Source organism: Quadrisphaera granulorum (genome assembly GCF_003149145.1).
Classification (GTDB): Bacteria; Actinomycetota; Actinomycetes; order Actinomycetales; family Quadrisphaeraceae; genus Quadrisphaera; species Quadrisphaera granulorum.
The window spans coordinates 1-55,020 of the sequence record NZ_QGDQ01000030.1; the positions used below are offsets into that span (position 1 = coordinate 1).

40 protein-coding genes and 1 pseudogene are annotated in these 55,020 nt (G+C 71.5%); 20 read left to right on the plus strand and 21 right to left on the minus strand.

The genetic code is table 11. The annotated features are described in order from the left end of the window. Positions 1-238 precede the first annotated feature (238 nt). Positions 239-493 (plus strand): hypothetical protein, encoded by a 255-nt coding sequence (locus tag BXY45_RS18585; protein ID WP_109776030.1) that lies wholly within the window; start codon positions 239-241, stop codon positions 491-493. 61 nt (positions 494-554) lie between these two features. On the opposite strand, the gene BXY45_RS18590 is transcribed toward BXY45_RS18585, so the two are convergent. The 6 genes from BXY45_RS18590 to pglW are packed head-to-tail and all read right to left on the minus strand — an operon-like array spanning position 555 to position 18,530. Next, positions 555-2,669, minus strand: a complete 2,115-nt coding sequence (locus tag BXY45_RS18590) for a DEAD/DEAH box helicase (RefSeq protein ID WP_109776031.1) — start codon at positions 2,667-2,669, stop codon at positions 555-557. Between the two features lies 1 nt (position 2,670). Then, on the minus strand, positions 2,671-3,990 hold the full coding sequence (brxD, locus tag BXY45_RS18595) for a BREX system ATP-binding protein BrxD (protein ID WP_211319736.1): 1,320 nt from the start codon (positions 3,988-3,990) through the stop codon (positions 2,671-2,673). Between the two features lie 23 nt (positions 3,991-4,013). Next, entirely contained in the window at positions 4,014-6,833 is a 2,820-nt protein-coding gene (gene pglZ, locus BXY45_RS18600; RefSeq protein WP_170131610.1) for a BREX-2 system phosphatase PglZ, read from the minus strand. Continuing rightward, on the minus strand, positions 6,830-10,636 hold the full coding sequence (locus tag BXY45_RS18605; RefSeq protein WP_109776034.1) for a DUF6079 family protein: 3,807 nt from the start codon (positions 10,634-10,636) through the stop codon (positions 6,830-6,832). Before BXY45_RS18605 ends, pglZ begins: the two co-directional genes overlap by 4 nt. An 8-nt stretch (positions 10,637-10,644) precedes the next feature. Next, positions 10,645-14,178 carry a BREX-2 system adenine-specific DNA-methyltransferase PglX gene (pglX, locus tag BXY45_RS18610; protein ID WP_109776066.1) on the minus strand — a complete coding sequence of 1,178 codons (3,534 nt, stop codon included), beginning with the start codon at positions 14,176-14,178 and terminating at the stop codon, positions 10,645-10,647. After that, positions 14,175-18,530 carry a BREX system serine/threonine kinase PglW gene (pglW, locus tag BXY45_RS18615; protein WP_109776035.1) on the minus strand — a complete coding sequence of 1,452 codons (4,356 nt, stop codon included), beginning with the start codon at positions 18,528-18,530 and terminating at the stop codon, positions 14,175-14,177. The genes pglX and pglW overlap by 4 nt, the downstream gene beginning before the upstream one ends. A gap of 199 nt (positions 18,531-18,729) precedes the next feature. Between pglW and BXY45_RS18620 the strand changes: the two genes are divergently transcribed. Next, positions 18,730-19,428: a hypothetical protein gene (locus tag BXY45_RS18620; RefSeq protein ID WP_109776036.1), complete on the plus strand. Its 699-nt coding sequence runs from the start codon at positions 18,730-18,732 to the stop codon at positions 19,426-19,428. 34 nt (positions 19,429-19,462) lie between these two features. On the opposite strand, the gene BXY45_RS18625 is transcribed toward BXY45_RS18620, so the two are convergent. From BXY45_RS18625 to BXY45_RS18640, 4 genes are all read right to left on the minus strand, one after another. Continuing rightward, positions 19,463-20,443, minus strand: a complete 981-nt coding sequence (locus tag BXY45_RS18625) for a ParA family protein (protein WP_109776037.1) — start codon at positions 20,441-20,443, stop codon at positions 19,463-19,465. After that, a complete protein-coding gene (locus tag BXY45_RS18630; protein WP_109776038.1) occupies positions 20,440-21,615 on the minus strand; it encodes an ATP-binding protein in 1,176 nt (391 codons plus the stop codon). Before BXY45_RS18630 ends, BXY45_RS18625 begins: the two co-directional genes overlap by 4 nt. Before the next feature lie 126 nt (positions 21,616-21,741). Beyond that, positions 21,742-22,083: a type II toxin-antitoxin system PemK/MazF family toxin gene (locus tag BXY45_RS18635; protein WP_109776039.1), complete on the minus strand. Its 342-nt coding sequence runs from the start codon at positions 22,081-22,083 to the stop codon at positions 21,742-21,744. Next, the gene (locus BXY45_RS18640) at positions 22,080-22,280 is read right to left on the minus strand and encodes a hypothetical protein (RefSeq protein ID WP_109776040.1); all 201 of its coding nucleotides are present in this window, start codon (positions 22,278-22,280) and stop codon (positions 22,080-22,082) included. Before BXY45_RS18640 ends, BXY45_RS18635 begins: the two co-directional genes overlap by 4 nt. A gap of 292 nt (positions 22,281-22,572) precedes the next feature. Here BXY45_RS18640 and BXY45_RS18645 point away from each other — a divergent pair, with 292 nt between their 5' ends. Both BXY45_RS18645 and BXY45_RS18650 read left to right on the plus strand, forming a co-directional pair. Further along, positions 22,573-23,805, plus strand: coding sequence for an IS1096 element passenger TnpR family protein (locus BXY45_RS18645; RefSeq protein WP_109776041.1), 1,233 nt, complete (start codon positions 22,573-22,575; stop codon positions 23,803-23,805). 91 nt (positions 23,806-23,896) lie between these two features. Beyond that, positions 23,897-24,595 (plus strand): DUF433 domain-containing protein, encoded by a 699-nt coding sequence (locus tag BXY45_RS18650; protein ID WP_109776042.1) that lies wholly within the window; start codon positions 23,897-23,899, stop codon positions 24,593-24,595. Between the two features lie 364 nt (positions 24,596-24,959). On the opposite strand, the gene BXY45_RS18655 is transcribed toward BXY45_RS18650, so the two are convergent. Next, the gene (locus tag BXY45_RS18655; protein WP_109776043.1) at positions 24,960-26,624 is read right to left on the minus strand and encodes a coiled-coil domain-containing protein; all 1,665 of its coding nucleotides are present in this window, start codon (positions 26,622-26,624) and stop codon (positions 24,960-24,962) included. A gap of 235 nt (positions 26,625-26,859) precedes the next feature. Here BXY45_RS18655 and BXY45_RS18660 point away from each other — a divergent pair, with 235 nt between their 5' ends. Genes BXY45_RS18660 through BXY45_RS18675 form a run of 4 tightly spaced genes read left to right on the plus strand, consistent with a single transcriptional unit; the run spans position 26,860 to position 29,506 of the window. Beyond that, complete coding sequence (locus tag BXY45_RS18660; RefSeq protein ID WP_109776044.1) at positions 26,860-27,933, plus strand: exonuclease domain-containing protein; 1,074 nt, start codon at positions 26,860-26,862, stop codon at positions 27,931-27,933. Between the two features lie 20 nt (positions 27,934-27,953). After that, positions 27,954-28,193, plus strand: coding sequence for a hypothetical protein (locus BXY45_RS18665; RefSeq protein WP_146211276.1), 240 nt, complete (start codon positions 27,954-27,956; stop codon positions 28,191-28,193). Next, positions 28,180-28,512: a type II toxin-antitoxin system PemK/MazF family toxin gene (locus BXY45_RS18670; RefSeq protein WP_109776046.1), complete on the plus strand. Its 333-nt coding sequence runs from the start codon at positions 28,180-28,182 to the stop codon at positions 28,510-28,512. Before BXY45_RS18665 ends, BXY45_RS18670 begins: the two co-directional genes overlap by 14 nt. A 13-nt stretch (positions 28,513-28,525) precedes the next feature. Further along, a complete protein-coding gene (locus BXY45_RS18675) occupies positions 28,526-29,506 on the plus strand; it encodes an ERCC4 domain-containing protein (protein ID WP_109776067.1) in 981 nt (326 codons plus the stop codon). A gap of 221 nt (positions 29,507-29,727) precedes the next feature. Here the strand turns inward: BXY45_RS18675 and BXY45_RS18680 are convergent, their stop codons facing one another. Beyond that, on the minus strand, positions 29,728-30,777 hold the full coding sequence (locus BXY45_RS18680; protein ID WP_211319738.1) for an ABC transporter substrate-binding protein: 1,050 nt from the start codon (positions 30,775-30,777) through the stop codon (positions 29,728-29,730). Between the two features lie 168 nt (positions 30,778-30,945). On the opposite strand from BXY45_RS18680, the gene BXY45_RS18685 reads away from it, so the two are divergent. Next, positions 30,946-31,980, plus strand: a complete 1,035-nt coding sequence (locus BXY45_RS18685; RefSeq protein WP_109776048.1) for a FecCD family ABC transporter permease — start codon at positions 30,946-30,948, stop codon at positions 31,978-31,980. 10 nt (positions 31,981-31,990) lie between these two features. Beyond that, the gene (locus tag BXY45_RS18690) at positions 31,991-33,004 is read left to right on the plus strand and encodes a FecCD family ABC transporter permease (protein WP_109776049.1); all 1,014 of its coding nucleotides are present in this window, start codon (positions 31,991-31,993) and stop codon (positions 33,002-33,004) included. Between the two features lie 85 nt (positions 33,005-33,089). On the opposite strand, the gene BXY45_RS18695 is transcribed toward BXY45_RS18690, so the two are convergent. Further along, positions 33,090-34,331, minus strand: a complete 1,242-nt coding sequence (locus BXY45_RS18695) for an alpha/beta fold hydrolase (RefSeq protein WP_170131611.1) — start codon at positions 34,329-34,331, stop codon at positions 33,090-33,092. Positions 34,332-34,372: 41 nt separating this feature from the next. Further along, positions 34,373-35,509 carry a cell wall-binding repeat-containing protein gene (locus BXY45_RS18700; RefSeq protein ID WP_109776051.1) on the minus strand — a complete coding sequence of 379 codons (1,137 nt, stop codon included), beginning with the start codon at positions 35,507-35,509 and terminating at the stop codon, positions 34,373-34,375. Between the two features lie 237 nt (positions 35,510-35,746). Here BXY45_RS18700 and BXY45_RS18705 point away from each other — a divergent pair, with 237 nt between their 5' ends. Next, positions 35,747-36,841, plus strand: a complete 1,095-nt coding sequence (locus BXY45_RS18705) for a GGDEF domain-containing protein (RefSeq protein WP_146211277.1) — start codon at positions 35,747-35,749, stop codon at positions 36,839-36,841. Positions 36,842-36,845: 4 nt separating this feature from the next. On the opposite strand, the gene BXY45_RS24620 is transcribed toward BXY45_RS18705, so the two are convergent. From BXY45_RS24620 to BXY45_RS18720, 3 genes are all read right to left on the minus strand, one after another. Further along, positions 36,846-37,253 carry a helix-turn-helix domain-containing protein gene (locus BXY45_RS24620; RefSeq protein ID WP_281270626.1) on the minus strand — a complete coding sequence of 136 codons (408 nt, stop codon included), beginning with the start codon at positions 37,251-37,253 and terminating at the stop codon, positions 36,846-36,848. Positions 37,254-37,396: 143 nt separating this feature from the next. Further along, entirely contained in the window at positions 37,397-39,304 is a 1,908-nt protein-coding gene (locus BXY45_RS18715) for an EAL domain-containing protein (protein WP_109776068.1), read from the minus strand. 172 nt (positions 39,305-39,476) lie between these two features. Beyond that, on the minus strand, positions 39,477-39,785 hold the full coding sequence (locus BXY45_RS18720; protein WP_109776054.1) for an antibiotic biosynthesis monooxygenase family protein: 309 nt from the start codon (positions 39,783-39,785) through the stop codon (positions 39,477-39,479). Between the two features lie 124 nt (positions 39,786-39,909). Here BXY45_RS18720 and BXY45_RS18725 point away from each other — a divergent pair, with 124 nt between their 5' ends. Together BXY45_RS18725 and BXY45_RS18730 are read left to right on the plus strand one after the other, a co-directional pair. Then, positions 39,910-40,986 carry a hypothetical protein gene (locus tag BXY45_RS18725; RefSeq protein WP_109776055.1) on the plus strand — a complete coding sequence of 359 codons (1,077 nt, stop codon included), beginning with the start codon at positions 39,910-39,912 and terminating at the stop codon, positions 40,984-40,986. Positions 40,987-40,996: 10 nt separating this feature from the next. Beyond that, positions 40,997-41,401, plus strand: coding sequence for a nucleotide pyrophosphohydrolase (locus tag BXY45_RS18730; RefSeq protein WP_109776056.1), 405 nt, complete (start codon positions 40,997-40,999; stop codon positions 41,399-41,401). On the opposite strand, the gene BXY45_RS18735 is transcribed toward BXY45_RS18730, so the two are convergent. Continuing rightward, a complete protein-coding gene (locus BXY45_RS18735) occupies positions 41,391-42,113 on the minus strand; it encodes a class I SAM-dependent methyltransferase (RefSeq protein ID WP_109776057.1) in 723 nt (240 codons plus the stop codon). The two genes, BXY45_RS18730 and BXY45_RS18735, sit on opposite strands and share 11 nt — an antisense overlap. 20 nt (positions 42,114-42,133) lie before the next feature. Beyond that, the gene (locus BXY45_RS18740) at positions 42,134-43,735 is read right to left on the minus strand and encodes a glycosyltransferase family 39 protein (protein WP_109776058.1); all 1,602 of its coding nucleotides are present in this window, start codon (positions 43,733-43,735) and stop codon (positions 42,134-42,136) included. 208 nt (positions 43,736-43,943) lie between these two features. Here BXY45_RS18740 and BXY45_RS18745 point away from each other — a divergent pair, with 208 nt between their 5' ends. Together BXY45_RS18745 and BXY45_RS18750 are read left to right on the plus strand one after the other, a co-directional pair. Beyond that, entirely contained in the window at positions 43,944-46,232 is a 2,289-nt protein-coding gene (locus tag BXY45_RS18745; protein WP_170131612.1) for a glycoside hydrolase domain-containing protein, read from the plus strand. Between the two features lie 147 nt (positions 46,233-46,379). Then, positions 46,380-47,714 carry a glycosyltransferase gene (locus BXY45_RS18750; protein WP_211319740.1) on the plus strand — a complete coding sequence of 445 codons (1,335 nt, stop codon included), beginning with the start codon at positions 46,380-46,382 and terminating at the stop codon, positions 47,712-47,714. Between the two features lie 98 nt (positions 47,715-47,812). On the opposite strand, the gene BXY45_RS18755 is transcribed toward BXY45_RS18750, so the two are convergent. Beyond that, positions 47,813-49,129: an alpha/beta fold hydrolase gene (locus tag BXY45_RS18755; RefSeq protein ID WP_109776060.1), complete on the minus strand. Its 1,317-nt coding sequence runs from the start codon at positions 49,127-49,129 to the stop codon at positions 47,813-47,815. Positions 49,130-49,158: 29 nt separating this feature from the next. After that, positions 49,159-49,992, minus strand: coding sequence for an FxLYD domain-containing protein (locus tag BXY45_RS18760; RefSeq protein ID WP_146211278.1), 834 nt, complete (start codon positions 49,990-49,992; stop codon positions 49,159-49,161). Between the two features lie 181 nt (positions 49,993-50,173). Here BXY45_RS18760 and BXY45_RS18765 point away from each other — a divergent pair, with 181 nt between their 5' ends. From BXY45_RS18765 to BXY45_RS18785, 5 genes and pseudogenes are all read left to right on the plus strand, one after another. Continuing rightward, positions 50,174-51,328 carry a GGDEF domain-containing protein gene (locus BXY45_RS18765; protein ID WP_109776062.1) on the plus strand — a complete coding sequence of 385 codons (1,155 nt, stop codon included), beginning with the start codon at positions 50,174-50,176 and terminating at the stop codon, positions 51,326-51,328. Positions 51,329-51,353: 25 nt separating this feature from the next. After that, positions 51,354-51,953, plus strand: a complete 600-nt coding sequence (locus tag BXY45_RS18770; RefSeq protein ID WP_109776063.1) for a hypothetical protein — start codon at positions 51,354-51,356, stop codon at positions 51,951-51,953. A 9-nt stretch (positions 51,954-51,962) separates the two neighbouring features. After that, complete coding sequence (locus BXY45_RS18775) at positions 51,963-52,271, plus strand: hypothetical protein (RefSeq protein ID WP_109776064.1); 309 nt, start codon at positions 51,963-51,965, stop codon at positions 52,269-52,271. Positions 52,272-52,360: 89 nt separating this feature from the next. Continuing rightward, positions 52,361-52,900 carry a dihydrofolate reductase family protein gene (locus tag BXY45_RS18780; RefSeq protein WP_109776065.1) on the plus strand — a complete coding sequence of 180 codons (540 nt, stop codon included), beginning with the start codon at positions 52,361-52,363 and terminating at the stop codon, positions 52,898-52,900. A gap of 117 nt (positions 52,901-53,017) precedes the next feature. Continuing rightward, a pseudogene (locus tag BXY45_RS18785) lies at positions 53,018-55,020 on the plus strand (hypothetical protein); the annotation flags it as partial.

The following is a 55,020-nucleotide window of genomic DNA, read 5'->3' on the forward strand; positions in this document are numbered from 1 at the left end:
GACGTTGACGTGGGCGAACGCTGCTCACACCAACGCTGTTGATCTCTTACGAGGGAGGGCGCCCGCGGTGCTCACCTGACTATGACCGCGCCCTGCTCCTCTACCTCGCTTTTCACGGACGCAGGAACGCCATCTCCTTCCTCGGCGACACCGAAGTGACGCTCGAAGACTTGGAGGCCCACCTCGCCAACCGACTCAAGGCCGAATCGTCTACTTCGGAGCCTGCAGCGTCGTCGACGTGCCCGACGAGCAACTCAAGGCGTTCTGCGCGAAGACGAAGGCAAGAGCAGTGGTCGGGTATACGAGCGACGTCGACTGGCTGGAGTCCGCCGCCTTCGACCTCTTCCTTGTCTCGCGCCTCGTCTGGTCGACCAGGATGGACCGGGCCTACAAACACCTCACCCAGCAGCACTCGCAGTTCACCAACCAGTTTGGGCTGAAGATCGTCACGCGGACATGGTCGTCTGCGATGCTGTCGAAGCCATCTACCTGAGCGTTGTCGCGACGTCCCCGTCGTCGCTGGGGAACCCGTCTTGGAGTGCCAGCGCTTTGATTCAGCGGCTCGCGCGGACGTCAAACACGCCTCGGTCCAGCACCAGCCGCGCTCCTGCTGCGTCCGCCTGCCGCTCGCTGAGGGTTCGGCGCGACAGCCGCTCCGGCAGCAGATCGGCAAACTTCAGCTGCTTCAGTGCCTCGTCGGAGACCTCGGTCGTCACCCCGAGTGCCTCGATCCGCTGCCGAACGCCAGCCATCGCGGCCGTGAGCGCCCCGGCTGTCGTTTCGGGAGCCAGCCGTAGGTAGCGGTCATCCACCTGCGACACCTCCTCGACGACGCCTGAGACCGCCAACGCGCTCAACAGCGTTAGGTTCGCCCGAGCGCCCGCCCAGGTCCACCACCGCAGCTGCTCGCCGTGCCACTCTCCTACCGCGCTGGCCCTCGGGTCGACGGCGACAGCGAGCTGTTCGCGCACCACGGCGAGTCGCTCCGTGGCCCTGCGGCTCAGGACGACGCCCCGCGGCTGGGCCCCGAGCAGCACGCGGCGCATCGCGTCGGTGAGGGCGAACGACAGTGCTCGTGCTCCGCCGGACCATCGAGAGGAGCCGACGCGGTCGGTCGGCTCCACGTAGGCGCGCCGCCGGCCCCAGTCGAGGTGCGTCAACAGCCACGAACGCCCGCCGAGGGACAGCACCCGGGGGCCTTCGACGGAGCGCGTGAACGCCAGCTGATCGAGGGTTCCGATCTCCAGCCGGCCGTGCAGCACGGTGAACTGGGGATCGGCGGTGAAGGCCGACAGCAGCTCGAGAAAGTGCCGGTGCCCATAGCGCCGCTCGGCCTCCCTGCCGACGAACAGCATCCCGCTGTCGCTGTCCAGGTAGCCGCGTTCCAGTAGGCCGTCGGTGATCTCCGCTAGTTCGTCGGCGCCTGCCAGGGGAAGACCGCCGAGCGCCGCCGGCCATGTCGTGCGCCCGACTCTTCCGTCCTGCAAGCACAGCGCGAGCAGCTGCTGTGCCGCCAAGTGCCGAGGCGACGGCGGTGGGGTGACGGGCTCGACGTAACCCTCGCTCCAGAGCAGCAGCAGGGCCACCGCTCGCAACAGCTCCTCGTCGGTGGTGGCCAGGAAGAGCATGGAGCGCGAGCTGCCCGCGCGGCGCCCGGCGCGTCCCAGCCGCTGCAAGAACGACGCGACCGTCGTCGGCGCTCCCAGCTGCAGCACCCGGTCAAGGTCGCCGACGTCAATGCCCAGCTCTAGCGTGGACGTCGACGTGATGACGCAGTCACGCGCTTCGGCGAAGGCGGTCTCGGCGCGCCGCCGCTCATCGACCGACAGCGACGAGTGCGACACGAAAGTCTCGGTGCCTCGCTCGCGCAGCGCTACCGCGAGCTGCTCCACGGTGCGGCGAGAGTCCGCGAAAACCAGTCGCTTCTCGCCGTGGTGTAGGGCCGCGACCACCGTGGCCGCGTTGGGCACCGACCCGACGAAATCCACCTGGAGGTCTGGAGCAGCCGGAGCGGTGGCGGCAGGCGGTGCCACGACGGTCGCAGGACGGGTGCCTCGGCCGCTTCCCTGCAGCCACGCGAGGAGCTCATCGGGGTTGCCCACCGTCGCGGACATTCCGACGCGCTGCACCGACCGCCCCGCGACCCTAGACAACCGCTCGAGGACGGCAAGCAGGTGCCACCCGCGGTCGTCGCCTGCGAAGGCGTGGACCTCGTCGACGACGACGACGCGAAGGTCGCCGAACACACGGCGGTGGTCGACCCGCGTGGAGACGAGCATGGCCTCCAGCGACTCCGGCGTCGTCAGCAAGAGGTCCGGAAGGTCCTCCAGGAGGCGACGTCGAGTGCCCGCCGTCGTGTCTCCGTGCCACAGGCCTACACGCCGCCCGGTCCACGACGCGTACCCGGCCAGGCGTGGCTCGAGGTTGTTGAGCAGCGCCCGGAGCGGGCAGACGTAGAGCACCGACAGGCCAGTCCACGCCTCGCCGGCCATCCGGGACAGCAACGGCAGCACCGTGGCTTCGGTCTTGCCACCGGCAGTCGGCGCGAGCAGCAGCGCGTCGTGGCCCGCCACCAGCGGCGTGATCGCCGCTTGCTGGAGCGGGCGTAGCGCCTGCCACCCCAGGGTGTTGACTAGGTGGTGCTGGACGACGGGGTGGAGCTCCTCCACCTCAGAGGTCCAGGTGGACGTCGTCGACCGATCCGGCCGCGGATCCCGCGGCTTCCCGCTCGACGTCCGAGAGCTCCGCTACGCCGACGGTGAGGGCGTAGTCACGCCGCGGGTCGAAGTCCTCAAACTGGTCGACTCTGTCGAGCACCTCACCCACGAGCTTCTTGAGGAAGACGCGGGGCGCCACGCCGACCCGGCCTCCGAGCTGCCCGGTCACGGCACGAGCCAACGTGGCCACGTAGGCGTCGTCCACCACAGCGCGCACCCGGTCGCCCGCAGCGGCGCCGTCGGCGAAGAGATCGCGCACCCTCGCGCCCAGCGCCACGAGCCGCTCCTGGGTGAAACCCGGCAGCCGGAGCTGAACCGCGCGCGGGTTGTCGAAGCGCGCGTCGGTGGTGAAGTCGGTGGCCAGCCGCTGGGCCAGTGGAGCGAGCCGCGCGACACCGCTGGGCCCGTCGAAGAACGCCGGAGTGCCGGTGACCACGAGGTAAAGACCGGGGTAGCGACCGGCGTCGACCTCGTCGAGCAGCTGCCGCAGCGCGTTGAGCGCCTTGTCTCGGACGTCACCGCGGACGCGCTGCAGGGTCTCGACCTCGTCGAGCACGAGGAGGAGGCCGGGGTGACCGGCGTCGCGGAGGACGGTCAGCAGCCCCTGCAGGAACCCCATGGCTCCGAAGTGGTCGAGCTCCCCGCGGATTCCTGCGGCGCGCTTGGCCGCGGCCGCCACGTGAGGCTGCCCGCCGAGCCAGGCGGCAAGTGCGTCGGCGCTCGGTGAGTCGCCTTCGGTCACCGCCCGGTGGTAGCCGCGCAAGGCCTGCGCGAAGGCTGGGGTGCGCGCGGAGACGGCAGCGAGACGGGCCTCCAGCAGCCTGTCGACAGCCTCAGCAAGCGCCGGTGAGTCCGTCGGCAGATGCGGGGACGCCGCGAGCGCGTCGGCCTGCAGCGTGTAGAGCCAGGAGTCGAGCACAGCTCGCAGGGCACTGGGCGGGAACGATGACGTCCGCAACGCCTCACCGATGCGCCGGTACACCGTCTCCAAGCGGTGGAGCGGGGTCTCGGTCTCGGAGATCTGCACTTCGGCGACGGCGAGGCCGCGACGCATCGCCCGCTCCGCGAGCCACCTGGTCATGAAGGTCTTGCCTGCGCCGTACTCACCGCGGACGGCCTTGAACGCAGCGCCCCCACCCTCGACGGCATCGAGTTCGGCGTCCAGCGCCGGCGCGAAGCGCTCGAGGCCGGTGGCGAGCAGGTCGAGACCCGCGGCCGGGACGGTCCCGCGTCGAAGGGCGTCGAGCACCTCCCGACGCCGTCGGGGCGACACCGACGGTGAGGATGGCGAAGCCGTCACGAGCCCAGCTCGAACTGCTCGCGCAGCAGTGCCTCGTCGAGCACGAGCGTCGTCCCGTCGACGTCGAGGCGGAGCGCCTCGTACCCCTCGAGGTTCAGCAGCTGCTGCACCTGCCGCACGGGTCCCAGCACGACCGCCTCCGGCACCGCGAGGAGTCTCGCGACGTCGACCAGCAGCAGCCGCTGCCCAGGTGTGTCTACGAGCGCCGCGACGAGGGCCGCCACCAGCTCCGGCGTCACAGCGCTGCGCCGCGCCGAGTCCACCTGAGCAGCGAATGCCGCACTGTTCAGCAGCCTTCGCGCCACGTCAGCACCCCTGGCGGACGCCTGGGGAGTTGCCGCCGGAGTTGCAGGCGCCGGCTGCGTGCTCCAGCTGAACAGGTGTCCCTCGTCGGTGGGCTCCAACGCAGCGACCGGCTCCCCGACGGCCGCACCGGTAGGCACCGGGGCAGGCGTGACCGCCAGGGTCACCGGACCCGTCCACCACGCGGGCGCCTGCGGCCCCGCCAGCCGTAGCGCCACCTCGGCGGGCAGTCCCGTCGGCACCACACCGGGGACGAGGACGACGACGGGGATCACCGCTTCCGCGGGCGACCCACCGCCGTGGTAGCCGGCTTTGAGGGGACCGAACCGCACGCGCTCGTCGACGGCGAGCACCGCCCGACCGCCGTGGAGCAGCACACGCCGGCCACTGACCAGCACCTCCCCCTTGCCGGCCGGCTCGGCGTCGCTCCGGGAGCGGCCGCTGGAGATCGAGGCGTATCGGCGCTGCTCCCCAAGGCGTCGCTCGATGACGTGTCCGTGGTCGCTGGTCAGCACCACGACGCGGCCGCGCTGCTGCGCGAGCTGCAGCAGCGGAGCGAGGTGTTTGACCGCGTCGGCGTCCCAGGTGGTGCCGCCGGGGTCGGAGCGGTCGAGGGCGTCGTCGACGGCGTTCAGCACGCACGCCACGAGCCTCGTGCCGGCGGTGTCCTCAACGGCCGCCCGCACGTCGTCGGCGACAGCGTGACCCTCGCGTGAGCTGTCGAGCCCCTTCTTGTGGATCAGCCGGGAGGAGACACCGGCGGCGCGCGTGAGGGCCTGGAACGCCTGGCGCTCCGTCTCCTGGGTCCCTTCGCGCAGCTCTCCACTGAAGAGCGAGGTCCGGCTCACCTTGGTGAGGGTCGGCAGCACGGCCAGGGTCGACGCGCGTCGCGCCTGGCCCGGCAGCACAGCCTCGGCCCACCCGCTGGTGCGGCTGGTGGTCAGGTGCTCGACCAGTTGATTGGCGATCGCGGCGCTCATGCCGTCGAGGACGAGCAACAGCACCCCGGACTCCACCTGCGGCGCCGCTGCCAGCGGCAGCACCACGTCGTGCAGCAGGTCCTCGACGTGCCAGACGCCGCCGTGCGAGCGACGGGTCCCAGGGCCAGTATCCGGGGGGTCGTCGAGAGTGTGAACCGCCAAGGCCTGCGCGAAGGTCTCGTCAGCGGCGGCGCGCCGGCTGCGGACACGGTGCAGGAGCGCCTCGAATGCGGTGTCGAGCTCGGGGTGGCCGGTGCCGCCGGCGAGCACGGCGACAGCGGTGTCCACCCACGCGTGCTCCGTCGTGTGCCGCGAAATGTGCTCAGCGAGCGGCGAGCCGGAGCCTGACGGCTCCGGGGTGGCGAGCCAGCGCCACAGCCTCACGGCTGCTTCCATGGCGCGCAGGCGCACGTCATCGGTGGCGTCCGCCAGCTGATGGCTGCGGACCGTCACCCAGGCGGTCTCGACGTCACCGCTCGTGCCGTCGCCGGCCCGGCGCAGTGTCTCCGCGAGCACGACGAGGCGTGCGTCGAGGCCAGCACGCAGGACCGGGGAGCGCCCAGCCAGACCCTCGGCCTGCACCCTGCGCAGCAGCTCGTCGGCGCGGGCGAGCACACGACCGGCGGCAGCAGACCGGGCGGTCACAGAGGCGGCGACGACCTCCGACCACGCCGTGAGCTGCGGTGGCGCTGGTACGGGCGTTCCGAGCCATGCCTCAGCGCGGATGCGCGCCGCGGCCGCGACTTCTCGCTCGGCGGTCGAGGCCGAGCCATCGGCGAGCGCGGCCGCCACGGTCCCCATGACGAGTCCCCAGGGCGCGAGGTCGCTGACCTGGCCCGTCCGCAGCAGGTGCTCGACGGGGCCGCGGACGCCAAGTGCGGCAGCTGCGAGCCACTGCAGCACGGCGTCGGTGAGGACGTCGCCCGCCAGCTCTCGCAGGTCGGCGATGCGGGGGACCGCATCCGGCCGTGTCGACCACTCCAGCACCGCGGCGAGGTCCGGTGATCCGCCGGACCAGCCGAGGTGCTGGACGGCGACTGCTGCGAGGGCATGGTCGCGAGTGAGCACGCCGCCTCGTGCAGCGGGCCACCCGTCCACGGAGGTCGCGGTGAGCAGGCCGAGCGCGAGGTCGCGGGCGCCGGCACCCCCCGTGAGCGTGGGGTCAATGCCCGTGGCGGAGAAACTGTGGCGCACGGCGTCCCAGGGGTCTGGCGTGCGCAGTCGGTGCCCCACGAGGTGGGTGAGCACCCCGGCGCCGAGGTCCAGTTCGTCGCGGTCCGTGAGCAGCACCAACCAGCGTCCACGGCTCCGGCCCAGGAGCGCCTCGCGGACGGCGAGCGTCGAGCGGCACGCGACCACCCGCACCGGGACGCCCTCGTGGTTGAACGTCTCCGGCCCTGCCCACGACGGCGACGCGCGCACACCGAGCACGCCGTCGACGTACTTATGGCGGCGAGCGTCGTCGAGGAGCGCCCGGATGACCGGCAGGCGGACGGTCGACCGCCCAGGCGCCGCATCCGTGATGGTGGTCACGGCTCCAACCGCCAGTCGATCACCAGGTCGCCGTCGGCGCTGCCGGCGAGCACCTCAGCGAGTGCGTTGCTGATTTCCCGAGGCGTCGATCCGCGCGGCACGCGCACCGACCCACTGGTCTGGCCGGGCCGAGGGCGGGGTGTCGGTCCGGTCGGTCCCACGGGGACAGGAGGACGGAGGTCGCGAGGCTCCTGGCCCCGCTCCAGCCAGGCGAAGATCTGGTCCGAGGCCTGGCCGAGCTGCGGGGCGACGGGCAACGAGAACTCATCGCTGGCCATGGCCTTGCGCAGATCGTCGAGGATGCGCTGCGCCTCGCGCGCCCGCGAGCCGTCGCCTGCCGCGCCCTCGCGGAGCGGACGCAGACGAGACCACGTCCAGCTGCTGAGCGCTGCGGTGACGGAGGAGGCCGTCGACATCGAGCGGGCCGCCGCCGTGTCGTCAGCGGCGGAGTCCACCTGGGCCAGCACCTCCACCAGTCTTACCGGGGTCGCTGCCCTGGTCAGTCGCTCGACGAGCGCCAGGGACCTGCGGGCGGTCGCCAGACGCTTGGGCGCTGGGCCAGCATCGCCCTGCGCCTCGTCAGAGGTGTCGAGTCCCAATGCCGTGTACGCGTGCTCCACCGCCGGAATCAGGCCGAAGATGCGCGGCATCTCGCTGAGTGCGAGGTGCACCTGCTCAGCCCAGGCATTGAGCCTGCTGGCGGTCAGCCGCGGTGGTGCCACCACCCCGAAGAGAACAGCGGCCCGGTGGGTCGCCACAGCCCAGTCGGCGTCGCTCGGCATCGCTTGGGTCCGGAGCTCGTACGTCGGCTGCAGCGCGCCGGGGCGCGGGACCACCGGACCGCCGTGGTTGCTCCACGCCCGTTGGCGCAGCGCCGCCCACGCCATGATCACCAGGTCGGCGACCTCCGGGCGCAGGCCCCATGCCGGCTCGACATCCGCGATCCAGTTACGCAGCTGCGCGACTGTCACGGGGTCGGTGTCGGAGACGCCGGCGCGCGTCGCCGCCCGGGTGATCTCGGCGGCCCAGGGGCGGAGGTACTCGTCCCCGAAGAGGAAGTGCGTCTCCGCTGCCCTGCCGACGCCCAACGCGTCAGCCACCCGCCGCGTCTCAGCGATCTTCCCTGTCAGAGGGACTCGCCCGTCGGGGTCTGCCACCGCCCGCTCGACGTGCTCGTACACCGCCACCAGCTCAGCCACGGTGACGGGCCGGTCTGCCGGCTGGAACAGGGGGTGCTTGGGGTAGGTGTGCGACCACGCCTGGTCCAGGAGCGCGGTGAAGGCGGCGCGCAGGTCGGCGCCCACGGGCGGCTGCGGCCTGAACGAAGCCGAGAGGCTGACGAAGACCTGCGTGTGCCCAGCGTCGTCGATGACGGCGGTGGCGTTCGGCGCTGCGGCGCCGTACGCCACCTGCACCACGCCCTGCAGGTCCGCGCGGCGCGCGGCGCGCTCGGTCTCGAGGTGCGTCTTGGCGGTGAGCCGGTCGGCCTCGGAGAGGTGGTCGGCGTGGGCTGTGAAGCGCTCCCCGTTGCCGCTGAGCAGCCACTCGAGGATAACGAGGCGGCGGAGCTCACGCATGCGGTCGTCGGTGAGGAAGCGCGGCAGCCACACCAGGGTGTTCGTGTCGAGGCCCTCGTCACGGAGGCGCTCGACGCGGCTGAGGTCCTCGGCGGCGGAGTGGCCGGCGTCGTCGAAGGGGTGGTCGATGACCAGCCGCCAGGTGCCTTCGCGCGCCGTGAAGTGGTCGCGGGTAAGCCAGTCGGTGTCGCGGACGTTGCCGAAGACGACGTCGACCTCGCGCTGCGAGCCGCGCCACACGTGGGTCTGGCGGATGGCTCCGTACATGTCGGGCACGCTTTCCGCCAGCCCCAGGGCCTCGCGAACCAGCTCGCGAAGCAGCTCGCGGCGGCGGCCCTCGTTGTCCTCCCCTGCGGCGCGCTGGACGATCGACTCGGAGTCGACATCAGAGAGCCGGACGGCGATGACGGGGTTGCGGCCGTCTCCAGTCACGGTGATCTGCGGGACGTCTCTGGCCCACTCACGCACCTTGGTGAGCACCACGCCCACCTCGCCACCAGGGAGCATCGTGGTGATGGATCCGTGGTTCAGCGAGGCGAGGCGCGAGGCGGTGAGTTCCTTGAGCGCCGGGACGTTGGGGGCAACAGCCGCCAGCAGCAGTGTCTTCACCAGACGGTCGTCAGTGAGGTAGCCGCCGGGCAGCGCTGCGGGCTCGGCAAGGTCGTGAGGTGTCAGACCGTAGCGACGCAGCAAAAGTGGCTGCAGCTTGTCCGCGTACAGCGCACCGGCCGCGGCGAACTTGGCGGCCACGCTGCTGTCGAGAGCCTCGCTGCCGGTCACGACGTCGTCGAAGATGTCGCCCACAGGGATGACCTCGTCGACAGTGAGAATCTCGCGGCGGTCGACGAGCATCTTCTGCATGACCTTCAGCGCGGTGCGCTCGCGCTGCATGACGCTGGCGAGGGAGCGCAGCGTGGAGACCAGCGCCGGTGAGAACGGATAGGTGAGGCGGAACGCTGCCTCGTCGGCGCCGCGGTGGCGGTCGTCAGTGTTGACGCCGTCGAGCAGCACGCTCCACACCGCGGGCCGGCGCTCCAGCGCGGCGAAGGCATCGTCGAGCACCCGCTCCCCCTCGGGGCCGCGGCGGCGCAGCACCCGCTGACGGGCGACGTACGGGAGGTTGTCGTCACCGAGCTCGATGGTGGCGAAGCGCCCCTCCTGGTGGCGGAAGGCGCGGTCCAGCGCCTCCTGCTCCGCGCCGGTGACGCCGGAGTCGGTGAACCACTTGCGCAGGTCCACCTGCCGGGCCACGAAGGAGACGAGCGGCACGGCGCGGGTACCAGTGGAGCTCTCCACCAGCTTGGTGATCTTCTGCACCTCGCGGCGGAAGAAGACCGGGTCGCGCACGGCGTTGGTGAGCCACAGCACCAGCTCGTCGAGGAAGAGGACGACGCCGTCGTAACCGAGGCTCTTGGCGTGCCGGGCGATGGCGTCCAGACCCGACTCGAGGTCGACCCACTCTGCCTGACGCGTGTAGGAGCTGAAGAACACCTTCACGAGGTCGGTCACCAGCTGCTGTCGCTCGGGCGCCTGCGGGGAGGCAGATCGTGCCGCCTGATAAGAGCCAGCTGTCCAGGCCTGGGTCTGGAGCAGTGCACCCCACACGCCACCGGCTGCCCCCGCGGAAGCGCCCGCCGGGCCGAATGACCCAGCGCCGGAACCGTTGAGCGCGGCGAAGAATCGCTCGTCACCGAGCAGCTGCCGCTGGCGCTCGGCGTCCACGAGGATCTGCTGGCTCTCGTGCAGCGGCGCGAGCGGCGCCTCCGGGTGCAGCTGCGACATCTGCCGCTCGTAGCCGGCGAAGATCGCGTGCTCCACAGACGGCGCGGCCAGAAAATGGAAGGCCAGTGGCAGCAGCTTCGCCTCACGCAGCGCGGCGTCGTGCTTGGCGACCACCGGCTGCAGCTCGCGCTTGTCCCGCGCCGTCGCGTCGTGGCGCAGCAGCGCGTGGAGCACGGCCATGAAGTGGCTCTTGCCTGACCCGAAGGAGCCAGTGAGGAAGGCAGCGCGGCTGGTGCCGGTGGTCAGGGCATCGGCGACGATGCCCAGCGCACGGTCGAAGGACGCGACCAGCGGCTCGGTGACCACGTACTCCTCGATGGCCCGCCTGCTCGCGGCGCTGGCTGCGGCGTCTGCGCTGCCCCCACCGACGTTGTCGGTGAGGCGCAGCACATAGTCCTCGGCGAGCGAGCGCTCGGGGATCTCCAGGACGTCCTTGAGGAGCATGGGAAGGGTCAGGCCTTTCGGGGTGCCCGCCCGCGGCGGGGCGGTTCGGGTCGCCAGGCGGCGAGGTCGTCGAGAGTGGCGCCGACCTGGGCCATGCGTTCGGTGAGCTGGTTGGCGACGAACTCGGCGGGGCTGACGCCGTAGGTCGGGTCGAGGTCGGAGTGCCACTGGCGCACCCACGGCAGCAGCTCGGCGAGCCCCGCGACGAGGGGCGTGAACCGTGACTCAGCCCAGCCCTCCTCCTCACGAGCCTGCAGGACGACGGCGATGGCGAGCGCCTGCTGGGCGTGGTCCCACCCGGCCCAGCCGAGCAGAGGCGTCGGGTCGGTCTCGCGACCCGCTCCGGGATAGGAGATGAACCGCTCCTTGGGCACGTCGAGCTTGCCGCGCGCCTGCCAGTACGAGCCGCGGACGAAGTCAGCGGAGGTGTACTTCGGCGGCACGGGGATCACGCCGACGTCCTCGCCCGCGTCCTCGCGGCGCTGCAGCGCCCAAGTTTGCTCCCACGCCTCCCGCTTGCGCAGGCCGGAGTCCTTGTAGCGCATGGCCGCGAGGTAGGGCACCGCCTCGCCGGCGAGCAGTTCTGCAAGAGCGCGGACGACGTCGACGTCGCGCTGCCCGCTCCACAGCTCCAGCACGCTGACCAGGTCGCTGTCACGGCTCACGCGGTCAGCGAGCTGCGCGACGGACTGCGGCTGCGGCCGGCCCTGACGATCGAACCACAGCGCGCGGTCCTCCAGCCGGTCGAGGAGCCAGTCGCGCAGCGCGGCGGTCTGCTGCTTCTCCCACGGCTCGGACGCCCACCGGCGCTTGTACTCAGGCTTCTCCAGCAGGCGGATGTGCGGGTTGCTCTCGATGGCGTCGAGCCGCCGCTGCACCACCCGCCGGTAGGCGGCCGGCCAGTGCTCGGGGATCTCGGTCATGGGCTTGGACCCGTGCCTGGCGAACCACGCGGTGGTCTCTTCGCCTGCAGCCACGCGGCGAGCGAGCGCGATCTCAAAGGCTCGCTCCCCTAGCGACACCTCGGGTACCTCTTCGGCATAGGTGAGGTCGTCGTCGAGAATCCCGTAGAGCCGGTAAACCTCGAAGTCGAGCTCTTCCTGCTCGGCCACCATGAGCCGGCGCGTAGCTTCGTACTCCTCGCGCGCGAGTTTGAGCGGCAGCGCTTCAGGCACCTCCCCCTTAGCAACGGCGGACGGCGTCAGCGACGTCAGCCGCCGCGCAAGGCCATCAATAAGATGGCCTTGACGGAGCGGGAAGTCTACCGGCAGGGGATACTCTTGGAGAGTAGTTCCGGTAAATTCATACCGCTCTTCCCATGCCTCGTCTTGCATACCCCTACCGTTGCCACCCCCCGCCTTGTTCTGACTATTCTGTTTGAGCCAGAAGCACGCCGCCGAAGAGTTAAGTACAGCTAGCAATGCTAGATGGTGCCCTTCGGTCGAACGTGCAGGCAACTTGATAACTGGCGCCGACTGCTTAAATACCCTCCCTCCGCGATCTAGAACGAAATGGTTGTGCGTGGCCACGAATGCGAAGGTTATTGACAACGGGGTGGAATACCTTGCCGCCACCCAGCGGTACCACAGCCACCACGGTGCACCCGATTCTGCTCGCGTCTCGCCACCAAACCCCGTGATGTTGTTCAGGACGGCCTTGAGCGGCCACTGCCGGCGAAGCCAGCTCTTGTGGCCATTGGCAGTTGTGAGACATCGGTCGGGGAGGATTGGCGTGAACGAGGAGAAGCCAGGGCTATTGTCCCAGTCGCGAACGAACTCCCCAATGACGACCTCGCGGACATACTTGGCGGGGATTCCCGCCCGCACCAATGAGCGACCTGACGCAAAGAAGGCGTCATCGGCCCCAGGGAAGCTGGCGAAGCCAATCTTCCCAAGGATTACATCGCCCAGTGTCGACGCGGAATTGGCCATCAGGTGCCGGCCAAGGAGATTGGCGCCGCCTCCAGTGAGGCTCCACGGATGCCGCAAGAATGTGCGTCGCGGAGCTTCGACCACCGACACCCATTCGTCGGTCCAGCCCGGGGTGCCCATATGCTCAACGATCGAGCTCCAGACGAACCCCTCCTCCGGCGCCGACGGGCGGCCGGGCTCACCGCGGATACCGAGAACTGCGCGGACCGTGTCGCCCACCGGGCGCTGCGGACGACCGACGAGGATGACCGTCGGAGTTCCGTGCCCTGGGATGTAGGCGCCGGAGGTGTCGATCACCAGTCGGAGGTCCTGCTTCGCCAGGAACTCCTCGATGAGCGGAGCACCAAACTCGCGCTTCATAAAAGAATTTGACGTGATCTGACCAACCCACCCGGCAAGCTGCGTATCGGTGGCACGCCTCGCAAGCCCAAAGAAGCACTCCATGAAGGGAACCGTCAGAGCGTACTTCCCCTTGCACATCGGATAGAGCTTTCGATATGCCTCGTTGAGCGCCTTATCCTTCACTGTGATGTATGGCGGGTTGCCCACGACAGCGTCGTACGAGCCGGGGGTAAGGATCCTGTCAAGCGCAGCAGTGTCCTCGTGCGCATAAACGTGCAGACCCTCGTAGTGCACTTGAGTCTGCGGCGCGGCGTAGATGAGGGTGTCGCCAACCGCAAGGTTCGTCGTCAGTGCGGGAGCCGTCTCCAGCGATGTTAGCCCACACTCCTTCAGCGCGGCGAGAAGTAGCCGGAACCGGGCAATCGCCACCGCGAACGGGTTGATGTCCACACCGAAGACGCCGTCCAGCGCCTGCTGCACGCGGGCCTGCAGCTCCAGACCTGGCGCTTTGCGGTGCCAGCGGTCGAGAAGCCTGCGGAAACCGCCGAGCAGGAAGTGTCCCGACCCGCAGGTCGGGTCGATCATCTTGAAGCCGTCGAGCGGCCGCTCGGCCAGTGCAGGCTCCAGCGTCCGGTCAAGGATGAATTCCTCCACAAACTCCGGTGTCTGCAGGAGCGCGTACGTGCTCTTAGCGTGCTCGGACAGGTCCTGGTAGAGATCTCCGAGGAAGCGCGTGTCCGGGTCGGCGTCGGCCAGGTCATGCACGAGGGCGCCGTCGTCGTCGCGCGACCGCCAGAAGTCCAGCATGCGGCCCGCTGCTCCACCGGAGATGGGCAGCAGCCGGAACGGCGCTCGGGCGTCGACCAGCGCCGCCGTCGGCGGCAGTGACCCGAGGTGGGCGAACGCCTGCTCCAGCCATTCCCGGTCGGTGTGCTCGGGGTGGGTGCGGAAGTAGGCGAGCTGGTCGTCGAGGGCGTCCTGCCGGCGCGGGCCGGGGCCTGTGATCCATGTAGGAGTCACCAGCGCGTTGTCCTCGCAGAAGCGGACGAACACCGTGGTGAGCACCCAGGACACGGCAACCTGCGTGATGCGGTCGTCGCGCCACGCGCCCCAGGCGCCCGCGGTGCGCTGACGCCGAACAGCGTCGTGGTGCTCGGCCTGCCAGGCCGCACGTCGTTCGTCGTCGCGGTCCAGTTGCTCGCGCAGGTCGTCCTCGAGCTGCAGCACCAGCCGCTTGAGGTCTTTGGTCAGCGTCGGGGTGGCCGTCATGCCGTCACTCCTGTCGTGCCGGCGGCGCGCTGCCGCAGCCACTCGTCGTCCACGGTGAGGTACTGACCCGGCGCTGCCAGCGGCAGCGGGGTCCTGTCGATGACCGGTCCTCGCTGGATCGACAGCTGCGGCACGAGCACCCAGACGGCCTGGCGGCGGCGCGCCGACAGGTCGCTCCAGCGACCGAGCGAGGCCAGGTGCCCGTAGCGGGCCAGCGGGGAGACGTCGGTGAGCAGCACTGCGCGGGAGCCCTCCGCGCCGACGTCCATCGCCCGCTGGACGGCCGCCTCGACTCCGGGGAGCGCCTGCGTCACCAGTGCGGCGAGACCCTGCTGGTCGATGCTCCCCGGGGTCGCGGCATCGGCTGCCTCGACGGTGTCCCACGGCACGCCGAAGCGCTGGGCTGCCTCACGCATGCAGGTCAGCAGCACCTCGGTGACGTCCACGACGTCGACGGCGCCTCCGTCTGCCGGTGTCCGCGCCTTCATCGCAGCCAGGACCTCGCTCACGCGCTGCCCAGCGACTCCAAGCGCCAAGAACGAGCGAGCCGCGATGCTCTCGGCCAACCGGCGGTCGACCTGCCCGTAGCCAACCGCGGAGACGACAGGAACGCCCGTGACGGTGGCCGCCCGCGAAGCGAGTCCTGTCGTGTCACCGACCTGGGTGCGAGCGCGGAAGCCGTGCTCGGCCTCGTCCCACACCAGGTCGAGCCCCGCCTCGCGCAGCAGCGCCTCCAGGTGGGCGCGGGACGTCGGCAGAGGAGGAAGGGCCGGGAAGCGTGCACGGAACCGTGCGACCACCTCCGTCGGGGGGAGCCGTTCGCTGCCCTGTGCTCCTGCCAGGGCGAGAGCGAGCGCCGTGGTCGTCGGCAGGTCGAGGCTGTGTAGGTCGCCGCTACCGCTACGGCCAACACCGCTGCCGACCAGGCTCGCCACCGCGACGCCGAGCGTCACCAGTCGTCCGGCATCGCCGAGCAGCGGAGCCTCGGGCTCGAGCGCGGTGGCGGCGACCTCACGAAGCTCGCGCGCAGCGCGAACCTCGGGCACGAGCACCTCACCGGCGGCCACCGAGCGCGCAACGATCTGCGCCGTCGCCTGCCCTAAAGCGTCAGCAGCGTCGAGGAAAGCGGCGTCGGTGCCCAGCAGGGCGATCCGCCCGCCATGGCGGCGGCTGACCACGGTGGCGACCGCCGCGTCGTCAGCCTGCGCCTTGCTGAACGCCGCGAGCCTGTCGACGGCGAGGCGCAGCAGCCCGCTCGCCACGCGCCGGTCCGCCACCGACGGCGGCCCATGGCTCGCCGTCGGCACGAAGCGGGCCAGCACTGCGTCGGTCAGCTCCGAGACGGTGGCGACGCCGCCCGCAGCCGCCAGGGCGTCGCGCACGGCGCCAGCGACCCCGTCGAGGAGCGCGCGGCTCGGGGCGTGGCCCGCCCAGTCGTTCTGGAAGTCGGCGAGGTGCTGACCGGCACGGGCACGGGTCACGTCCAGCGCGTCCGCCAGCTCCTGCTGGCTCGCGAAGGCGTCGAGCTCGCCCTCCGCTCCGAGCACGAGGGCCGCTGCCTGCCGTCGGCTACCACCGCGGCCACCGAGTGCCTCCAGCAACAGCTGGCAGGCAGCCTGCAGCGTGACGCCGGCGCTCGGTCCTGCAGCCCCGGCGGGCGGAGCCGGCCGCCCCCCAGCGGTGACATCGGCGAGCAGCCGCTTGCGCCACGCGCTCGCCCGGCTCTTGACCTCCTTGCGGGTGGCCTCGGAGACGCCCCTGAGCCGGTTGAGGCCCACCGGGTCGACAGCCACCAGGTCACCCACGGTGAGCACGTCCAGCTGCTCCACAGCGGAGAGCGCTCGTGCCGACAGTCCCGCCTCAGCCAGGGGCGTTGACGGTTGGGCGGCCTCGGCGCGTGCATCGGCGTCGTCGGGGACGGTCTTGGGCACCGGAGCGAACAGCGCGCGCCATGCGGCGAGCATGTCGGCGGCGGTGTCGTGCCGCTGAGCGGTGTTGCGGGAGAGTGCGCCGCGGAAGAACTCGACCATGCCCGCAGCGACGGCAGGGTCGAAGGCCTCCGCGGTGAATGTAGGGATGTCGACCCCGGGCGTCGAGCCGGCGTCGGAGCGCCCGTCGCCGTACACCGGCGTCGACCCCGTGGCCATCTCGAAGAGGACGACGGCAGCGGCGTAGCGCTCAGCTGCGGAGTCGAATCGGTCGCGCCCTCCAGTGCCGAGGAACGGATCGAGGTAGGGCGGCGTACCAGCCTGCAGCGACGTGGCCGCGGCTCGCGAGAGCGAGAAGTCGAACAGCACCAGATGCGGGCCGCGGTTCCTGGGCTCCCGGATGCCGAGGTTGGCCGGCTTGAGGTCTCGATGGTCCACGCCCTTGCGGTCGAGGGCGACGAGCACTTCCAGCAGCTCCGACCCCCAGCCCTCGAGCCGGTCGAGCGAGAGCCGGCCCCGGCGGCTCAGTTCATCGGCCAGGGTGCGTTCGCCGGCGCTCTCCAGCAGGAGCGCCCGGCGCCCCCCAACCTGCAGCGGCCCCTCCAGGAGGGTGACCACGCGCGGGTGGTCAAGGCTGCGCAGCACCTCGGCCTCGTCGGCGAGTCGTGCGGCCGCGGCATCGTGAAGCGCCACCTTGAGCACGCGCCGCACCGGCGGCGCCGCGGCGTCAGGGCCCTCGTGATGCTCGACCAGCAGCCCGGCTGCTGTCGAGCCCGTGCCCAGGCGGCGGACCACGGTGAAGCGCCCGTCGAGGACAGCTCCCGGGGCAGCGTCGAGCGGGTCGACCTCGTCGGCTCCGCTGTCCGTCTCGGTGACCGAGCGCTCGGCGTGAGCGAGCTCCTCGAGGAAACTCGCGACGTCAGGGGTCCGTTCCCCCACGACGGGATGTGTGGCGTGCAGGACCACGTGGCGCAGCGCTCGCGAGACCTGCGGAAGGTCAGCAGCAAGGTCGAGGCCGCCGTCGCGGCTGAGCCGCTCCCGCAGCGCCGTGACGTCACGCGCGGGCTCGCGTCCGCTGACCAGGTAGTACGCCAAGGCGCCGAGGGCGAAGACGTCCAGCCGCACTCTGTCGACAGCGCCGCGCGAGCGGCCCTCGGGCGCCTGGAAGACCTCCGGCCGCAGACCCTCGACGTCTCGGCGGCCAACCTCCTGCAGGGAGGTGGCGGCGAGCCTGCGGGTAGCGGCGACTCGGACAGTCGTCTCGTCGAGCCAGCGGGTGACGCCGTCACTGCTCCGGGCGCCAGCCTCGACGTCGCCGGCGCTCTGCCAGTCACCGACCAGCACCCGCTCACCGCTGGAGTGCACTGAGACCACCAGCGGTGACAGCCCGCGGTGTACCACGCGGTTGCCGTGGGCGTACGCCACCGCTTCGGCGACCCTGCGGAGCAGTCGCAGCTGTGCCGGCAGCGCCACGCCCGTGGGCTGGTCGCTGAGCCACAGGTCAAGACGCTGGAACTCGTCGTCGACGGGGTAGACCAGCCCGACGCCCAGCTCGGCATCCACCAGGTCGGCGGGACGCAACACCCCCTCGTGCTGCAGGCGCGAGGTGATGGAGAACTCATGGCGAGCAGTGCGGCTCACCCGCTGCTGCTCCGAAGCGGGCGCGCCTGGGAGCGGGACGAAGAAGCGCACCCGCCCGCGTCGGGTCTGCTCGACCCGGTGGAACGCGGGCCAGTCCTGCCACCCCTCACCGTCGCCGAGCGGCTCCTCGTCGATCACCCAGGAGCCGGCTTCCCTCTGGCGCCGAGGAACGGCACCGATGCGCTCCATGAGGACCGCGATGGTGTTCGACCGCTCGGCGGTGATCACGTTGTCACCAGGACGGGGTGCCTCGAGGAGCCGGCTGGAGAGGTCCGGCAGGTTGGACGACCGGCCGTGCCGCTCCAGACCGAACAGGTCGATGGCGGAATCGTCCGGGAGCGCGCTGCGGAAACCGGGGTGGTGCAGGAACACCGCCTCCTGGACAAAGGGCACCATGCTGCGCACGTCGGGCGCCTGCCAGCGCTGCCCTTCCGCCAGCCGGCGGAACTCATCCTGCAGCTTGGACGCGAGCCGCTGTGCCTTGCGGCGGGCGAGCTTGAGAGGCGAGTCCTCGGCACGGTGGCCGTCACGGAGCCAGCGGTGGTCATCACCACGAAGCGTGCCGCTGTAGTACTTCAGCTCGACGAGGTGCAGGCGGCGGCGTCCCAGCACCAGCAGGTCGACCTCGTGCCACTTGCCATGCGAGTCACGGAACTCGAAGTTGCTCCAGGCCCGGTAGGGGGCGGCGTCGGGGAGCAGCGCGCGGACTCGGCGGAGTCCCTCGGACTCGTGGGTGAACTGCGACGGCGAGACCTCGACCCACCGCGGCAGCTGCTCCAACAAGTCCTTACCCCCTCTTCCACCTCATCGACGAGGATCGCGAAGGAGTATTTCAGTCGGACGGAAACCCCGTACTGGAACCCCATGATCGGGCGTCTCGGCGAGGGCACGGCAACCGCGCGAGGAGTGCCCGCGCTCGGCGTGCCGAAGACCGCCCGAAGGGGCGAAGCGGTGGGACGGCCTGCGCGGTGACGATTGCCGGATGACGTCTCTGGCACGCAACCTCCATGCGGCGGCGCAAGGCCACGGCCTCGCGGACCTGCGCATCGACGTGCATCGAGAGCTGACGCCGGGGCACTCTCACCCCTTGCAGGAGTGGACGGCCACCTTCCGAGCTGTTCAGCTCGCCGAAGGTCAGACGGTCACCCTGGGCACTGCGGACCTCTGGATCGGCGACATCTACGACGCTGACCTGGTCAACGCTGCCGACGAGATGCACGGGGACCTGGTCACCGTTGTCGAAGCAGTCGTCACGGAGCTGGACGCGCTTGACGACCGGCCGGACAGCCCGGTGGAGGACGTCATCGGCGGCACCATCCTCGTGGTCAACGAGATGCGCCTGGAGCCGAAGTGGCGGGGCTTCGGGCTCGGGCCGCTCCTGCTCGCCGAGGTGATCGAGTCGCTGCGGGCGGGCGTCGACGTCGTGGCCTGCTACCCCATGCCACTCCCCGACCGCGGTGACGCGATCAACGCACTCCCGCACGGCGGCGAGGGCCTACGCCGGAAGGGGCAGGCCTCGCTCCAGTGGACGTGGCGGCAGGTGGGTTTCGAGCCGCTGTGCAGCAACCCCGAGGTGTTCGCCCTGTCCCTCAGCACGACCTCGTTCGACGAGCACCTCCAGACGCTGCGGGAGGAGCACCAGCCGTTCCTCGACAGCTGGTGGGAGCCGCTCGCGCCGTGAGCAGCTGCCTGTCCCCATCTGGGCTGGGCTGAAGCTACTCCGTGCTCGGCAGGTCGAGCCGTTCCAGCACCTCTTCCGCCAGCGCTCGGAACTCGGCGAAGCACAGCTGGACGTAGCGCTGGGTGCTGCCGATGGCGCCGTCGGCGGTGCGCAGATCGAACATCGGCTTGCGCGCGTCGTGCGACAGCGGCATCAGGCTCCGGAAGTTCCGCACCGTCCCGATCGCCGGATCGACGAGAGACTGGTCCGTAGTGCCGAGCGTGCTGCGGTAGACGTCGGGGATGCGGTCGAGCCACGTCTGGTAGGCCTTGACCGGTCGGTCCAGGCGCATGCTCGGCTGCATCACCACGTAGCCCAGCGGACGCATCTCACCGCTGGGGAGGCTGACGTCCAGCGTGATGCGGGGGCGGGCGGTGCCCTGCCAGTCCTGCCTCCACCGGTGGAGCGCGGGCCCGAGGTTGCGAAGACCCTGCACGCTGAACAGGTCAGCGCCGAGCGGCACGACGACGTGGTCGGCCGACAGCAGAGCGGCGCGGTTGAGGGCACCGAGGTTCGGCCCCACGTCGATGAGGGTCACGTCAGCCGCCACCTCCGAGGCGGCAGCCGCGGTCAGCCGGTGGAACGCCGTCGTCGCGCGGACGTCAGCGTTGCTGCTCCCCGTCAACGTCGACGGCCACGCGGCAGCGAGCTTCTCCTCGAAGCGGCTGAGGTCGAGATCGCCTGCGAGCAGCCAGAGGTCCTCCGCGACGAGTCTGGGAGCGGTGACTCGGACATCGCCGGTGCCCTCGACGATGGGGTGGACGGCTCCTGCGATGGTGGTCCGCTCCTCCAGCGGCGCTGTCCAGAGCGACTCGAGGTCGTCGTCGCCGAGAAAGTGCGCGGTGAGGTTGGCCTGCGGGTCGAGGTCGACCGCCAGGACGCGCCGACCGAGGCGCGAGATCATCGAGGCGAGGTGGTAGACCAGCGTGGTCTTCCCGACGCCGCCCTTGTTGTTGAAGAAGGCGACGGTGGTCATGCGCGTCCTCTCAGGGTGACCGTCCACGAGGACTGGTCGATGACGAACTCCGGCGGAGGGTTGCCGTTCTCCGCCATCAGTACGCGGGTTCTGCCGATCCCTCGCCCGAAGCGGTTCACGAAGCCCAGCGTCTTGAGAGCTGCTGCAAGGGAGGGGTTGCGGTAGTCGTTGGTCGACGAGAAGTTGTCCGCCGTCACCACTCCGTACGGGCCGCCGGGGTTGGAGATCTCGATCCGGTCGTCGAACCACTGGACGCGCACAGGCGCGTGAGTGGAGTCATAGGCGCGGTGCATGAGGGCGTTGAGCAGCACCTCCCTCACCGCAGCCATGGGGTACGCAGCCAAGGTGCGCTCCGTGAGGAGTCCGTCCGCCTTCGGGCGCTGGGTGACGTTGGCTTGGATCAGGGCGGTGAGCGTCCGGGTGCCGGTGATGAGGTTGTCGCGCACCTCCTCCTCGTCGACGACGTCAGCGGCGACGTCCGTCCCCGCGTACCTGACGAACTGGACGTAGGCGCCGGGGAGCCAGGCCGTCGGGTCGAACGCCCCCAGGACGATCCCCGTCGGCGTCACCCGTTCCTGCGCGTCGAGGATCCCGAGCGAACGCAGCTGCTGCGCGAGGGGGCGGTCGTTCTCCTCAAGCACGTCAGGGTCCACTGCTGCGGTCACGTAGGTGGAGCTCAGCAGCTCCTTGTCCAGCGCGTCGATCGACGTTCCCGGCAGGCCCCTGGAGTCGAAGGCGCTGACAGCGGCGGTGCGTCGCTCGAGGAGAACCCGCTCGTCGTTGGCGTTCGCTGACTTCACCTGCGGCCCCGGGCGGACGTAGACGACTCCCTTGAAACGCACCGGAGGAAGCTCTGCAGCCTCGACGCGGATCCGCACCACCGGCAGGCCGTCGTACACAGCCGCGCTGACGTTCAACGAAGGTCGCGGAAGGATCTCGCCGTCGTTGCGCAGACCGAGGAAGCGCTGGAGCTCCTTGTCGCTGGTGTCAGCTCCCCACGCCGCGCCGTTGTCGTCCACCCCGATGATGATGTCGCCGCCACCGGCTCCCGCCAGGTCGTTCGCCATCGCGCAGACGTTCTTGCGGACGTCGTCGAAGTGGTCGATCTGTCGCTTGAACTCGAGGGACGCCGCCTCGCGTCGGCCCAGTACCTCAGCCAGATCCACCTGCACCCGACAAGTCTGCCGCGTCCGCCGCGGAGCACGGTGCGGGCCTCGTCGGTGCGAAGGAAGACGAGCCGCTCACACGGTGTCCAGGTAGCCCTAGGCAGACAAGCGCCCCGTGGTGCAGGCCGTGAACTACGACGCTCCCCACGAAGCGATGGATGCGATGCCGAGGTAGTGGGCCAGGGCCAGCTCCACGTGGGCCATCTGGTCGCGGGCGAAGTAGTCCACCGGATCGCCGACCAGGTAGTCGGTGTCGATGGAGCGGACCTGATCGACCAGCATCCGAGTCGGCCGCCCAGCGACCTCCAGCTCGGGCCGGTGGACCGATGGCTGGGCTGATGTAGAGGTCGGGACGATGGTTACGACGGACAGCGGCGGCTCCGAGGGAGAGACCACCAGGCCAAGACGCCTGCCCCGCTGCTCGTGACCCCGTGTCTGGCCGAGGTCGACGCGGTAGACGGCTCCGCGAATCACCAGGCGTCCGGTTCGGCGCCCAGATCCTCGTTCTTGATCTTCTCGGCGTCGGCGTGGAACTGGCCGAGCCACCGTTCGTGGTCCAGCAGTCGCAGGGCACGGCGCAGCGTGTCCGAGGTGCTTTCCCCTGGGCGGGCAGCCTCGCGCAGGATGCGCTCATCCTCGGCGCTGGGACGGAAATCGATCGATCTGGACACGGCGCCAGGATGCCGCCGCGTTCGACAACTGTTCAAGACAGCGCGGGAAGGCGCGCGGCTTTGACAAGACCGCTGGGGCAACGCAGGGACTCCCCTGCGCCCCAGCCCGGTAGATACGCGCGGACGCCACCGACTTCCCCGTCAGCGCCCAGGAGTACCTCATAGGCCACCGGCCGTGCTGTCAGACGGAGTGACCGCTCCCCAGTCTCCGGGGGTCACGTCTCGCAGCCGCGGCACACGAGGCCCGCAGGCTCGGGTCGCCGTCGTCCTGATCACTGGGGAGACTTGACCAGTGACTTCACCGACCCACCTCCACGACCGTCGAGCCGAACCCGTCACCTACCGCCTCCGGGTGGACCTCGACCGCATGAAGCCCCCGGTGTGGCGCCGGCTGGACGTTCGCTCCGACCTCAACCTGGAGGCGCTGCACCTGGTGCTGCAGGCCGCGTTCGGCTGGGAGAACAGCCACCTTCACCACTTCCACCGCTACGGGGAGCGCGGCACCGGCCAGCGTGACCTGTACATCAGCGACGTCGAGTTCGAGCTCCCTGACGCCCTCCCCGAGCACGAAGTGACCCTCGACCAGGTGCTCACCCACCCCGGGGAGACGCTCGGCTACACCTACGACCTCGGCGACGACTGGTCGCACACCCTCAAGCTCGAGAAAATCCTTCCGTTCAACGAGGACGCACCGCCCGCCGTCCTGGTCACCGGCCGCCAGCCCGCTCCCTTCGAAGACGGCATGGGCCCCTACGACGAAGACGGCGAGCTGCTGGACGAGCCCCTGCAACGCGACTTCGACCTGGACGAGCTGCGCGACGCCGTCGTCGCCGTCTTCGAGGACGACGACGCCGCCGCCCTGGCGCTCTTCGACATCGACGACGAGCTGATCGACGAGATCGGCGCGATCCCTCCGGACGCCGTCGCCGCTGCAGCCCGGTCCAACCCACTCGTGGTGCGGCTGCGCGAACGTCTCGGTGTCCCGGTGACGGACAGTGACGCAGCGCCGGGTGCCGACCTCGGGAGCCCGGAGTCGTGGCCGGCTCGGCTGCGGGAAACGCTGCAGAAGCGCGACGACAAGGCGCTCGCCACACTCGCCTCCATCCACGGCGCCACGCTCGAAGCGCGGGAGCTGCGGGAGGAGCTGGTCGGTGACGACACCGGCACGGCCACCGTGGTGCTGATCGCCTACCTGTCGGCGATCCTGGACGAGTCGGTGCCGCTGCAGGAGTTCCTCCGCGACCCGCAAGCCGTCGCCGACACCCCCGGCGGCCCGCGCGTCACGGCCTTCATGCAGCTGCTCGCCGTGCTGGGAGCTCACGGAGTCGCTGACCTCCTGGAGATCGCTCAGACGTGCGTCGACCCGTCAGTCCTCCTGACGGAGTCCGCCCTACTGGACGCCGCGGGCCTGGCCACTCTCAAGGAGGGCAACCAGCTGCGCCTCGACCCGAACCTGCGAGCCGTGCTGCTGATGGCGCTGAGCGGGCTCGTCGGGGCGAACGACGAGCAGGTGCCCGTCAGCTGAGCCTTCTGCTGATCCGGCGGTCGGAAGCGTCTGCCATCCTGTCAACATCTCGACACTGCGGAGGTCGAGCCAAGCATCAGAGGGGGCAGCGGTGGCCGTGTCGATCCTCGACGTGCCGGTCATGCCGGCACGGGAGGCGGCGCGACAGCTGCGCATTCCCGCCACGACCCTCCAGCACTGGTTGGAGGGCGGCGACAGGCGCGGCACCTTCTACGAGCCGGTTCTCCGGACTGAGCCTCGGGGCACCCTGGACATGACGTGGGGCGAGGTCGTCGAGGCTCGCTACCTGCGGGCTTATCGCAGTTCGGTGTCTATGCAACGCCTGCGCCCCTTCATCTCGGAGATGCGCCAGCAGTTCCAGGTCCGCTACCCCCTGGCGCACTTCAAGCCCTTCGTGGGCAAGGGACGCGAGCTGGTCTTCCAGCTGCAGGAGAGCACCGACGTCCCCGAAGACCTGTGGCTCGTCTTCCGTGGTCGCAGTGGTCAGTACCGGCTGAATCCCCTGGTCGTCGGTGACTACGTCGAGAGGATCGACTTCGCCGACACGCCCCTGGCCGAGGCAGAACGCATCAGACCGCTCGGCAAGGACCGTGCCGTGGTCATCGACCCCCGCCGAAGCTCCGGCGCCGCGACCGTCCGCGGCGTCCGCACCGATGTGCTTGCAGAGCGAGTCAGAGCGGGCGGCTCCATCGAGGAGTTGGCCAACGAGTTCGACCTCGCAGAAGGCGATGTCCACGACGGCCTGACGTACGCGTGGTCGCGCTCGTGGCCCACCGTGAGTGCTGCCTGAACGAGCAGCCGGCGTTACGGCTGGGTCACCAGCTCGTGTCTCTCGGCACGCCTCCGTCCGCGACGCCGCCACCGGCCTCACCATCGCGGCATGCCGTCGCCGGTCGCAGCCAGCGACACGTCGTCGGCAGGACCCCCGATCACTGCGATCCAGGAGGAGCCACCATGCCGTCACCCGAGGAGTTCGCGCTGGCCTGGTCCAGGTCGTGCTACGCCGAGTCACGCCACGACGGCCGGAAAACCTTGGACGCGCTGCTCGACCAGCGCCTGGACGACGACGCCTGACGGCCCCCGCCGTCGTCGTCCCCTAGCCCTTCAACCCAGCCGGCCACCCTCAACCGATCAACGTGGTCGACCACGTGGCGTCAGCGGTGCTGACCCACGTGGTCGACCACGAACCGCGGCGGCTGCGCCGACCACGCGAAGTACACGCGGCCGCACGCGTCGGGGTGGGTGTGGTCACCGAGTTTGATGTGGGGCACCGCGTCGAGCTCCTCCCCCTCGTAGACGAAGCGCGCGCGGCGCGTGAGCTCGGGGGTGTCGGTGAGGGCCACGTCCAGCCCGTACCCGGCAAGGAACCAGTCCGTCATCCGCCCCTCGACGAGCCCTTCGCGCTCGGAGTAGTCGCGCGCGGCCTGCGCCAGTGACACCAGTGCCTCGCGCATCTTGGCGGGGTGCACGTAGGAGCACTTCGCCCACGCCCGGGCGGCCTTCGCGGTGAAGCGGAGGGTGCCGCCGCTGGCGTCCTCGAGGAAGGCGAACAGCGGCTTGGCGTCCCGCGGGTCGAGCGCGGGTGCGTCCGACCAGCGGACCTGGTCGGGCCCGACCTCCGCCTCCAGGGCGGTCGCCCGGGCACGCCAGCGGTCCAGCTCGAAGCGCAGCGCCTCCAGGGCCTCCACCTGCTCGCGCAGGCGCTCGTTCTCCTCGCCGAGCAGCGCGACCTCACCGGCCCACTCGTCGAGCTCGGCCCGCAGCGACGCGACCTCCTCGCCCTGGTCGCCCTCGGAGGACGACGCCCCGCGCTCCCCTCCCCCGCGCCCACTGCTGCGCCGGCGCGCCTGGAACCACGCGCCGTCGCGCCCACCGGCCAGCGCCGACGCCGCGGCCAGCTGCCGGAACAGCACCTCCACGAACGGCGGCTCCGCCGCGACGGCCTCGCCCTCGTCCCACGTCGGATGCTCGACCGCTAGGTCCGGCCACACGAGCCGCAGACCGCCAGGCGGTGGCGCGAACTCGGGCGCCGCCTCCGCGAGCCGCTCCTTCGCGGCCTTTCTCACGACGACGACGCGCGCCAGGCCCTGCAGCTCCGTCGCCGCGCGGCGCGCCAACCCCCACCCGGGCTGGGTGGCCGGGTCAGCGAGGAGCACGGGCAGCCGCTGGGGCTGCCGCAGGGCGGTGAGCACGTCGTCGCCGTCGTCGGTGCTGGTCAGCGAGGGCATGCGCCCGTCGAGGTCCTGCCCGCGACACGTCACCCGCAGGCGCGGGTCGGCGGTGAGCGACGCGAGCAGCGGCGGGCGGCCTGCGGCGGGCTCGTCGAGCGGGACGAGGCGGTGGCCGAGCAGCTCCCGTCCCGTGCTCATCCGCACGTGGACGCCGCCGGCTGCACCGAGGTGGCTGTCGCCGTGACGCGCACCGTCTCGGTGGTGAGAGGTCACCGTGGTGCGGGCGCGCATGCGGCCCTCCGGGCCGAGCGGCGTGTAGAGGTCGGCTCTCAGCGCGACGAGGGCGCCGCGCGGGGCAGAGCTATGTCGGACGCCGCGGCCGCCGTCGTCGTCCTGCTCGTCACGGTGGCCGACCGCTGACCAGCGCAGGTCGTGCAGGACGGTGGGGTCGTCGAGCGTGGGGAGCACCGTGAAGCCGTCGGCGGAGAGCTCGTCCGTGCCGGGGACCACCGCGTAGTGCCGCTCCCACTCGCCGCGCAGGTGCTCGAGCACGATGTCGATGGCGGCAGCGGTCGTGCGGATGCCCGACCGCTCGAGGGCACCGGGGCGCACCTCGACGTCGACGTCGATGACGCAGAGCAGGTGCATCCCCCAATGATCCTGGCCGGGTCAGGTGGAGCGGACAGCCGGGTCGCAGGTTGGCGGTGAGCGGCTTCGGCGTGCCAGGGAGCGGGAGGTTGGTGCGGCCGGGGTGGGTGTCGCGGGGAGCTGTGAAGGACTGGCCCCTTGGGAGTAAGCGCCTGGTCACAGTGAAGGGGCCAACGCTTCATAGCTCCCCGGTCCCGACGGCCACCCGTTCTGCCTCTTCACGTAGCGTGACGGAGTGCACTTCCCCGGCACAGCTGGCTTCGCCGTGCTCGACCTCGAGACCACGGGCCTGTCGCCGCGCACGGAGCGGATCGTCGAGGTCGCCGTCGTCCACGTCTCCCCCGAGGGCGTGGCGGGCACGGAGTGGTCGACCCTCGTGTATCCCGGGCGTCCGACCGTCGGTGCCACGCACGTGCACGGCATCCGGCCGGCGGACGTGCGGAACGCCCCGCGCTTCGCCCAGATCGCCTCTGCGCTGGTGGACGTGCTGGCCGGGCGGGTGCTCGTGGCGCACAACGCGAACTTCGACGTGCCCTTCCTGCGGGCCGAGTTCGAGCGCGCGGGCGTGACGATGCCCGACGTCCCCCGGCTGTGCACGCTCACCGAGAGCCGGCGGCACCTGCCGCAGCTGCTGCGCCGCAAGCTCGCGGACTGCTGTGCCGCCGCCGGGGTGCGCCTCACCGGCGCCCACTCCGCCCTCGGCGACGCCCGCGCCACCGCCGGACTGCTCGCCTGCTACCTGCACGCTGCCGGGCCGGGCGCCCACGCCGAGCTGCTGGACAGGGCGACGACGACGGCGACGGCCTGGCCCGTCATCGCTGCTTCGGCGCACGCGCCCGTACTGCGGCGGCGGGCGGCGACGGCATCAGCTAGCCCGGTCCCGTTATCAGGTAGCTCGTTGCCAGGTGGTGCGGCGTGGAGGGCGCGGGCTGCTCAACCGGCGCGCTCGGCCCGGCCAGCGGCGCCGGTGCGCCCAACGGCGGAGCTGCCTCGACTGCGCCCCGGCGACGCCGTCGTCTTCACCGGCGGTGACCCGGACGTGCGCGCCCTCCTGGAGGCCCGCTGCCGCGAGCGCGGGGTGCGGGTGACGAGCGCGGTCTCGGGGCGCACGCGACTGCTCGTCACCGACGACGTCCACTCCGGCACCCGCAAGGCGACCCGCGCCCTGGAGCTCGGCACACCAGTGGCGGATACCGCGACAGCCAGATTGTTGATCGACGGCCTCATCGAGACGTCGGAGCTTCCGGTCATCGACCTGCGCGACGACGTGCCCCTCACGTTGACTCCTTCAGTCATCGCGAGCTTGTAGACGACTTGTAGACTCGCCAGATGGCGACTGGGCCGACCACAACGACCGTCCGCGTGAAGGTCGCCACGCGCGACGACGTCGCGGCGTACGGAGCTGAGCACGACATGAGCGCCGACGAGGTCATCGTGGCTGGCTTGCGAGCCCTGCGATGGGAGCAGAAGCGCAAGCGCGCCGAACACGAGGCCGCCGCACTCAGCCACAATCCGGAGTACCTCGCGGAGATGCGCGCCGTGCAGGAAGACCTGCATGCAGCGGGGTGAGGTCTACGAACTCGCCACCTCTCCGCTCAGCCGTGGCGATCACCTGCAAGGACGTGATCAGCGTGAACGCCGGCTCGCCGTCGTCGTCCAGTCCACTGCACTGCCGCTGCTGTCCACCGTGGTGGTCGTACCCACGAGCACCACGGTCTTCGAGGCGCAGTGGCATGTGGCGATCGCCATGCCCGACACGACGACGTACGCACTCTGCGAGCAGGTGAGTGCTGTCGACCCCTCGCGCCTCGGGAGTTTCCGGGGCATGACCAGCTACGAGGAGTTGCGAGACATCGACGACGCCCTCCGACTGGTCCAGGACTTGTGAGGACCAGGTGACGCTGGAGCTGACGGTCGCCAGGAACCCCGACCAGGGCAGCAGCCTGCCCTTCCTCGTACGCCTGCCGGTCAACGGCACCGGCGAGGCGGGCCTCGTCTTCGCGACCAAAGGCACGTGGCCGCGCACATCGGCGCTGTACTGCCACCCGCTGCCCGCCGACGCCTGGCCGGACGAGGCGCACCTCGACATCGTCGAGAGGGTGGAGCTGGTCAGCTGCACCCGGCGCGGAGCGGCGATCGACGTGGTGGCGGCGCGCTCGCGCGAGAACCGCTCCCAGGTGGTGACCACGCGGGCGCGCGGACGGCAGATGGTGTTCTGGCAGTCGCCGCGCACCCGCAAGCAGTCCCGGCCCCAGGTGAGCACGCCGACGGCGCGCGCCGCGGGAATCACCGAACTGGAGGTGGTCATCGACGGCCGCGAGCGCTACCCGTGGACGTTCGCCGATCAGCAGGTGCGCACCGTGCGGCGGGCCCTGGCCTGCGGTGACTACGCCGTGCTGCTCGGCGGGCGCGTGGTCGCCGCGGTGGAGCGCAAGACCATCGCCGACTTCACTGCCAGCCTCACCAGCGGGCGGCTGCGGTACGCCCTCGGTGAGCTGGCCGCGCTGCCGCGCGCTGCCGTCGTCGTGGAGGAGCCGTACTCGAGGGTCTTCGCGCAGGAGCACGTGCGGCCCGCCGTCGTCGCCGACGGCCTGGCCGAGTTGCAGGTCGCCTACCCGAACGTGCCGGTCGTCTTCTGCGACACCCGCAAGCTCGCACAGGAGTGGACCTACCGCTGGCTGGCGGCAGCGCTCACCTGGGCGGGCACCGAGCTGACCGTCGTCGACGACGTCGAGGGACGCGACAGCGCCGCCGCCGCTACGCCCGAGCCGTCCACGCGGGAGGTGCGGGCGTGGGCGCTGGGACAGGGGCTACCCGTCTCCGACCGCGGGCGTCTGCGCCCGGAGGTGGTGGCTGCCTGGCACGCCGCACATTCCGCCTGAGCGGGGTCGGACTGAGCGCCTGCTCGATGCTCCCGAGCCGCGAACCGCCTCGGTTGGCACGAGCTGGAGCGGCAGCGGGAACCACAGCGCGCGAGGCGCCCGCCGCCGCTGATGCCCCCGACGTCCCACGCCCCCATCCCTTCCGCACTTTCCGCGGCAAGTGCGCTTCCGGGGGCTCCGGTGGCGCACTTGCCGCGGAAAGTGCGGGAAGGGGGACGGGGTCAGGGGGTGACGGACTTCGTCACGGTGTCCTGCACGAGGCGCGCGGCCGTCGGCCCGGCGTTGAGGTAGAAGGGCTCCAGCGGCACCTCGACGGCGTGCCCCGCCTTCACGGCGTTCAGCCCCGGCCACAGCGTCGACCCGGTGATGAGCTGCACGCCGTCGCCGGCGGCGGCGTAGAAGATCCAGTCCGCGTCGGCGAGGTCGAGCTGCTCGGCGCTGATGTCCTTCGACGTCTCGTCGAACCGCTGCGACTCCGGCCGCCCCAGGCCGAGGTCTTCCGCGACACCACCCGTGAACGACGGCAGACCCATGATGCGCGTGCGGTCACCGGTGGACTGCAGGAACGACACCGTCGGCGCGGGCGTCCCTGCAGGGAGCTTCGCGGCGTACGCGGCGGCGTCGGTGTGAAGCCCGTCGAGGATCTTCTGCGCATCACCCTTCTGCCCGAGCGCATCGGCGAGCAGCAGGAAGTCGCTCTTCCAGTTGACGCCGTTGCCGAGCGTCACCACGGTCGGCGCGATCGCCGACAGCGCGGCGTAGTAGTCCTTGCCGCGCGTGGAGTTGATGAGGATGAGGTCGGGCTTGGCCTGGGCGATGGCCTCGACGTCGGGCTCGGTCCGGGTGCCGATGCTCGTCATGGCGCCGAGCGCGGTGGCGTCCTGCGGGAAGGCCTGCGCCAGGTACTCCGGCACGAGCGCGTTCGACTCGGCGACCGTCGCGGCCACCGGCACGTGACCGAGGGTGAGCAGCGCGTCGAGCTGCCCCGTGGAGACCACGGCGATCCGCTGCGGGGCCGCAGGCACCTCGGTGGAGCCGAGGTAGTGCGCGACCGTGCGGGGGAAGACGCCATCGGCCTGGGTCGACCCCATGCCCTCCGCCATCGTGCGCGAGACCACGTGCGGTCCCGCCGCACCGGCCTCCGCATTGGGCAGTGCCGACGACGACGCCGACGCCCCGCCGGACGCCGCGGCAGCAGACGCACCGGCCTGTGAGCCGCTGAGCGCCCCGCCCCCACAGGCCGCGAGCAGACCGACCAGCAGGACGCTCACCCCCGTGAGCAGCAGGGGGCGCGCAGGGTCGGCGGAGGGAAGCCTCGGGGGCTGAGGACGCATAAGTTAGCCTTGCCTTTCGCCAGTGGAGATCCCTGAGTACAGGTTCGATCACGCCCGGTGCAAACGCCCTGTTCAGGAGGACGCCGCTTTGCCCTCCACACTGCAATGCCCGCCCGGCTGAGCCCCGCGCCCGCGGCGGATGTCGCTCCCCGCCGCGTCACCGTGGCCGCGCTCGGCGTCGCGCTCGCCCTCCTCGTGGTGCTCCTCGCCGTCGCGAGCCTGGCCGTGGGTTCCCGCCCCGTTCCGCCGGAGGCGGCGCTGCGCGCCCTCTGGGCACCAGATTCCTCCCCCGACGCACTCGTCGTGCACCAGCTGCGCGTGCCCCGCACGGTGCTCGGCGTGCTGGTGGGAGCCGCGCTCGGCTGCGCCGGCGCCGTCATCCAGGCCCTCACGCGCAACCCCCTCGCGGAACCCGGTCTGCTGGGCGTCAACGCGGGCGCGGCGAGCGCCGTCGTCGTCGTGATCTCGGTGCTCGGGGTGAGCAATCCCGCGGGGCTCGCGGCGGCAGCCCTGGCCGGTGCGGCCCTCGCGACCGGCGCGGTGCTGCTCATCGGCGCGAGCCGCGGCGTCGCTGCCGACCCGGTGCGCCTCGTGCTGGCGGGGGTCGCGCTGGCCGCGTGCCTGCACTCGGTGACGGGCGCGATCACGCTGATCGACGCGCGCACGTTCGACTCCTACAGGTTCTGGGTGGTCGGCTCCCTCGAAGACCGACAGCTGACAACCGCGCTGGTCGTCGCGCCGCTCGTCGTGGCCGGCGGCGCGCTGGCGTGGACGCTCGGGCGCGGGCTCGACGCCCTCGCCCTCGGGCAGGACGTCGGCCGCTCGCTCGGGCTCCGCACCACACGGCTGCGCCTGCTGGCGCTGCTCGCCGTGACGCTGCTGTGCGGCGGCGCGACCGCGGCCGCAGGTCCGGTGTCCTTCGTCGGGCTCGTGGTCCCGCACGCGATCCGGCTGGTGGTCGGCCCCGGGTTGCGCCGCACACTGCCGCTGTGCGCGCTCGGCGGGGCGGCGCTCGTGCTCGCCAGCGACATCATCGGCCGCGTCGTCGCACGTCCGTCGGAGCTGGAGGTCGGCATCGTCACGGCCTTCGTCGGGGCGCCGCTGCTGCTGTGGCTGGCCCTGCGCGGGTCCCGCCGGTGAGCGGTCACTGATGGTCAGGACCACAACAAGCAGGACGACGACGGCGGGCCGCCGCGTGCTGCCTCTGCTGACCGCGCTGGCGCTCCTCGCAGCGACGCTGGCCGTCGCGTCGCTGCTCGGTGGCTCGTACCGCGCCTCCCCGGATGCCGTGCTGCGCTCGCTGCTCGGGGAGGGCACACCCGCCGACGACGTCGTCGTTCTCGGTCTGCGCCTGCCTCGGCTGTGCGCAGCGCTGCTGGTCGGGGCGGCGCTGGCCACCGCCGGTGCGGTGTTCCAGACCCTGACACGCAACCCGCTCGGCAGCCCGGACGTCATCGGTTTCACCACCGGCTCCGCGACGGGCGCGCTCGCCGTCGTCGTCATCGGGGTGGGGGCGCTCTCCCCCGCCGCCGGAGCGTGGCTCGGTGGGGCGCTGGCCGCGGGCGTCGTGCTGCTGCTGACGCGCGGGGCGGGCACGGGGAGTGACAGGACGGTGCTGGTCGGCATCGCCCTGGCGGCAGCGCTGGCCTCCGTCAACGACTACCTCATCACCCGCGCCCCGCTGGAGGTGGCGCAGGTCGCGCGGACCTGGCTGTTCGGCAGCCTGGCCGTGACGCGCTGGCCCGACGTCGCCGTGCTCGCGGCGTCCCTCACCGTGCTGCTACCGGCGGTGTTCGTCCAGGCGCGGACACTGCGGGTGCTGGATCTCGGCGACGACGTCGCCGCGGCCCTCGGGGTGCCGCTCGGGCGCTCGCGCGTGGTCCTCGTGCTCACCGCGGTGGGGCTGACCGGGACGGCGACCGCTGCCGCCGGGCCGATCGGGTTCGTCGCGCTGGCCGCCCCTCAGCTGGCACGGCGGATGCTGCGCGCACCGACCATCCCGCTCGTGACCAGCGCGGTCACGGGTGCGGTGCTGCTACTGGCTGCCGACCTCGCGGCACAACGCCTGCTCGCACCGCTGCAACTACCGGTGGGCCTGGTGACCGGCGCCATCGGCGGCGCGTACCTGCTCTGGCTCGTGGTGCGGGCACCTGGCTCGCGCTGACGGCTCGCGCTGACAGCCCCCTCAGGTGGTGGCTCCCTCAGGTGGTGGCTCCCTCAGGTGGTGGCTCCCTCAGGTGGTGGCTCCCTCAGGTGGTGGCTCTGACGACGGCGCTCAGCGCGGCTCCGGCCAGGGGCGCGAGGCCACGGTGCGGCAGCTGGCGAAGGCGATCGAGAACAGCGGGATCGCGCAACCTGTCGACGTCGCCGTCGGCCGCTGCGCGTGCCACGAACAGCGACGCCTCACGGTGCACGTCGAGGGCGCTGTGGCCGGTATCGGGGAGTTCGACGAGCAGACCCTGCGGCGCCAGCGCAGCGGCGCGAGCGGCGATGGGCCGAGGCGTGGTGAGGTCGCGCTCGCCGGAGAGCACCACCACGGGAACCGTGGTCCGCTGCAGGCCCGCCACCAGGTCGAACGGCTCCCCCGCGTACGCCGGCTGGCCCGCGGCGACACCCGCGTGGATGAGTTGCATGTCCAGCGGGCCTCCGTCCGGAGGCTGCCCGAAGCCAAGCTCGCCGTAGGCGATGCCGGCCACGAGGTCGGGCTCCACGAGGTACCGCTGCACCGACTCCGATGCCTCCGACACGCCGACCTCCGCCAGCATCGACCACAGCCACCGCAGCCGCCCCTGCCCGCGAGCCGTCACGAGGCGGCGCAGCACGTCGGGTCCGGCGACCTCGTGGACCACCGTCACGACCGCCGTGAGCTCGGTCATCAGCTCCATCGTGACCGCCCGTGATCCGAGCTCACGCACCGCGGCGGCCGCCTCGGCGAGCGCGGGCTCCTCGCCGTCCCAGAGCTGACGACGGCGATGGGCGCGGACCGCGGCGACGTCGTCGACCACCGACAGCATCGGCGAGTCGAGCACCAGCGCCGCCACCCGCTCCGGGTGACGCATCGCGAACGCCTGCGCGAGGTAGCTGCCGTAGGACGCGCCGTAGACGACGGCGCGCTCGACGTCGTCGTCGTCAAGAACAGCGGCGAGGTCATCGACGACGGCCTCGACCGTCACATCGGCCGCCGTGAGGTCACGCCCCGACGCGTCACGACGAGAGAGCCCCACCCCTCGGTGCTCGACCATGATCGCGTCGAGGCCGAGGGCCACCGCCCGGCGCCGCCAGGCTCGGTACGGCAGCGCGGACGCCAGGCCGGGGCCGCCGGGCACCACGAGTACCGGCAGTCCCCGGCGCTCCGCCGGTGGCGTGTCGCGTAGGTACGTCAGCGGAAAAGCGCGACCGCCGTCGTCCTCGGGCCCGAGCGCCCGGTGAACGACGCCTCCGCCGCGCGCCAGCAGGTGACGAGCGACCCTGTCAGCGACTGAGCGGCGCACGCCGCCCAGTGTGCTGGTCTCGGCCTGGGGTTACCTGTGGGTCACTCGCAGGCGATGCCGTCGCCGTCGCGGTCGAGCTTGCTGCTGTACCCCGGCTGGCCCCGTCGCAGCGGAGCCTTGCCGGCGGCACGGACCGCGGTGCAGTTCTCGAACTCGGACGACGACGCGGACGCGGCCGCCTCCGGCAGCGCCGCCGGCACGCAGACAGTGCCGGCGAGCGCCGCGTTGCTGAGCACGTCGGAGCCCCCGAGGCCGGTGACGCTGGTGGTGCCGAGGGCGGTGTAGGCATCGGCCGTGACCTGCGGGAGGCAGTCGGGGCGGCTGAGGAGCAGGGGCTTGCCGAGTGCGGCACCAGCGAGCGCGTCAGGGAAGTTCACGCCGCTGGCCAGCAGCACGCTGGGCGCGGAGCTGCCGAGGTCCTTGAGCACCTTGGCGGCGGTGTCGTAACGGTCGTCGCCGTAGATCCGGCGGACCTTCCCGGGCCAGTCGGCCTCGAGCTTCGCCTGCACGGCGGCGGACACCACCGTGGTGCCGCCCACGATGGTGATGCGGGTCGGACCTACCGCCTTGAGCATGTCGGCGGTCTCCGACGGCAGGCTGTCGCGGTTCGTGAGCATCAGCGGGACGCCCTTGGAGGCGGCGGCTGCGCCGGCCGCGAGAGCGTCAGCGAAGCCCTCACCGGAGGCGACGTACACCTCCTGCGCTCCGAGAAACTGCATCTCGCTGACGCGGGCGGCGGTCGCGTAGCGGGTGTTGCCGGCGAGCCGGATCGTGCCGCCGGTAGAGAGTCCATCGAGCTGGGAGGTGACGCCCTCGCTGATCGCCGTCGTCCCGCCGACCACCCACACCAGCTGGGGCGCGAGCCGCTCAATCTCGGCGCTCGTCGCCGTCGGCACCTGGTCGGCGGTGACCGTTAGCAGGGGTGCCTTGAGCGAAGCGGCCAGCGGTGCTGCCGCCAGCGCATCGGCGAAGCTGTTGCCGTTGACGACGACGACGGCCTTCGTCGAGCTCTGGAAGTTCATGGTCGAGACCGCGGCGGCAGTGGCGTGGCGGTCACCGCCCGACCAGCGGTCGATGGTCACTGCCTGCGCCGGAGTCGCGGCAGCCAGAAGGCCTCCCGCGACCAGCGCGGCGATCGTCGCGGCCCTGGCGCGCCGCGCGCGCGTCGTCGTCGTCATCGTCTTCCCCCCCGGTCACCTGCCAGCACCGTGGCACCCGGCCGTCGCTAACACGGGGAGCCACGCCGCAGTAGCTGTCACTGCGCCTCACCCGGCCCCCGCACGCTTCCGCGTGTAGCCCGGAGAGCAGACACCTTTGCGGGGGGAGTCGTGGCATCCGGGTGGTGTCCTCTGAGGTGCGGGTTTGGAGTTCATCGAGAGGTTCACGTCGGAGCCTGCTGCGTCGATCACGAGGGAGTGCCAGCCGTTCAAGACCGGACGAGCTGGCGCAGTGCCGTTCGCCGTCCCGTGCTGGTCGGGGCGTTCTCCGTCACCGGGGTCATCGCGTACGGGCTCACCCTCGTCAACCACACGACCGGCAACGGGCTCGGTCTCACCACCGCGTGGCTGCTCTTCTTCAGCACCCTGTGGGTGGTGCAGGTCGCGCACCTGCTGCTCATCAAGACCGTCACCGACACGGTCGCGCGCGTTCACCTGCTCATCGCGGTGATCACGCTCACCGCCGACGGACTCACCCAGCCCCACGGCTTCTACCCCTGGATGATCGTGGCGGTCCTGGACGCCGTCGCTGCACTCGCTGCTCTCTGTCTGAGGTTCCGCGGGACGATGGCGGTGTGGGCCGCCACGGCTCTCGGCATCGGCCTGGTGGTGGGAAGCACCCAGGACGACCTGCTGCAGCGGTGGACCGCGATCCTCACCGTCAACGCGGCGACGTTCGTCCCCGCGCTCATCGCGCTGGCGCTGGTCCACCGCCTCGAAGCGGCCATGGTGAAGGACCGCCGCGCCGCCGTGACGGACCCGCTGACGCAGCTCACCAACCGTGCGGGTCTGCGCGCCCACGCGCACGGCCTCGTGGTGGACGCTGTCGACCGTGGCGAGCTGGTCGCTGTCACGCTGCTCGACATCGACCACTTCAAGCAGGTCAACGATGTGCACGGCCACGCAGCCGGCGACGCGGTGCTCGTCGAGGTCGCTCGGACGCTGCGCTCGGTGGTGCGAGACCGCGACATCGTGGTGCGCAGCGGCGGCGAGGAGCTGCTCGTGGTCGGCACGGTCCCCGGGTTCGACGATGCCGCGTCACGGGCCGAGCGGATCCGTCTCGCGGTGCAAGCTCTCGCCGTCGACGGCCTGCCCCGGGTCACGGTGAGCATCGGCACGGCCGTGAGCAGCGACGCCGCGGCGCGAGACGCGGCCGAGACCGCCGAGGCCGCTCTGCGACTGGTGGAGCTGCTCACGAGCAGCGCCGACGCCGCCATGTACGAGGCGAAACGGACAGGACGCAACAGGGTCTGCCACGCCGCCACGATCAGCCAGCGGCCTCCGAAGAGCTGAGCGATCAGTCGACGGTGAGGGTCCCCTCGCGGATCCCTGCCATGACGGCGCCGTGCCGGGTGCTGACCTCGTACTTGGCGAGGATGTTCGACACGTGGTTCTTCACCGTGTTCTCGCTGATGAACAGCGTCGCGGCGATCTCCGCGTTGGTCTTCTGCTGCGCCAGGAAGTGGAGCACTTCCCGCTCGCGGGGGGAGATCCTCGCCTTCGGCACGGTGACGACCGGCGCCGGTGGTTCGACCACCTCGGCGAGACGGGAGAAGAACATCTCCATCGACTCCGAGCCGTCGCCCCGCGACAGGCGGGACGCGAGCATCCGCCGAACGCGCAGGTAGAGGTCGAGGAGCTCGAACTCAGAGAGGGCGTCCAGATCGTCGTGGGCCCTGAGGTCAACGACGTTGACCGCGGTCACTCGCCACCCGCAGTGTTCGCTTCGTGACGCATCCGTACATTCTGTGGTCGGGCGCAGGCGATTGTCACGTCCGAGGGGCATCCCCTCCGGCATCCCCGGACGCCATCCCCCCTCAGCGACGGCACCGACGGCTTGGCACAGGGCTACAGCGGAGTCCTCAGGCCCAGCTGCTCCAGCCGGGCTCGCTGCGCGCGGGTGCGGTCACGTTCCACCGCGAGTTCGCGCTGGGCGATGACCCGCTCGGTGACGTCCGTCTGCACGCCGATGTAGTGGACCAGCGCGCCGTCGTCGTCGTGAACCGGGCTCAAGTGCACCTCGTTCCACCACGGCGTCCGATCCGGGCCGCGGTGGTTGAGGACGACGCCGGTCCACTCCCGGCCGGCGCTGACGGCGGTGCGGATCGCGTCGATGACGGCGGGGTCGGTGTCAGATCCCTGCAGGAAGCGGCAGTTGCGCCCCAGCACCTGCCCGGCGGTGAACCCGGCGAGCCGCTCGAAGGCGGGGTTGACGTACACCAGCGGCTGATCGGGACGGCGGACGTCGGCTACGCAGACCCCGCTCGTCGAGGCGTCGAGCGCCCGCCGCAGCAGCGCCTCGGTGGCAGCTCCCGGCTCGAGCGAGGGCACGGGCGGGAGGGCCGGCAGCGAAGGCTCCCCGAGCAGCGAAGGCAGGCACTCGGCCACGTCGGCCCCGGTCGGGGCCGGTACCGCCGCCAGCACGCTCCCCGCTGAGGGGGCGAGGGTCCCGGGGGTCCCGGGGGTTCCGGGGGTTCCGGGGGCGGCGGGTTCAGCGGCGACGACGCGCGCCAGCAGCGCTCGCCCCGCTGCCGCGACCGTCGACCGCTCGTAGGTGAGCACGTACTCGAAGCGCCGCTCGGCGTCGGGTCCGTCGTCACCGAGGTCACGGGCCAGCAGCGCCGCGCTGAAGTGCGGGGCGAGCACGACGACGTCCCACTCCGAGCGCACCGGGTCACCGGCCGCGAGCGCGGCACCGCGGACCCCGGGGAGCGGCTCGGCGGGCATGTCCTCGGCGAGCGCGCACACGAAGGCGATGCGCTCGGCGAGGTCGCGGTAGCGGCTGGCGGTTGCCGGGGTGAAGTAGCGAGCCAGCTGGAAGGTCGAGGCGAGGACGCACGCGCTGCCCTGGCGCAGCGCCTCACGTTCGAGCTGTTTGGTGAGCTCGATCAGCAGCGCTTTGGGCGCATGACGCAGCACGGCGCCGGGCGGCAGCAGGGAGAACGGGCTGGCCTGGCTGTCCACAACAGATGACGACGACGCCTGCGCGGCCCGTCGGGGCGGCAGCGGCAGAGCCGCCGTGCGCGCACTCATGTCGATCACCGGCCGCGGTCTGCCGAACAGCCACCCCTGCCCGAGCACCGCTCCGAGCGAGCGGGCCAGGCGCAGGTGCTCGTCGTCCTCGATGCCCTCGGCCAGCACCAGCGCGCCGCTGGACTCCGCGTAGGCGTTGACGGCGTTCATCACCTGGGCGACGTCGGGGCCGGGGCCGTCCTGCACCAGGCGCAGGTCGAGCTTGATGACATCGGGTCGCAGCAGCGGCATGAACGCCAGGGAGAGCTCGTCGGCGCCGACGTCGTCGAGAGCGACCGCCCACCCGGCGTCGCGGATCCTGTCAACGGTGCGCAGGAGCTCGGCGGGGCGGTGCGCCAGGGCCCGCTCGGTGAACTCGACCACCACACGTAGCTGCCCCGGGGCGTTGGCGGCGATCTCCAGCAGCACGTCGAGGGGTGCGCTGTCGAGCACCTCCGGCTCGACGTTGACGAACAGCCCCACGGGGTCGCGCAGCTTTTGCGCCGACGCCCCCCAGAAGGCGGCGGCGCGGCAGGCGGCGTCGAGCTCCGCGAGCAGGCCGTGGCGGCGGGCGGTGCTGAACAGGGCGTCGGGAAGGTGCAGGGGCGAGTCGGCAGGTCCGCGGACCAGCGCCTCGTGGGCGACGACGTCGCCGGTGGCGAGGTCGACGATGGGCTGGAACCAGCTCACGAGCCGCTGCTCGCCCAGGAGGCGGCGCAGCTCGGCCTCGTGCCGGAGGCTCATGTCGGCGGTGGCGATGGTGACTCCAACCCTCGCGCTGACCACCCGTGCGCTCGAGTGGCGGTGCTGCTCCGACGGCTTCGACGGTCAGCGCGGTGCCCTTGACGGCTGCCCAGCATCGCAGCAGAGCTCTCGCCCGATCGGCCCCCCACCTTCGGGATCATCAGCGACACGCTCAGAGGTCCACCACCTCGAACTCGAGCAGCGTCGACCCGGTGGCCACGGGCTTGCGCGCGGCAGGGCCGCCGTCGCCATCGCTGTGAGCTACCCGGGCGCTGGCGTCGCGCCACGCCTCGAACGCCTCACGGCTGGCCCACTGCGTCACCACGAAGTACCGGCTCTCCCCCGCCACCGGCCGCAGCAGCTGGAAGCCCTCGACCCCCTCCGCGCCGTCGACGGCGTGCTTGGGCGCCGCGAACCGGCGCTCGATCTCCGGCCCCCCGTCTTCGGGGACGTCGAGGGCGTTGATGACGACGACGGACACGGGCGGACCTCCTGAGTTCGAGCGCACCCCACCCACGCAGTTCGCCCAGCGGCACGCGGTGATCATCCTGCCCCATGGTGTGGCATGGCGATGCCCGCCCGGCGACAAGCCCTACGGTCAGCGGGTGGCTCGGGATCGCGACGCTGCCGGCTGGGCCGACGACGTCCTCGACCTCAGCGATGACGACGACGGCGACGCCAGCGGCGACGAGCGCCCGTCTCCGCATCCGAGTTCCCGGCGCGCCGGGCGCCCCCGCTGGCTCCGCTCCCGCTGGATGCTGCCGGTTCTCGTGACGGCGCTCGCGCTGCTCGTCGTCGTCTCGGTGGGTCGGCAGTTCCGGATCTCCGCCGCCGCCGACCTCGCCAGCTCGCAGCAGCTCAGCGCGCTGCAGGTGGGCGGCGCGAGCGTGATGTCTCCGTTCACCGGTGAACCCACGACCTTCGACGCGCAGGGCAAGCTGCTCGTCCAGCTGCAGGTGCAGGTCCTCAACAGTGGAAAGCAGCCGGTGCGACTCACCGTGCGCGGCACCTCGGAGCCGCTGTTGAGCCTGCTCGGCCCGGCGACCTCAACCCCGGTCATCCCGGGAGGCACCAACACGCTCGTGCTGCGGGGCGCCGTCGACTGTACGAAGGCGCCCGCACCGCAGTGGTCGGGCTCCAGCACGGAGCCTCCCGAGATAGCGGAGCCGCTGAGCCTGGACATCGATGTCGCGCTGCCGAAGGACCTGTCGAGCACGGCATCTCGCGGTGATGACGGTCCTGTGGTCCGGCATCGCTACCTCGCCTCTGACGGGAGCGCGGGGTGGGCAGACCTGCGCCAGCAGTTCGCGTACGCCTGCGATCCGATGGCCTCGGGGGCGCTGTCGGTGACCGCGAGCGCCCGCGACGACGGGACGATGGCGCTGTCCGCCCGGAACGAGACTGACACCGCGATGACCCTGAGCGTGCAGTCCACGCCGTGGTTGCGGCTCTCCAGCGACGTGCAGCTGCCCGCTCAGGTGCTTCCGCAGCAGGACCTGACGACGGTGCTGCGCCTCAATCCCGACTGCCGCCGAGCGCTCCCGCCGTCGCAGGGCGGCCTGGAGCTGCAGGTGGACGTCGTCACCTCGTGGGACGAGGGCAAGAGCCAGTCCACCCAGTCCCCGGGAGGCTCCTCGACGGCGGCGTGGGCTGCGCGCCAGGTGGCGCTCGCGTGCCGGTAGAGATGACCCTGTGGACGTCAGCGACCTGCAGCGGATGCTGCGCGACTTCTCCGCCGAGCGCGAGTGGCAGCGGTTCAACACCCCGCGCAACCTGGCGCTGGCGATGGTCGGTGAGGTCGGGGAAGTGGCGGAGCTGCTCCAGTGGCTCACTGACGCCGAGGCCGCGGCCATCGCCACCGACCCGGACCGCGAGCAGTTGCGGCAGCGGGCCGGTGAGGAGATCTCCGACGTGCTGGCCTACCTGCTGCTGCTCGCCGATTCCCTTGGCGTGGACGTCGAGCGGGCCTTCACCGCGAAGCTGGCCGCCAACGCCGTGAAGTACCCGGTGCACCTGGCCCGCGGCACGTCAGCGACTTACACGGACCTGTCCGACAAGACTGGACTCCCCCGGGACGAGGGAGCGGCTACTCCTTGACGAGGTCGAGCGCGACGCCCCCGGACAGGAACGGCACGCCCTCCAGGCGCCGTTCAAGACGCTCCGCCCACGGCGGCACCTGCTGCACGGTGCTGGGGTAGAGGTACAGCCGGTCCTTGCCGACGAGGCGCCAGCCAGCCGAGCGCGCCCGCCGCAGGAAGTCACCGGCGTTGAACGTGCGCTCGCCATCGGTGACGGTGTGCCACAGGAACACGTACGGGTGGAGCCGGTTCGGCTCCATCGCGCGCCACCGCGCGCCGGGGGCCGCCACGCGGGACGCCTCGGCGAGCACGGCGTCGAGATCTTCCACGTGGTGGAGCGCGTCGACGCTGATGATGAGGTCCACCGAGGAGTCGGCCACCCCGTCGGGCAGCGCCTCACCGGTGCCGATCTCGAAGGCGACGTTGCCGAGCCCCAGGTCGCGCGAGCGACCGTTGGCGAAGTCGACGTAGTTGGGCAGCGGCTCCACCCCGGTGAAGTGCCGGTCGCGGTGGGTGGACGCCAGACGACGCAGCAGGGTGCCGGTCCCCGACCCGATCTCCAGGACGCGACCAGGCACATCGCGCAGCACGCCCTCGAAGTACTCGACCCGGCGCCGCGTCATGTGCCCGGCGGCACGCAAGGACTCGTAGGCCTCGGGCTGCTCGTCGTACCCGGCGTTGTAGCGCCGCTGGTCGTCCGAGTGGGCGGCCGGACGGTCGCTGGAGGCCATCCCAGCAGCCTACGACTCGCTCACTGCGCCACGCCCGGGGGTTCCTGCGAGGCGGACGCACCCGTGACGTCGTCCTCGGGGGTCTCCCACAGTTCCACCCGCAGCCAGTTGTGGTCGGTGCTGGAGACCAGGCGCCGGTCGCGCATGACGGCGCGGGCGTTGCCGGTGGTGCGGCCCAGGTCGCCGGTGGCAGTGGCCACGGAGCCCACCAGCCAGACGCGTCGGTGCGGCGCGAGTTCCGCGATCTTGTCGACCACGCGGTAGACCTCCAGCCCCCCGAGGGTGTCGCTGTCCTCCGGGGAGGCCACAAGCAGCGCGTCGGTGAGGCGGTCGCTGCCCGCCAGCCCCGGCGGGTAGTACGCCTCGACCATGGGCCTGACGACGTTGCCCACGTACACCACGGCGTCTCCCGGCTGCGCCTGCGCGGCGATCTGCTGGGCGGCGCCGGCCGGGTCGTCGAAGCCGGCGCGGGCCTGCCGGAAGCCGACGCCCGCCGGCACCAGACTGACCAGGAGGACGACGACGGCGGTCACCGCGGCCCAGCCCGCCCAGCGCTCCCCCCGTGCGGACCGGCTCGCGAGGCGGCGGGCGGCGGCGGGCAGCGCGGTGAGGGCGACGGCGGCGAGAACGGCGATCGCGGGCAGCGCGGCACTGGCGTACCGCTGGTTGAAGTACCCACCCATGAGCCCGAGCGTGGTGATGGCCAGCACGGGCATCGGCGCCCACAGCACGAGCACGAGCGCGTGGGGCTCGCGCCCGGAGTCCCGCGTGGGACCCCGCCGCAGCAGCACCACAGCTCCGACGACGGCGAGCGCGAGGACCGCCCACCCCAGCCAGGGCACGTCAGCGACGAGGCGCCAGAAGGTGAAGTACTCCGGCAGCGTGGCCGGTGCCGGAGGGCGCTCGGCGGCCTGCATCGACCCCGCGACCACGAGGCCCGCGCCCACCAGGCCCGCGGGCAGCGCGGCCAGGACGAGCGCCCAGCGGCGGGCGCGGCCGGGGCGCAGCCACACGGCGAAGAACACCGCACCGACCGAGGGCAGCGTCACGAGCGGGTGCAAGAGCACGGCCAGCAGCGCCGTCGTCGCCGCCACCGGCCAGATCCACGCGCGCGGTCGCTCGGTGGACCGCAGCAGGAGCAGCACGGTGACGACGACGGCGGTCAGCGCCATCGGGTACGGGCGAGCTTCCTGCCCGTGCAGGTACACGGCCGGCGCCAGCGCCGCGACCGTGCCGGCCACGAGGCCGCCCCATGGCCCGGCGAAGCGCCGGCCCAGCACCGCCACCAGGGCCACGAGGACGACGGTGGCGACGGCGCCCGGCAACCGGATCCACCACGAGGCCTCGCTCACCGCGATCCACGGCTGCATGATCAGGTAGTAGCCGACGAGCCCGGCGTCGCGCTCGGAGAGCAGTCCCATCATGTCGCCGACGCTGCGGCCGGCGGTGCTCAGCGTGTAGACCTCGTCGCGCCAGAAGGGCTTCGCGTCGTAGCGGTAGGCGGTGAGTGCCGCGGCCAGCAGAGCGGGGACCAGGACGGACAACCGCCCGGAGCTGATGCGCCAGCGGGAGCGCCGGGCGGCGACCCCCGACAGCGGCGAGTCATGGAGGAGCGCGGTCACACGGACGATCGTCGCAGCCGATGCTGGGAGGGTGCCCGGTGAGCTTGAGCAGCTCGCTCATGCTCGTGAGGGTCGGCTGCTGAGTCGGCTGCTGAGTCGCCTGGTGAGTTGCCTGCTGGGGAGAACGCTGACGGTGAGAGCGACGCGCCGGGACACAGTTCACGCGAATGAAACCCGCGTGACCCTTGAGCGCCGCTAGGTTCGGCGCATCTTCACCGAGATCGATCCCTTCGTCGGGACCGCTGCGACCCGGTTGCCGGCGCCACGCGGTCTAGCTGCTGCGTGGTGGTGGCCCAAGCCGCAGGTCGGCAACACCCACCCCGGAGCTACCAGCCCGCTGGGCATGGTGAGCGCCTGCGCCTACTCGGGGGCCTACCCCACCGGGTACGGCCAGTACGACAAGAGCCTCGAGGGCATGCCCAGCGAGGTCTTCGACACGCTGCAGGCCTCGGGCTTCACGCACTTCCAGCAGTCCGGCACCGGTGCCATCCGCAAGTACTACAACTACTTGCGCGTCACGCCGATGGTGCAGCCCCTCGACGACCTCGGGCAGTCGTGGGAGCTCACCGACGAGGTGGCCGAGGCGGGCTACTACGCCGCCACCCTCGACTCCGGCATCCGTTGCGAGCTGACCGTCGGCCCCAAGACGGCCGTGCACCGCTACACCTTCCCCGAGCACCGCAGCGCCCGCGTCGTCGTCGACGCGTCCTGCGGTGGGCTGGCCATCGAGCACGGCCGCACCGTGCCGCTGCGCGCCCAGGTCGAGAACCTCGGCCAGGGCCGCGCGCAGGGCACCATCGTCGTCGAGGGTGTGCCGCTGTCGTTCGCCCTCGAGGTCGACACCGACGTGCCCGGCCCGTCGGGTCCGGCGCGGCACACGGCGCCGTGGCGGCCGATGCTCTGGCACGACAGGCGCCTCATCGAGGGCGGCACCCGGCTCGACTTCGACAGGATCCGCCAGACCACGCTGCGGCCCTTCGGGCTGCTCTTCATGGGGCCGGCCCGCGCGGGCCAGACCGTGGAGGTGCGGATCGGGTTCTCGCTGCGCGGGGTGGAGCAGGCGCGGGCCAACCTCACCGCCGAGCACGCTTCGAAGCTGCCCTCCGCTCCCTGCGAGCCCGTCTTCGACGCCGTCCGCGAGCGCACCCGAGCCCGTTGGACCGACCACGTGGGCCGGGTGGCGGTGGAGGGCGGCACGCCCGCGCGCCGCACCGTCATGGCCACGGCGACGTACCACTCGCTCATCAAGCCGTGCATCGCCGACGACGAGAGCCCGTTCTGGCCCTCGGACGGCCCGTTCGCGTTCGACATCTCGACGATGTGGGACATCTACAAGACGCAGATCCCGCTGCTCGCCGCGATCACCCCGAACCGCGCGGCCGACCTGCTGGAGTCGCTCATCAGGGTCAGCGAGGAGGAAGGCAACTTCCCGATCGGCTACCGGATGTCGCGCGGGGCCGACAGGTTCTTCCGGCAGGCGAGCGCGCTCGCGCACACCGCCCTGGCCGACGCGCACGCCGTGGACCTGGCCCCGATCGACTGGTCGTGGGCGCTGGTGCACATGGACGACGACCTGCGCCGCGGCTACGGCGAGATGTTCATCGACAACGGCGTGGTGCACCCGATCTCGCACACGCTCGACCTGGCCTTCGCCCATTACTGCACGGCGCAGGTGGCGCGTGCCGTCGGTGACCGCCGCCTCGCCGATGACCTCGCGGAGCGGTCGCTGCGCTGGATCAACGCCTTCGACACGACCACCGGGCTGCTGCGCGACTCGGAGTACTACGAGGGCGGCAAGTGGAACTACTCGTTCCGGCTCCTGCACGACATGGCCGGCCGGGTCCAGCTCGCGGGCGGTGCCGAGGCGTTCACGCGGATGCTCGACGCCTTCTTCGGCTTCGGGGCCCCTCCCGTGCGGCAGCCCGGGCTGCGGCCCAACGCCGCGGAGATGGCCGCCGGCTACGCCCTCAACAGGTTCGAGGGCCTCAACAACGAGCCCGACATGGAAGCCCCCTGGGCCTACCACTGGGCGGGCCGCCCCGACCGCACCGCGCAGGTGGTGCACGCGGCGCTCACCCACCAGTTCGGCACCGGCCGTGGCGGTCTGCCCGGCAACGACGACTCCGGCGGCCTGTCCTCCTGGTACGTCTGGGCCTCCCTCGGCCTGTTCCCGGTGGCAGGGCTCAACCTGTTCCTCCTGTCGGCGCCGGCGTTCGAGCGGACCGTGCTCGCCGTCCCCGGCGGTGAGTTCGTCGTCGAAGCTGTCGGGCACCGGGAGCAGCCCATCAGCTCCGACGACTCCTTCGAGGCAGCATCCGCGGCGGGTGCCGTCAAGCCGCAGCACGTGCTCTCCGCGACGCTGGACGGCGAGCCGCTGGCCGGTCCGCACCTCACGATGGAACGGGTCCACCGCGGGGGTCGCCTGGTGCTCCACCTCGGCGACGAACCGCAGGGCTTCGGGCGCACGGTGCGCCCACCCTCGCCGGCAGCGCGCTGACGCGCCGCCCGTACACCGTTTCCCGCCCGCACTTCTTCCCGTCCGCACTTCCCCAGACCACCCAGCTCCGACCTAGCTCCGACTGAGTTCCACCCCAGCGCCACTGTCCACCCACACACACCCGCCCCAGCACCCGAGGAGGACCTCATGACCGGCATGAGCAAGCCCGACCGCCGTCTCGTCATCCTGGTCCGCGCGGACCCGGTCATCTGTGGCCACTCCGGCGAGGCGCGCAACCTCGCCGAGGCAGCACTGCTGCGCGGCTTCGACGACGTGCGGATCCTCACCTGGCCGCTGGAGGCGCTGCAGGCGGCGGGTCTGCCGCTCAAGCCCCTCGACGCGCTGCTGCCCTACTCACCGGGCATCACGGTCGAGCGCCCCGCTCCCGTCGGTGACAACCGCGTGCCGGACGGCCGCTACATCGCCGGTCTCACCGGACGCCTCGTAGAGCTGCTCGCCGAGGGCGTGCCGACCGTCGTCCTGTCGATGTACCTCACGCCGCACACCGACGTCGTCGTCCAGGCCGTCGCGGGAGCACGGGTGGCGGGCTTCGCCCTCGACGCCCGCACGCTGGCCAAGGCGGTCGGCTCCGACATCACCAACGTGGTCTCCAACGCCCTGCGGACCGGCGCCTGGGGTGCCGCGGCGATGGTGCTGTCCACCTACCTCCAGAACGACGACCTCCTCGCGGTGTCGGAGTTCACCAAGGAAGAGGTCGTGCGCTGGGCGGAGCAGGTCGACGCGCTCGCCGGCACCCGCTTCGCCGAGGAGCTCACCGCCCGGGTGCGGATCAGCTACCCGCCGATCGACACCTCCGCCTTCCTCGACCTCGATCCTGCCGCTGTCGACGCCGCGCTGGCCGCACGCGGCCTCGAGCGCGACGGTTACGTGCTGTTCCTGTCGCGCATCACCCGCGCCAAGGGCGTCGACGACCTCATCAACGCCTACCGCGCCTCGCGCACGTCGGCCACGAAAAAGCTCGTCATCGCCGGGGCCGGCAACGCCGTCGAGGCGGTGCGGGCGCAGATCGCCGAGGTCCCCGGCGACGACGAGCGGATCCTCCTGCTCACCGACGTCTCCGACGCCGAGAAGCCGCTGCTCATGCGCGGGTGCGCGGCGTACGCGCTGCCCACCAAGCCGGTCCCCGAGTTCGTGGAGACGTTCGGCATCGCGCTGACGGAGAAGATGCTCGCCGGCGGCGGCCCCGTCATCACCACGCTCGTGGGCGGCACCGGCGAAGCCGTCGGTGACACGGCGCTCATCATCGAAGCGGGCGACGTCGCGGGCCTCGCTCGGATGATCGACAGGGCCGTGCTCGACATGGGTGAGATCGAGCGCCTCGAGCTGGAGCAGCGCGCCCGCGAGCACGCGCTCCGCTTCGACAAGCTGCGCGTCTTCGACGAGATGCTGCCGCCCACCGAGACCGTGGTGGAGGAGCAGCATCGGGTGGTGGACACCCCCCGGGAGGGCGCTCCCCTCTGACCACTCCCCCTTCCCGCAGCCGAGCGCCTCGTTGCGGTTCCGACCCCCGTCCGAACCGCAGCGAGGCGCTCGGCTGCGGTGTGGGTGGGGGGAGGAGGTCAGAGGCGGCCGGCGGTCATGTCGAACAGGCGGGACAGCACGCGGTCTCCGTCGGCGCGCAGGCCATTGTGGAGCAGCTCGTCGGTGATCCACGTCCGGGCGCCCAGCAGGGCTGCCGTGGCGCGGGAGTGCTCGGCGAGCACGTACGGGTCGTCGAGGTAGATCGCGGCGGCCACCGGCACCGCGTCCGCGCCCCGGGCGACACCGTCGAGCACCGACGGGTCGTACAGCCTCGGCCAGGGCCGGTCCGCCAACAGGCGAGCCGCCTCAGCCACGGGAGCGAGCGCGCCGACGCCACCGCGCTCAGGGTCGAGCAGCCAGCCACCGACGTGCTCCCCGGACAGGAGCGCCGGGTCGCCGCCTGCTGCTGGGTCGCCGAAGTCGTCAGGGCGGGTGCGCTCGGCCGCCCACGCCGTGGTGAAGCCGTCGGCGTAGCAGGCCTCGTGCACCAGCAGGTAGAGCGGGTTGCGTGCCAACCCAAGCGGATCGGCGATGTCGGCGCGGAACGCCGGGGAGTCGACGGGTCGCTCGAGCAGGGCGTGCAGCGCGTCGGCGCCGTCGCTCATGCCCAGGCCGTGGCCGGCGGCCCGGAGGGTGCGGGACGTGACGCGGTCGCCCGTCGTCGTCCTGATCTCCCTCTCGGCGAGCTCGGCGTGCAGCGAACGCAGCCGCTCGAGGTCGTGGGGGTAGCGCTCGTGGTAGCGCGCGGAGAGCACGCGCATCTGCGCCCACGTGGCGGCGTAGACGTCGTCGGGGCTCATCCCGATCGGTGCGAGGCCTCCGGTGACGTGAACGGAGGTCAACGACGACGGCGCCAGCGAGAGGTACGTGAGCGAGCAGAAGCCACCGAAGCTCTGCCCGAGCAGGCTCCACCGCTCGATGCCGAGCGCCTCGCGCAGGAGCTCGGCGTCCCTGACGATGCTGTCCGCACGGAAGTGCGCCAGGTAGTCGGCCTGCTGGGACGGCGTCATGCCGGGCAGGTCACCAACCGGGGTGGAGCGGCCCGTGCCGCGCTGATCGAGCAGCACGAGGCGGAAGTCGCGCAACGCCCGCGCCATCCACCCGCTGGTGAGCGGAGCACCGAACGGGCGGGTCGCCTCCTGGCCGGGGCCGCCCTGGAGGAAGAGCAGCGCCGGCTTGTCGCGACCGTCGTCCACCGCCGAGACCTCGCGGGCGAAGACGACGAGGGACGCAGCTGTGGTGTCGGCTGTGGTGTTGGTGGCTGTGGTGTGGTCGAGCGGGACGTCGAGCTCGTGCTCGAGCACCCGTAGGCCCGGCAGGTGCAGCTCGACGGTGCGCAGGTCCGGTGCAGCCATCCACCCACCCTGCCGCATGGGGTGCGGTGTCAGCCCGCGGCGCTGCGCACCGCTCCGGAGACCTCGCAGCTGGCAATCTCGCCGCCACCCTCGACGTAGCCGATCGCGTCACCCGGCGCGCTGGCGCCGGGTGCCACGCCGTCGATGCTCGCCACGAGGTCGCCGACTTTCTGCCCGTCCGCGTCCAGGGCGGTGAGGGTGATGAAGTACGACGCCGGGTCGTCGCCGCTGTTGGTGACGCTCACCGCGCCCGTCGCCAGGCCCCCGATGCTCGTCGAGCAGCTCTCCACGGTGACGTCGGCGCTGGCGTCTTCTCCGCCGAGTGCGCCCCCGAGGTCGGTCGGCAGACCACTGGGCAGCTCGCTCGGGAGGCCGCTCGGCAGCCCTGTGGGGAACTCGCTCGGGATGGCAGAGGACAGGCTCGTTACCGTCTCCACGGACCTCTGGACGAAGACGACCGCCGCGATGATCGCCAGCACCCACATCACCGTCCCGACGGCGCCGACGACGACGCCGGCGATCGCCATGCCCCGCCCGGCCTTGCGCCCGCCGCGGGTGTCGCCGATGCCGAAGGCCGAGACGATCATCCCGATCGGGCTGACCAGGAACGCCAGGACGAGCCCGATGACGGCGGTGACGGAGGTCGGCCGCTGCGGAGAGCCTTGCTGGTACGGCTGGGGATAGCCCTGCTGGTACGGCTGCTGGTACGGCTGCTCCTGGCCGCCGGCGTAGGGGGCCTGCTGCCGCGGCGCGTACTCCTCGTACCCGGGCGGCGGGACGTACGCGGGCGGCTGCTCGGGCTGCCCCTGTTGGTGGGGCTGCTGGGGCTGCTGCTCGGGGTAGCGGGACGTCGGGTCCGACACGATGGCCTCCGGGCGGGGGGAAGACACCGACGGTACCGGCGGTGCCTCCGAGGCCGACAGGGCTGTCAGCACCGGCCGCCGTGGAGGTCCGGAGCACCGCAGCACTCCAGCACCGGATCGCTGACGTCGTGACCGGGTGACGGCACTCAGGCGGCCCCGGCGCCGTGCCGATGTTCGGGACGTGAGCCTTCCCCGCGTCGTGGCGCGGCTGTCGCGGTGGATCGAGTGGCGGGCCGCCGTGCTGGCCGTCCTCCTGCTCATCGATGCCGCGGCGATGTTCAGCGCGAGCTCGCTGCCCCCGGAGGCTTCGGCCGCTCACGCCGCGCACCGGGGCGAGCTGCTGGTCGTGTCGGCTGCGTGGGCGCTGATGGCCGCCGTCGTCGCCATCCGTCGACAGCTGCGCCAGTGGGAGGCGACGACGGTTCTCGTGCTCGCGGCCGGCCTCATCGCCGGGTACGGGACGTTGGTGCCCGACGTGCAGTGGAAGTGGCAGTGCATCGCCACGCTCCCGCTGGTCGCGGCGCTCGGGCGGATGCACCACCGGGGCTGGTGGCTCGTCGCCATCGTCGTCGTCTCCGAGGCCATGGCAGCGGTGCTCCTCCTGCAGCTGGACCTGCCGGGCGCGTACTTCGCCTACAGCGTGTCGGTGGTCGCGATCATCGTGGCCGCGCCGGCGGTGGTGGTGGCTGCCGTGGCCGCCGCCCTCGACCGCGCTCGCGCCGAAGCGGAACGCACCGCCTGCACCGATGCCCTCACGGGCATGCTCAACCGCCGGGGCCTCACCGACCACGTCCCGCGTCTGCTCCACGCTGCGGTGGAGTACGAGCGGGACGTCGCCGTCCTGCTGCTCGACCTCGACCACTTCAAGCGCGTCAACGACACCTGGGGCCACACCTCCGGTGACCGACTGCTGCAGGCCGTCGGTAGTGCGGTGCGGGCGGAACTGCGCCGGGACGACCTCCTCGCGCGGTGGGGCGGCGAGGAGCTGCTGGTGATCACGCTGGTTCCCGACACCGAGCACCTGGCGTCCCTGGCGGAGAGGATCCGCGGCAGCGTCGGGAACCTCGTCGTGGCGGGGCTGCCACCGGTCACCGTCAGCATCGGGACGGCATCGCTGGAGCACTCCGCGGTGGCAGGTGCGATCACCCGCACCCGCGAGGGCGACAGCGCCGGGGTCGCGACGGCGGTTGATCTCGCGGCCAGTCTCGTGGACCGGGCCGACGAGGCGCTCTACGCCGCGAAGGCCGCGGGCCGTGACAGGGTCCACCACTTCGTGCCGAGCTCAGCGGCCACGCTGCCGACACCACGCAGTCACCGGGAACACGTTCCGCGCTGACCGTGCAGGGTGCGAGAGTGGGTCTGTGACGTCGCTCGGTTCTGAGGCTCTGCCCGCGCGGTTGTTCAAGGCGATCCCGATGCTCCGCGAGGCCCTGCTGGCCGCCGCGGAGGAGGGACGGGTCGTTCCACCCTCGGAAGCGTCCGAGGCCACCGACGGCGCGGTCACGTCTCGCGGCATCGGCAAGGCGCTCGAGGTCATCTCCGCTGACTGCGCCCGCCGCGGCGAGCCCGACCTCTCCGCACTCGTGGTGCGCGAGGCGTCCCTCGTCGACGGCACCGACACCGGCGGCGGTGCCCGGCGCCGGGTGTGGATGCACTTTGGTGGGCAGGGCGCTGTCGACTCCGGCGCGCAGGACGAGCGCGACGTCGTCGACCGTCTGACCCGTCACGCCGGCGCCTCCCGGCCGGCGAGCAGCACGCCTCGTGTGGCGAAGGAGCCGACGGACCCCGCAGATTCCTCGGACCCCGCCGAGCCGAAGGCGCCGAGCGCCGCCGCTGCTCCCCGGGTGCGCGCCTCCCGGGCAGCGGCGGCGAAGAAGCCCGCCCCCGTGCCCGCACCGCCGCCGAGCATCTGCCCGGACTGCTTCACCGTGAGGTCCGCCAGCGGCATCTGCATGTGCTGAGCTGGCCTGATGTCCACGCCCGTCGTCAGCTCGGACCCCGCTGGACGAGCCGTCAGGCTCACCTGGGGCGCTGGCGACGGCGCTGACCGCCGCGTGCACTGGCCCGACCCGCGCCTGAGCGGCAGGTCGCTGTGCGACCGGCGCCTGTCGACGTTCGAGCACGAGGACGCCACTCCCGAGCGGTGGGAGCGGTGGTGCCGCAAGAACGGCTGCCGCCAGCAGTTCGAGCTGTGGCTCTCTCAGCACGCGCCGTCGCTCGCGCAGGAATACCGAGCCCGTGGGGACGACGACGACGGCGGGCTCACGCTCGGCTTCTGACGCTCAGCGTCTCGCACTCACCGATGAGTTCCAGCCGCGGCGGCGGTCACCCCGGCATCACCTGACGAACCGATGGACGGAGCACCAGCATGGGAACGATCAAGGTTCACGAGTTCATGACGATCGACGGCGTGGTCGACGCGCCCTCGTGGACGATGGCGTACCCGTGGACGGCGCCGATGATGGCGGCGATCGGCGGTATCACCGGCGGATGCTCCGACATCCTGCTCGGGCGGAACACCTACGAGATGTTCGCGCCGGCATGGTCGACCCGCACTGCCGAGGACGACCCGGGCGCCCCGTTCTTCAACGACTCCCCCAAGCACGTCGTCACCTCGCGGCCCGACGGCCTCGACTGGGGGCCCTCGAGCGCCGTCGAGTACTCGGCGAGCGCGATCCAGCAGCTCAAAGACGACGCCACCGGTGACATCTACGTCAGCGGCAGCGTGCAGCTGGTGCGGGCGCTGCTCGCCGACAAACTGGTCGACGAGCTGCATCTCATCACCTACCCGCTGGCACTCGGCGAGGGGCTGCGCCTGTTCGCCGACGGGTCGCGGGTGGAGCTGTCGCTGCTGAGCACCACGCCGTTCGAGAACGGTGTGGTCCAGCTCGTCTACGGCCCCGCTTGAGCTTCTGAGCCATATCTCCCGGGCGTTTGGATCACGCTCCGTGAGTCTCCGATCACGCTTCTGAGCTGCTGAAACGACTCCGACCGGACTGTCAGTGGTGGCCTCTACGTTGGGGACATGAGTTCGAGCGGGGCTCCGGAGTGGGCCGTCGGTGATCCCGACGAGTACCCCGCTGCGCCCGCTTTCGGGCTGGAGGGGGATCAGGATGACGACGGCGAGGGCCTAGTCCGATTCAGCATCCCCTGGTGGACGAAGGCTCTGTCCGCAGACCCATTGACCGGGTCGATCGCCGAGCGGCGGCGCCTCCGCGGCTGCGTGGCCGCTGCAGTGGAGCAGTCGCCGGGGTCGGCGCAGATGGCAGCGTTGGAGACGCTGCTGACCGTCGTCAACGCCAACGAGTCCTCTGCATCAGCAGACCCCGAGGCCGACCCCGCTGGGTTGGGCCTGTCGAGTCGGGAGTGGACCGAGGTCACCGCCGCCAGCGACCGGTGCGCGTCCTACCTGTACGCGTTGCAGCTGAACTTCATCGCCGGCCTGGACACTGCGAAGCTGGCCGAGCAGTCCTCGCGGGCGACGTGGAAGGACTCCCGCCGCCCCGCCTCCGATGAACTCGCCCCGGTGCTGCGGATCTCCGGACGTTCAGCGACGGCCTTGGTCGGGCAGGCACGGCAGCTGTACGAGCTTCCCGCCGCTGAGGAAGCCCTGATCTGCGGGCTGATGACCCCGGCGCAGTGGCGGGAACTGGTCACGGTGTGCCGGCGCCTACCCGAAGGCGTCGAGGGTGAGCGGGCACGCCGGGTCGTGGAGGCCACGGCGGTGGCGGCTGCGGCGACGCTGAGCCGGGCTCGGCTGGCAGCAACGTTGGAGGAAGCGGCGTTGGCTGCTGATCCGGGGTATGCGGCGCGGGCGATGGCCGCGGGCATCAATGACCGTGACGTGGTGCTGCGTGCGTCTCCGCTGCCGGGGTGCGCCCGGATCGTGGCGGACATGGAGTTGGGGGACGCGACGCGGGTGTGGCAGGTGATCAACCAGATCGCGGCCAACGCGTTGGCGGGTGACACCGAGAACCCCGACGCCGGCGACGGTGATGCTGGTGAGGACGAGCCGGAGACCCGCACCAAGGGTCAGCTGCGCGCGGACGCGCTGGCGAGTTTGGTGCTGGGCGACATCGAAGCGACCCCGGTGACGATCGCGCAGGCCCTGGGCGACCCCGTCCCCGGCGAGGCCGGCGTGCCCACCGAGCCGGCTGCTGACCGCTCTTCCGCGCCCGGGGAGGACCTGTTCGCCGACGGCGGTCACGCTGACGACCTCGCTGAGGACACCGACGACGGCACCGACAACGACGACGAGGAAGACGCTGAGCCCGACTCAGCCAGGGGTCCTGCGTCGGGGACCGTGGTGGACAACCGCGCCCCGGTGCGCACTCCCACCCCTGAGCAGCGGGCTCGCCTGTCGGAGATCCACATCGTGGTCCTGGCTGATGACCTCCTCGATGATGACCTTGAGGACCCCGAGGACGACCCCGAGGATCCCAAGAGCCCGGAGGACCTCGACACTGACGACCCGGACGACTGGCCCGAGGGCCCAGACGGCGGCCCAGGTGACGGCCCGGACTGGGGACCGACTTTCGGGCCGGGCGACGGGCGAGATGACTGGTCCGAGGACGACCAGGGACTCGAAGCAGGCGGCTGCAGCGACGAACCCGAGCCTTGGCTGGACGATGATCTCGACGACGAGCCGGACGACGATCTTGGGGGCGTCAGCGGCGGCTGTAAGCGCAGCGGACGACCCGACGACGGTGACGCCGTACCGGAACCCAAACCTGACCGAGATCATCACGATCACCGCGATCACCGCGATCACCGCAGCGACCCACCCGAGGAGCCTTCGGGCTCGTCAGCGACCCCGCCACCGGACTCACCGACCCCGCCGACGGCGAGCCCACCGACACCAGGGCGAGAACGGCCCCGCCCCACAACTTCATACCCCATCCCCGACCAGCCGGCCCAGTCCCCGGCTCACCGCAGCGACCCCACCCCGCCGCGCCCCAATGCCACCGGGACACCTCCACCTGCCCCGAACCGGCCCAGCTTCACCGGCAGCACCTCGAACAACGCCAA

Excerpts from the sequence above, each read along its gene's own strand:
- BXY45_RS18605 (WP_109776034.1), bottom strand. The coding sequence starts at position 10,636 with ATGCTCCTCAAGGACGTCCTGGAGATCCCCGAGCGCTCGCTCGCCGAG.
- pglX (WP_109776066.1), bottom strand. The coding sequence starts at position 14,178 with ATGACGGCCACCCCGACGCTGACCAAAGACCTCAAGCGGCTGGTGCTG.
- BXY45_RS18620 (WP_109776036.1), top strand. The coding sequence starts at position 18,730 with ATGACGTCTCTGGCACGCAACCTCCATGCGGCGGCGCAAGGCCACGGC.
- BXY45_RS18625 (WP_109776037.1), bottom strand. The coding sequence starts at position 20,443 with ATGACCACCGTCGCCTTCTTCAACAACAAGGGCGGCGTCGGGAAGACC.
- BXY45_RS18655 (WP_109776043.1), bottom strand. The coding sequence starts at position 26,624 with ATGCACCTGCTCTGCGTCATCGACGTCGACGTCGAGGTGCGCCCCGGT.
- BXY45_RS18665 (WP_146211276.1), top strand. The coding sequence starts at position 27,954 with ATGGCGACTGGGCCGACCACAACGACCGTCCGCGTGAAGGTCGCCACG.
- BXY45_RS18670 (WP_109776046.1), top strand. The coding sequence starts at position 28,180 with ATGCAGCGGGGTGAGGTCTACGAACTCGCCACCTCTCCGCTCAGCCGT.
- BXY45_RS18685 (WP_109776048.1), top strand. The coding sequence starts at position 30,946 with ATGCCCGCCCGGCTGAGCCCCGCGCCCGCGGCGGATGTCGCTCCCCGC.
- BXY45_RS18690 (WP_109776049.1), top strand. The coding sequence starts at position 31,991 with ATGGTCAGGACCACAACAAGCAGGACGACGACGGCGGGCCGCCGCGTG.
- BXY45_RS18700 (WP_109776051.1), bottom strand. The coding sequence starts at position 35,509 with ATGACGACGACGACGCGCGCGCGGCGCGCCAGGGCCGCGACGATCGCC.
- BXY45_RS18715 (WP_109776068.1), bottom strand. The coding sequence starts at position 39,304 with ATGAGCCTCCGGCACGAGGCCGAGCTGCGCCGCCTCCTGGGCGAGCAG.
- BXY45_RS18735 (WP_109776057.1), bottom strand. The coding sequence starts at position 42,113 with ATGGCCTCCAGCGACCGTCCGGCCGCCCACTCGGACGACCAGCGGCGC.
- BXY45_RS18750 (WP_211319740.1), top strand. The coding sequence starts at position 46,380 with ATGACCGGCATGAGCAAGCCCGACCGCCGTCTCGTCATCCTGGTCCGC.
- BXY45_RS18755 (WP_109776060.1), bottom strand. The coding sequence starts at position 49,129 with ATGGCTGCACCGGACCTGCGCACCGTCGAGCTGCACCTGCCGGGCCTA.
- BXY45_RS18775 (WP_109776064.1), top strand. The coding sequence starts at position 51,963 with ATGTCCACGCCCGTCGTCAGCTCGGACCCCGCTGGACGAGCCGTCAGG.
- BXY45_RS18780 (WP_109776065.1), top strand. The coding sequence starts at position 52,361 with ATGGGAACGATCAAGGTTCACGAGTTCATGACGATCGACGGCGTGGTC.